The sequence below is a fragment of the Paramagnetospirillum sp. genome, assembly GCF_058402745.1.
In genome coordinates this window covers 55,803-110,465 of record NZ_JBZVFI010000009.1, presented here as the reverse complement: position 1 = coordinate 110,465, position 54,663 = coordinate 55,803, and the positions used below count along the sequence as shown (strand labels likewise).

Below are 54,663 nucleotides of genomic sequence, written 5' to 3'. Positions count from 1 at the left end.
GATCCACCTCGTCCACCACCACGCCGAACGCCGCGCCGTCGCGGGTGGCGGCCGCCACCACCTTGGACAGGGCCTGAAGCGCCTGGCGGAACATCTTCTCGAAGCTGTGTTCCGGGGTTTCGCGCAAGGCGCCCAGCAGCTCGCGCAGGAACCAGGTGGGGGTCCATTCCTCCTTGGCGCGGAGGAACACGGAGCCGGTCTGAACGGCCCACCACTGGATGGTGGTGGACTTGCCCAAGCCGGGCTCGCCGTCAACGACCATCAGGCAGGCCTCTTGGGCGCCGCGCTGTTCAAGGGCCTTCAACCCCGCCATGAAGGCGCGGGCGTTGGCGGTGGTGACGAAAGTCGATCTCATGCTATGCTGCCTCTGTCTTGGTGTTGATCAGGGTTTCCAGGGTGGTTGCCGCCACCCCGTTCATCTCCAGCTCAAGCCGGAACGAAGGGCTCCGCATTGCAGTGCGGAGCCCTTCCGCGTCCTGGGCGGTCACCCGGCCAGGGTTCTCCATCAGCCAACGCACCCAATCCATGTCGTCGGCGAACAGTGGGCGCCCATCGGCGGCGAACACCTGTGGGGCGGGGGCGGGATTGGCCAGGGCCTCGATCAGCAGGGCGGCCTGGTTCAAATCCTCGGCCGGAAGGGCGTGCGGGCGCTGTTCCAGCAGGGTGGTGGGGTTGAGTTCCGCCAACACCTCGTCCCGGTGGGCTTCCAGCCGGTTCAGGCGGCCCTGGGCGCGCTTCTCGCGGGCCTGTTCGGCCACACTCACCGGGAAGAAGCTGGTCTTGTGGCCTTCGAAAGCAGCCACCGCGATGAAGCGGCCGTCCAGGGCGCGTACCCACACCTTGGTGGCGTCGGTGGTGTCGTAGCCCACCAGCACATCCTCGCCATGGAAGGCTTCCAGGGAGGGCGCGAAATAGGTATTGCCGAACAGCTCCACCAGGGCGCGGCGGGTCTGGCGCCGCTCGTAGGGGCGGAACAGGTCAACGGCCTGATCCTCGGGCACCACGTCGGCGGTCCAGCCCTTGGCCACGGCGTCGGCCCACATCTCGTTGGGGGTCATGTGGCAAACGCGGCCGGTGTCCGGGTGACGTGTCTTGGGCAATTCGGAATGGCGGTGGCCGGAATTGTAGGCCTCCACCAGGTCGGCGGCGAAGGTCACGAAGCGCGGCCATTCCATCAGCAGGCGGGATTTACCCGTCTGCTTCAGTTCGGCCCGCGTCAGCTTGAACGCCTTCTGGCGGGCCTCATTGTCCATGGCGGCGCCCATGTAGGTGGGCAGGGCCTTGGCGCCCGCGATCCACAGGGTCTGGTGAAGCCGTTCCACCACGCCGCGCGCCTGGGAATTGTAGGGCAGCGAGTTCTTTTTGGTGATGGAGAGCCGCGCCACCAGGCCGGTCAACTGGTCGTCCCACATGCGGTTGTTGAAGCCGGGGCCGTTGTCGGCGTACCAGATGTCGCACACGGTCGATGTGGTGAACGCCTTCACCGCCGCCGCTGTCACGTCCCATTTGTTTTCGGCCAACCCTAAGCTCCAGCCCACGATGCGCCGCGTGAACACGTCCACCACCACGATCATCTCGGGGCGGAAGGGGCGGCCATGGCGGGGGTGCTGTACCTCGGCGTCGAAGCAATGGCCGTCGGCCACATAGACGGCGCCGGGCCACAGTTCGGAGGTGTCGCGGGCGACATAGGCGCGCAAGGATTTCAGCGCGCGCGGCCCCATGCGGCCGGAATTGCGGGTGATGGTATCCAGCCGCGCCAGGAAGCGCCGTGCCTGGTCGTAGCTGGGGACCAGATCGGCGCGCAGTTCCTTGGCCAGTTGCGCCACGGCCCAGGCCAAGGACGGCTTGGTGGGGCGTGCATAGTAGTCCATCAGGCGCCCGGCCCATTCGGGGATGGGCTCCTCGGCCGGGGCCGCCGGGGCCAGGGCCACCGTGTTACCGCTGGCCTGTTCGCGGGCGGAAATCCAGTTGTAAAGGGTGGCGCGGCTCAAGGTGCGCCCGGCCCCGGCCCGCGCGTTGGCGATGGGCAGCAATTCGGCCAGATCGGGCGGCAAGGCGCCGTCCTTGGCCATGGCCACCACCCGGCCGATGGCCTTGGATTGGCTGTGGCCGTCCAATACCAGGGCGTCGATGTGGGCCAGGATGGCGGCGCGGGCCTGCATGGTGTCGCGCTGGTAGGATTTCAGCCCGGCCGGGTCGATCTTGGCCACCGCCTGGGTGGTGGCGCTGGCCACCAACTCACGGGAGCGGGCCTTGATAGTGCGCTCGGCCAGGGCGCCCTGGGCCTCGGCGGGAAGGGTGGAAACGGGGTATTCGGTGCCGCCGCCCCTGGTGCCCTGGCGTTTGCGCCCCGTCCAGCCGTCGCGCTTGGCGCGAAGCTGGATGGCCCTCTCGGTCAGGGTCAGGCCGGGGAGTTTCAGCTTTTCCAGCTCGGCGGCGGTGAAGTGCTTCATGATGCCGCCCTCATGCGGGCGATCAGGCCTTCCACCAGGCCATCCATGTCCCTGGTCAGCTCGCGCGCCCGGCCGTCGATGCGGCGGCGCATGGCGGCCAGGGCGCCGAATTCGGCGCAAAGGGCCTCGTCCCTGGTCAGGGCCTTGAAGCCGCAGGCTTCGGCCAGAACATGCAGGGCGCGCCAATCGCCCGTCACCTGGCCCAAGGCGCGCAGTGCATCCACCGGCAGGCGGCGGTCGTCCTGGCTTTGGGCGGCCCATTGATCCAGTTGCGTCTTGCTCACCCGGCGGCCCAGGGCCTTGCCCATGGCCTCGGCGATCTCGTCTCGGCCCATGGGGGCGGCGGCCAGGGTTTCGGCCACCGCGTCGCGCAAGGATTGGTCGAAATCCCCGGCGCCAGTTTTGGCCTTCGGCGCCTCGGCCGGGGCCGGGTCCAGGAAGAAGTTGAAGGCCTCTTGGCGGGGATCGGCCGGAACCGGCTTGCGCTTGCTCATTTCGCCCCCCGCTTTTGACGATGACCGCAGGCGGCGGGACGGCTATTCTTGGCCGTGGAGTTGGATGGCTTCCGGTTTCCCTGGGTGTCGAACCACTCGGGCCATAGCTCGGCGACGGGCACGCCGATGAACTCGGCAATGGCCCGGTTGGCCGTCGGCAGAGGCTTGATGAAGGCTACGCGGCAGGCAGCGTCGGAAAGACAGGCCTTTCGCGCAATGCCGGTCAAGGTGCCGGAACGCTTGCGGACCTCGGCCTTGATGTCTTCGGGATGCCATTGCCGGGCAGCGGAAACCATCTTTTCTCCCCCTGGAGCCCCGGCCCTGGCAGGCCGGGTTTTCATGGTCGGTAAAGGTAACGAACGTAACTAACGTTAATGCCAGTTTTGGCATTCGTGCAAGCCTATTTTGGCGTTTCGAGGTTCGGGTTTTCGGCCAAAATTGGCGAGGGTGGAAAAGTCATGGCGGATCAAGGCGATAGCGGAAGTCCGAAGCCATACCCAATCATCTGGTTGGATTTCGATGATGAGGTGTTGAAGGCCGAAATTGGCGCTCGACTCCAACAGGCCGTGAAATTGGCCGGCGGGAACAAGACGGTTGCGGCCAAAAGTGGCGTTCCACTGCGTACCCTTGGGCACCTGCTGGAAGGCCAGGAGCCGAAGGCTTGCCAGCTTGTCCGTCTTGCCAAGGGGTGTGGCGTGTCGGTGGATTGGCTGGCTACGGGGCGCCTGCCCGTGCATCCGGTGGATGTCGTGACCACCAATTACGACAAGCTTCTGGAAGACGACCCGTTGCGAGATGTCATTGAAGTGGTGGAGGAGTTCCTGGCCGAGCGGAATCTGTCACTGGCCCCGGAGAAAAAGGCCAATGTCGTCACCGTGCTTTACGAAATGGTGGCCAAGGATGGAAAGAAGCCGGAGGAATTAGCGCCAACCCTGACCAAACTGGTTAGGCTGGCATCGTGAGCAATGACCGGAAAGCCCAGCTTCGCGCCCTTCTCGCCGAAGCGGCGGGCGCCAACGACAACGGGCGGCAGGCGCCGGTGTTTCCCATGATGGCGCCCGCCGATGATATCGCTCACCAGCAGGATATATTGGTGCAGCGGATCAAGGGATTTCTGATCGCCGAAGGCCCGGCGGTGGAGGCGGAATTCAATCATCAGGTCTATCGCGAGTTTGGCGAGGCCGATGTGACCACTTTAACGCCAAGCCAGCTTTCGGCTCTGCTCACCAAGTTCTACGTGATCCTGAACGCCGCGCGGATCAACGCGGCGCTGTCTAAGGGGAAGACACCATGAGGGCTCTTGCCGTCGCCATCATCATGGTTCCAGCCGTTGCAATCGCCGGAACACCCGTCACCGTCTCCACCTTCACCCCGCAGATCAAGGAAGAGGCCGTGGCGCGGGCCATCGAAATCTTCAAGTCCGCCTGCTCGCCTCTGGCCGACAAATATTGGGGAGACGTGGTTTCCGCCAAGGCCAAGGCTTATGAAAGCTATGCCGGGTATCGAATTCGCGGATATGGATGGGCGAACGAGATAGAGATTGAAATTCAGTTGGCGGACAACCCGAAGTCCATTCCCAACAGCTTCATGGCGGCGGGCCACAAGCTTGGGTACTTCGTCGGGGGGGGGGCACGAAGCCCGGCATCATCGCCCAGAAGCGGCAGGCCCAGGCGCTTTGCGGAATGGAGGTCGATCAGAAGGGGGCGGACGTGTTCAAGCCCGTCCCGGCGCTTTCGGTGATCGACAAGTGATGATCGTCTAAAAGCGTCCGCCGATCATCGCTTACGGCGGCGATTTCCGTCTAAAAGAGCTTCGGCCTGGGCCAATTTTTTAAAGCTCCCCTGTCTGCACCCAACCCTGCGGCATTCCTTGGGTTCTTGTCCCACCTTATCCCGCCTTGTCCCGGATTATCCCGGTGCCTAACCGTCTAAAACCGTTCACCTGGTTACACCCAGGCGGGGATTGCGGGCTTGGCGGAGACGGTCGGGTCTCCTTGGGAATGCCGCTTCTATTGAGATGTTGCCAGTCTGTTAGATGGCTGAACACCCGACTAACGGTAGCGGGGTCTCGGCTTTATCGGGTGGAGTGGCTTTTTGCGCCCGCTTGACGGTGGGGGATGGGTTGCGCCCAAAATGGCCTCTGGGGAGGCACGGGACAGTCCAGTCGTTGCGCCCTGATTGAAGGGGCACATTTATAATGGAACGTCACCTACCAACCGCTTTTGCCCTCGCCCTGGTGATTTTTGTCGCAGGACTGGCCGTCCATGTGTGGGGGCGACTGTTCATACTGGGCGACTTCCCTAATGGCTGGGCGACCGTCATCGGCGCCGTTCTCCAGGTCGTGGCCGTCTACTGGGCGGCGCGGGCAGGTTTCCGCGCTCAAGAGCATTACGCCCGGAAAGTGCGGGCCGAAGCCGCACGGTCAGTTGCAGCCCCCATCCGCGCCGAACTGAATCATATTGAGCGGAATGTCCGCGATCACCTTGCCAGTTTGGCCGAGAAGCTGGAAGCCGCCCCACCGCAACGCACCGACTCAAACCCAAATGGGCACCACTTCTTCTGCGTCCTCCCCGCTGTTGATATTGCCCTGTATGAGGCACAGAGGCCCCGCTTGGGGGAACTCGGCGCTTTTCTCTCCTACCTCATTGCAGGCCTCTATTTGGATATCGCCCGGCAGCCTCAGAATGGTGCCTTCTCCCCCGATAACTGGCGGGAGGACTTGAGGAAGGTAAATCAGGCAGAGGGTGCGCTGCTATCACGGATTCGGGAGGTGATTGAGCTTCTTCGGGCTGTTGACGCGACTGGAGATACGGATGAGTGGGCATTGCGGCACCACATTAAACGTCATCCGGCGAATTGGGATCCGACAGAATAAATTCGATCATGATTAGTTCGGGTAAATAACAGCCCCCTTTAATTCCCTTATATGGACCTGCAGTCGGACTGGCTTATCGATTTGATCCTTCTGATTTGGTACAAGATGACATGCCTTCCATGCAGACTCCGCATCTTTGTAAGATAGGAACTGCACATGCTCGCCCATCATTAAAATGATGCAGGCGTTGTCCTCCTCTATCTTCTGGCCTTGCCCATTTCGCCACTCGATATGCGCCGAGATACGCCCCCCATAACCGAGGAATCGTAATGCCGTCCCTCCCATAACGTATGGACCAGGAAAAAGCATGAGCGTAAAAATAAGAAAGAATAGCCCAAGCATGATGTCTGAGGTTTTGATATCACGTAGATTCATTATAACGTGCAGAATTAAATTCGCCAATATTGCGATAAATATTATTATTCGCGCCACGTTGTCACTAACATCTCCGGCATAGTCCGGAGCAACTTTAAGGAAAATCAATAATATGGCAAACACCCATTGAGCTGAAACTGCATTTAAAATCACCCAATACCAACACACCCCCCACGGAAGCCCCACTAAATACGACCATACCGCAAAAAACAATGCGGATACACCAACAAATACTGAAGCATACGATGAAAAATACTTAAACGTATCAGGGAGAGAAAATATCATACTAAGTATTAGCGCGATAAATGGTCCATACAGCAATATATACATTTCAAAAAATGCCCATGATGGCCTCCACTCGCTCTCGAATAGAGGCCGCAGAGCCCGCTTCGCATTGATGTCAATGGATGCTTTTATATAAAAAGGCATAAGTATTGCGGCAGAGAATATTAAAGCAAGCAGCAATGCACAGCCCGCAAACAGCACAAGAAAAATAATAAGTCCAGAACTTGGGGGCGGCATGACAGCCCCCTCCGCATTTATATATAGACTTAGTAAAGCCATGCCGACGACAACAAGCACTGGGTATGCCGCCTTATTTACATCAAACACTATCGAAGCGGTGACAGATAGCGCCTCCTTTAACCCACTCTTCTTTAATGGCTGCGGGCGCGGTACCAAATGCTTCGCACTCACCCTCCTTTGATGGATCAACTTCACTCCACCCCTCCTGTCTGCGGTGACACGTAACGTGCAATCAAGTCCGTCCAGACTCGACACCCCCCTTCCCCCGTGTCGATAATTTTATCCAAAGACGGCATTCATCTGCCGTAGGCCCGGAAACTCGGGAATTGCGAAATCTTGAGGCAACGTGATGGACTCGGCCCCAGTAACCGTCTCAAGTCGGATGCCACGCACCACCGCCTTCCAGTCGCCGATGTAATTCGCCTCATTGTCAGTGTCTTTGGCCCATCCGACGATACCGGAGATGTTCCGTGTACCGAGGAACGCCGCCGCGTCTTGGGCGGCCTTCACAACTTTGGTAGTGAAGTCTATGGCCGAGCGGCTCAGGCTTTCGTATTCATCGGCCTTAGCCCCAAAAGAACGGTCAGGGAGTTCTGCCCAAGGGGTGACCGACAGAATCTGGTTGGCTGCACAGATCTTGGCGAACGCAATGTCGAGGAATTTGGTTAAGTCCTGCGGAGGAAGGAGGGCTGCCGAACCTACCAACAAATGAAGGCCGACAGGGTCCAACCTATAGCGTCTCGGGGAATCCTCAATTTCGTGAGCGGCCCGCTGCCCGCGACGCCCTTCCATCGCGGCGAAATCCTCAACACTTCGATCAACACGTAGCCAACCATCGCTGTTAGCTGCTGTGATCATTGGGGCGTAGATTTCCGGCATATGTTTTTTGAAAAGAGCAGGAAGAGTTGCGACAAAGGCCATGCTTTCTGCCCACTGCGCTCGATCACGGAGGTCTTGCTGTAGCGCTCGGCTAGCAGGGGCGTAGCGCTCCAGCATGGTCTCGAACCGAACCCGCCGCTTATAAGCACCATGTTCATCCTGGGCGACGCGCCAGTCTTCTTCGCTAATGTGATGCCGCCAGCAATCGTCACCGATCAAGCGGAGATTTCCGTCTGTGCAGAGGACGATATTGCCGTCCACGAACTGACGGTCTCGTTCGCAATACGAACATCGTCGCCAATTTGAATGATCATGGACTTCGAATCCGAGGCCGATTACGTCGGCCTCTACGTCATGGCGCGGGCCGGATACGACATCGCCAAGGCCCCCGACTTCTGGCGCCGCATGGGCGCCGCCAATCCCCAGTCGGTGACCCACGCCACCACCCACCCCTCGACGCCGGAACGCTTCGTGGCGCTCAAGGTATCGGTGGAGGAAATCCAGGCCAAGCGGAGCAAGGGCGAGCCCCTGCTGCCCAACGAGAAGCCGGTGGCTTCCAACTGACACCCCATACCCCTTAGAGACGGAGAGGATCATGAACTGGAAATCGGCGACCATCCTGCTTGTGGTGATGGCCGGGCTGCCTGGGTGCGCCATCGACGATCAGGCCGCCCGGCGGCGGGCCTATCAGGCGGAGCAGGACCAGAAGGAACAGCAGCAGCGGATCGAGGCCGCCGCCAAGCAGAAGTATGCCCGCGAACACGCCTTCACCCCGACCAAGGACCAGTTGGTGGCGTTCGAAACCTCCGTCCGCGATAAGTTGAAGGACCCGGCCTCGGCCCAGTTCAGGCATCTGCGGGCCTATAATACCAACCTGCATTGATTAAAACCCATGGGCCCACTGGCGCCGACCGATGGAGATGATTTTCCATGGCTGGTCGATGAGCTTGTTCCAGGCATGGCAGCACAGAGCGATGATCTGATCGTAGGATTCGAAGACACGGTTGGAGAGCCAGTTCTGGCGGATGAACTGCCAGATGTTCTCAACCGGGTTGAGTTCCGGCGAGCGGGGCGGCAAAGGTAGGATGGTGATGTTGTCCGGCACGGTCAGCTTGTCGGTGGTGTGCCATCCCGCTTGATCGAGCATGAGGACGGCGTGGGCTCCCGGCCTCACCTGGGATGCGATCTCATCCAGGTGCCACTGCATGGCCAGGGTGTCGCAGCGCGGCAGGACCAGGGCGGCACCGACGCCGCGCTCGGGGCAGATGGCGCCGAAGATGTAGGCGGACTGGGTGCGCTGGTCATGGGGAGCCGAGGGGCGTGTTCCCCGCTTGGCCCACCGCCGCGTGATCTTGTTTTTCTGCCCGACCCTGGCCTCGTCCTGCCACCAGACCTCTACGTCGGTTCCGTGAGGCAGCTTGGCCCGGATCGCCGCCAGCTCGGAGGGGAAACTTTTTTAAAATCCTCGACGGCATCGCCGTTCTGGGCATGATGGCGGGGGCGGGCCGACAGCTTGCGGAAGCCCAGGGCCTTCAGTTCCCGCCCCAGCGTCGTCTCATCCAGCGAGATGCCGAAATCCTCGAAAATCCACAGGGCCAAATCCTTGAGCCGCCAGCGGACGACGCCATCCACCGCCGGGATCGGGCCGCGCTCCACTTTGTCCACCAAGGCCTGGCGTTGGGCGGTGTTCAGTTTCGACACCGGACCAGGAGCCTTGCGGTCGATCAGGCCAACCGGGCCGTGCGTGTTGAACCGAACAACCCAATCCCGGACAATTTGCAGGCCAACCCCGCCCAGCTTGGCCGCCGATCTCCTGCTGCCACCGTCGTAGATTGACGCCAGCGCCAGAAGACGACGCGTCTGGTCAGCATCCCTCGACCGACGAGCAAGAGCCCGAAGGACGGGACCATCATAATCGAGGCGAAGGGGGATCGGCGCTGCCACGGCAAATCTCCGGCTGTTTGCCAGAGTGACTCACATTCTGCCCTTCTTGGGAATCCCCTTCGTGAGTCGCGGTCAGCGCAGGCTGGTATAAGGACCAGGAGGGCTTCCTGGTCGAATGCGGAGAGGTGAACGGCAAGAACAGCTTCGGCGGCTACACCGGCTTCACCGCCTACCATGCGGTGATAACGGATCGTGGCGGCGGCAAGTATATGCCCATCGGGGCGATCATCGCCGGGGAGTACAAGTCGGTGTTCGACCAGCACCACCCGGAATGCGCGGGCTAGCGCCAGGGCGCCCTTGCCGCCCGTAACCGGCGGCATTGCCCAGCCACACCCACCAACGCAAACGGCGGCCCACGGGCCGCCGTAACGCGTTCGACAGGGCCGCTTACCCTAGGCGGCGGGCTTGGCCGCCACCGCCACCACGGCTTGCCGCAGTGCCCCCGAAATCCAGCCTTTCAGCCACGCCTCATTGTCGGGCTTGGCCGCCGGCGAGACGAACGTGGCCGACTTCAGCTTGGCGATGAGATCGGCGCGGGTGATGCCGCCCTCGCCCGCCCCGGCCACCGTCGCCTTGATGGTGGCGTAGACCGACTTGCTGGAGGTCACCGTGCCGCCCACCACCAGCACCGTGTCGTCGCCCAGCCGGGTGCGCGGCGGGCCGCTGGGGCGCTTGGCCTTGGCCGCCTTGCGGCGGGCCAGCATCTGCACGTAGGTGGCCTCGTCGTCCTCGGACCACGCGGGCGCGGCCTCGCTGGCGGACTGTTCGGCCTGGGCCGGGGTAGCGTCGGCTACCGGCTCGGCGGCGGGGGCGGTGTTGCGCTTGTTGAGCATGGCTGTCTCCTGGGCTTGCGAACCATTCGCAAGATCGAGAAGCCACAGCCAGAATCAGCGTCGCAAGGGATTCCGGTCCTGCATGAAGTATGGAATGGGGCCGTATGGTACCTCGGCCACGGTACTCCCCGGGGGAGTACCGTGGGGACAACGGATGTTGGGAAAAGTCGGATGTCGGGGAAACATCTCCAGGGCGCATACATATCCGGGCATTGGGTTATGGGCCGAACACGCGAATGCTACTTTCCGGTTCAGAGCCGAAAATCGTGTGATCTATTTTTCGCACAATACGCGAATTTTTCACAAGACATCGATATTTGCTAGAATTGTCGCGGTCAACGGCGGAGACTTAAGCAAATCCCTTGAAATATCTGGATCAGGTATTGCCACCCTCACCATCTGATCAAGTCGATCAAACCACACCCCTTCATTTGATGAGAATAAACTGTATAGCGCCTCATTTTTGCTTGCACACCCAAACTCTTTAAACTTAAATCCGCAAAACTTTGATGCTGCACACATGATATGCCATCGAAGCTTTGAATATCGGCCATCAAATTTCTTATTTGAAATAAGCATTCTCAACCTATAGTGAGCGTAGCACGATGTGTAATACGCCTCCTCTTGGGCACCGGGCTTAAACACATCGCCCAAGAGCTCTCCAGTTAAGCGATTAGGATAACGACTTGCTATGTCAGGACGCATCATTGCAACAGCAGAATAGCAGCGTGCCGTTTCTCGAACATCGAATATTCGCACTGGAGCAATATTCTCCGGCCCGTACTGTCCCTTTCGACGCTCAAAGTAGAGCCGGTTTGGTTCGCCCGCGCCTCTCGCATTAAAATACTGCTCCAACTTCCGAAGCACCGCCAATGTGGATATAAATTGCGCGTCCTCTACCTTAGACTGCCTATTAGTTGCTCGAACAATATCATCGATAACTGATGGCTCATCGGCTTCAATGAGCTTAACCATCAGACTCACGCTCGCATCGACCTTGTCGTCCAATGATATTAGAACATTCGACGTCTGGCAGCCGTTCACGATCTGAAAATCTCTAATAAAAATATCTTGACCAGCCGGCCTAACACTAGATGCTACAATAGTAATTCCATTGTTCATAAGGCCAAAGCGTGATTTTTTCTCATCTTCATCAATTGTTCTCGATATTTCTAAGTTTACATCAGCATCAACACCAAGAAAATCTCGCACATTTTCCTCAAATAACTTCTTTCTTGGAGATCCATCAGCATTCTTGAGAACGGTATCGATAAAATTTCTTGCCAGAACGGTTGCCACATAAGCGTTATTGATATTACGTGCGGCCGGAAATGGCGCATATCCCACAGTCGGCAACTTTGCCTCGACAGGCCCATCAGCGGCGAGCCACAGTTCGTGGATAAGCTCCCTATGGGCTTTAATGAATTTAGTTTCGTGCGAATACCCTAGCCGTTTAAGCGCATCCTCTCCGATTTTGAAAGCTGCGTTGATTTCAGCTGCGTCGGTGTCAGGTGCCGCAGAAACAAAATAAGCATGTATATCCGGCAGACCATTCTTTATTCTGCCAATATTAGCGAACACCTTGTTAAACATCAATTTAACATCAGCGAGATATTGGCTATGTGGCTGAGCAGGTATTTCCGAAAGAAAATCAACTACTGCAGCAATGAATGAATCCACTTCCATTTTCGACCAAGTCGTTGATGACTTAACCTGTGTAAATATAAATGAAACAGCGTACTCCCGCCTGCTTCCCTCAATAATCTCAGAAAGCTCTTCAACAGAGAAGACAGCCCTATCATCAAGAAAAAGAAACGCCCCATCTATCCCAGGGTCAGCACCTTCGTATACAAGGTCGGAAACCTCCACACTGTCTCCAGAATACTTAGAAAAGACACAATAGTTCCCGAATGCCTCAAAATTCTTGTTGGCATCAAAAGGCGCACCAAAATTCCGGCAGAAAGCCTCAAAATATGACTTGGTGACAAGATGCATGGTCAGCGCCCCCTATACGCGAGACAAGAGGGGAGTCTCGCCTAATCTATTGAGATAGCAGTTACACACCCCAAGCTTCAGTCTTACGCAATTTTTCAGCACTCGCCAAGAGGGATGTTTTTATCATAACAAGATATTAGGAGGGGTGAGGTCGGCTAACACAATCACCGAAATGAGGTCACAATCATCTGAAACTGGTGCCTGCATAAGCATACTGCATCAGAAAGCCATCCTTCTGGTCCCGACCCATTGGCGGCAAGCCGCCATCTGCACTACCCCGACTAGGCCACCTTCTCCCCGCCGTTCACTCCCGGCAGCACCCACGACAGGATGTCGTCAGTCACCCGCCGCTACGATCGCCGCAGATGCTCGCATGCGCAAAGATAACCGCCGGCCTCGCTCCCTTGGGCATGGTGTCGTGAAGAGAGGGCGCCTCCGCCCCGACTGTCGGCAAAATCGCGGGTCAGCCCTCCCCTGCCCGCCAGATATCCGCCGGTGTCCAGGCATCCCCGCCGCTCGGCCGAGACACCCCAGCCACTGTCCGCGCCTTGCTCTTGGGCTGGGGCAGCATCCAGCTGCTGATGTAGTCCGTGACCTTCTGCTGCGCTCGCCGCAGGTGCTCCCCCGAGCCGATGTAGACCGTGGTCACGTCGCCGCTAAGGGCGTGGTTCATCAGCATTTTGATGTCGTAGATGCCGACCTCTGCTGCGTTGGCGCAGGTCGCGAAGGTGTGGCGCAGGCCGTGGATGGTGAACGGCACCTTGACCAGCTTCTCATCGTTGTCGCTGAGCTTGGGCTCGACCATGTGACCGGGCCGGGACGCCGCAGGCCAGACCCACGGGTTATCGGCACCACAAAAGATCATGTTTTGTTCTCTGCGCTTTGCCAGAACATCCATCATCATGTCCGACAGCGGCAGACTGAAGGCGCGCTTCTTGCCGCCCTTGGGCTCGGGGATGAACAAGGTTCCGGCCCGCAAGTCCACATGCTCCCACCGCATGACGGCCGCCGACCGGCGGCGCAGGCCGGACAGCAGCACGAACAGGTAGTAGTCCGTGCGGACCGGATTGGGCAGGCGGTGGATGCCCTGGTACCACTCGGCCAAGTCCTCGGCAGCGATGGCGGCGTCCCGCGCCTCCTCCGGGAACCAGTCCACGGCGATGACCGGATTCACGGGCGGCAAGTCTTCAAACTGCTTGAGAGCCCGGTTGTAGGTGGCGCGGATCATCCGCATGGCGCCGTTGGCCGCGTAGGTGCCCCGCTCCTTGCCGATCTTGCGGTGACGGTCGTAGCAGTCCTTGCGGGTGATCTCCGACAGCGGACGGGCGAGCCAGTCCCGGAAGTACCGTTGCAGGGTCGCCCGATATTCGGCCAGGGTGGCGGGAGCCCGGACCTTTGGAGCGTCGAGATAGATCTCGGCTGCCTCGGCCAGGGTCAATTGCTTGGCGCGGGCCTGCTTCTTGACCTTGTTGGGGTCGATGCCCTCGCGCATATCCTGGAGGATGGCCTGGGCTTTCTTGCGGGCCTGCTCGGTGGTAATGACCCCGTGGCGCCCGATGGTCACCAGCCGCGAGCGACCGTTGGGCGAGCCCTCGGCGATGTAGGTCTTGGTGCCGGTCCCGACCTTGAGGCCGAATCCCTTAAGTTGGCTGTCTTTATAAATGACTTGTCCAGAAGCACTGAATGGAATAGCATCGACAGTGCTTTTCGTAAGTCTGGTAACTGGCATGGCGTGCCCCGTGCTTAGTAGTGGCATAGTAGGGGCTGTAGCTACAACAGTGCCTACACACCCTACAAACTTATTTGGCAATTTTGCCAGCAAAGCCGCCACGCGACCAGCACTACTATGTCAATACTATACTCAGCTACAACGAATACTGTGCCATTTGTAATCAGGGGGTCGCGGGTTCGAACCCTGCAACCGGCACCAGAATGCAAGAAAGGGGCGGTCCCGTGGGACCGCCCCTTTTGGCTTTCGGTTGGACGGGCAGGCCTTACTTGCCGGGTTCGACGAACTCGACGGCGCTGGGCTTGGTCTCGTCGGCCTTGGGGGCGGCGGTGCCGTGGCCCTGGACGGGCTGGGACGGGGCGGCGGAGGCCGGAGCGGCGGAGCTGGCGCCGGATGCCCCGGCGGCTGCCTGACCCGGCTGCGGCGCCCGGCTGTCCTTCTGCCCGTTGAGCGACGCCTGGATGGCGGCGGTGCGGAACTGGCGGTACAGACTCCGGATGGCGGCATACTCGTCGATGGAGGTGCGCCGGATTTCCTTCATGGTGTCCAGGTGCTCGGCCCTGGTGTCGACGATACCGGTTCCCATGGTGACGTTGTTGACCACCCCCAGCCCCTGGGAGCCGAGGACCTGGCCGGTGGGCTCGACGAAGAATTCGGCGGCGCGGCCGGCGCCGTCGCGCAGATTGGACGGACCGAAGAACGGCAGCATGAGGTAGGGGCCTTCCTCGACGCCCCACACGGCGAAGGTCACGCCCAGGTCGGTCTTGTGGCGCTGGGGTCCGCCGGTCTCGGCGACCACGTCCTGGGTGCCCAGCAGCCCGAAGGTGGAATTGATCAGGAAGCGGCCCAGGGCGTCGGCGGCGGCGGCGGGATTGCCCTGCAGCAGATCGTTGCCGGCGGTGTAGGGTTCCTGCAGATTGGCCAGCAGGTTGTGGATCGCCTGGCGCAGCCACGCCGGAGTGGCGTCGCGATAGGCCTCGGCGATGGGTTCGGCGAGATTGCTGTCGAGGAAGACGTTGACGTCGTAGATGGCCCGGTTGGTGGGCTCCAGCGGGTCGTTGACGGCCTCGGCCTCGGCGCGGTCCTCGGGGTCCTCGGGCAGCGTCGCGCAGGCCGACACCATCGAGACCGCCACGGCGGCCACCACGGAAAGCAGACGACGCCTCATCGCAAAAGACCTCCAACCGGTGTAATCCCGGCGGGCGCCATCGGCACGCACCGCCCCCCGGGCCGGCATAATATCCGCTACGGCTCCGAGGTCAAACGCCATGTGGGCAGGGCAAGTCCAAGGCGAAGACCGAGCCGCGCCCGAAGACCGAGCGCACCGAAACGGAAATCCCCAGGATTCGGGCGATTCGCTCGACGATGGCCAGCCCCAGCCCCAATCCCTCATCGGCACGCCGGGTCGGATTGTTCAACTGGTAGAGTTCCTCGAAAATGAACGGCAGATTCTCCTCGGCGATGCCGATGCCGCTGTCCCAGACCTCGATGCGGATGCGGCCCCGGCGGCGGCGGCAGCCGATGACCACCCCGCCCCGTTCGGTATAGCGGACGGCGTTGGACACCAGATTGCCCAGCAACCGCTCCATCAGGGTGGCGTCGCTCTCGCAGGCCAGGGACGTCCTGACCACGCGCAGGCGCAAGCCCTTGGCCTCGGCGGTGGGGCGGCTGGCGGCCGCCACCTGATCGAGGAGTTCCCCCAGGGCGATACGGCTCGGGCTCACGGTCATGCCGCCGGCGTCCAGACGCGACATGCTGAGCAGCGCCTTGAGCTGTCGCGCCAGCTGATTGGCGCATTGCTTGGCCTTCACCCCGGGCTCGGGCTGGCGCTCGGCCAGGATGGCGCAATACATCTGCAGCGCCTGCATGGGCTGGCTGAGATCGTGGCTGGCGGCGGCCAGGAAGCGCGACTTGGAGGCCGAGGCGCGTTCCGCCGCCTCCTTGGCCTGTCGCAGCTCCAGCTCGGTCTGCTTGCGATCGGTGATGTCGATGGCGGCGCAGATCAGGCCGATGGTCTCGCCCCTGGCGTCGTACAGGCTGCGCACGATCAGGTCGAAGTATTGCGGCCGGCTCATGGCCAGGCTCTGGACCTCGACGTCGCGGCGAACCGAGACGCCCGTCTCGATCACCCCGCGATAGATGGCGCACAGCATGTCCGCGGTTTCGCGCGTGAAGAAGTCGTATTCGGTCTTGCCGATCAGTTCGGCGTCGCCGAAGCCGACCTGGCAGGAATGGGCCCAGGTGTAGCGCAGGTCCAGATCCAGGGTGAAGGCCACGGAAGTGCCCAGTTCCATGGCGAGGCGGAAGCGCTGCTCGCTCTCCGCCAGGGTCTCCAGCGACACGTCCAGCTGGCGGCCGAGGAACTCGGCCAGACGCTCGGTCAGCGTCTGCTTGGCGGCATGGGCCTGCTCGAGCCGCACCAGGGTCTCGCGCAGGCGGACCTTGGATTCGATCAGGTCGGAAATCTCGGTGAAGGTGACCAGCACCGCCCGCGACTGGCCGGGCTGAATGACGATGGGCAAGGCCCGCAGCCGCAGCCAGACCCGCTCCGTCCCCCGGCGGATGCCCATGACCATGGGACCGGCCGGCTGGCCCGTGCTCAGGGCGACGGAGGCGGGATGGTCGTCGTTGGTGAGCGGCGGCCCATCGAAGCGGGTGGCGTCCCAATCCTCGACATTGCAGGTCTTGCCGATCAGGTCCTCGGGGCTCTGGCCAAGGATCTCGGACGCGGCGGCGTTGGCGAAGATGATGCAGCGCAGGGAATCCTGCACCACCACCCCCTCGGCCATGGTGGCAAGCAGGGTCTGATGAAAGTCGGCTGTGACCATGGACGGCTGCACGCTTGCCTCGCGGACCGGGGAGACCGGCCGGAATTAGGGCGCCTCGCCGCCCGCCGCGTCAAGTCCTGCTCGCCGTTTCCGTCATCGGGGGCGGCGGGCCACGATCCCGGGAATGCGATAGGTCATCACCACGTCCCCCTCCTGGTTGGAGACGTGAAACGTCCAGACGACCATGCCCCGATCGGCATGCTTGGACGAGGGGCGAACCTCCAGCGTCTCGATCAGACAGGACAGGGTGTCACCCGGCCTCACCGGCTTGAGCCAGCGCAACTCGTCGATCCCCGGCCCGCCCATGCCGCTCTGGCGGTTGAGCCCGGTATCGATGAACAGCCTGAAGCTCAACGCCAGGGTCTGAAAGCCGCTGGCGATCAGTCCGCCATAGGGCGACCGCGCCGCCCCGGGGACGTCCAGGTGGAAGTATTGCGGATCGAAGCGCTGGGCGAAGTCGAGGATCTGGCTTTCGCTGACCGTCGTCGCGCCGGTGGCGAACACCTGGCCAGGGGCGAAATCCTCGAACCAGCGGGGATGGCAGGGGGCGTTGGGCTGCATGGCGGGCCTCGCGGCGAGTGTTGACACTCCCGACGCTACCACTCATCGGACCCGATTTCGGATGCAACCTGTTCACCCGTCCGAGCACCGCGCTCACCTGCGGCAACCGGAGGAGGCCGCGCCACCGCCGAGGTCGCCAATGCGTGATCGTTGCGATATCCCGACCCGAAACGGTCATTGCGCCGTCACGGAACCGTCGCACACGGCCGCTATTCTCCGCCCCGCCAACCCAACACGGAGAAACACGGTGGCAGGCGAAAAGGCCATGCGGCGCGAATGCCGGGACTGCACCTTCTGGAGCGGATGGGACTGCACCATCGGCGATGTCCTCAGGGAGAAAAAAGAAAGCCGCGGATGCGATTTCTTCATCCGCGACAGTCTGCGATACGCCTTCTTCACGAAGGTCTGATGCTGGGGGTCACTTCACCGCCTTGACGGCGGGAACGAATTTCATGTCTTCGACCAGAATGTGCTCCAGCAGCCATTCTCCCAGGTAATCCTTCACCCTTGCCGCCGCCTCCAGGCTGGGATGCAGCAGGCAGCCGCCCACCAGGTCACCGAGAAAGTGCCCGAACTGGGTATGGGCCAGGGCATGGTCGGCCGCCTCCGCATAGCCCGCCTCGGCCATCATCCTCTCCTCGCGGGTGAAGTGATAGTCGGTGTAGTCGACCAGCGCATCGATGATCATGCCGACCCGCTCCAGGTCGCCGCTGCCGTCAAGGACGGCGTCCAGGTCGTTGATCAGACCCAGCAGCCGGCGGTGGTCGTCGTCCACCTCGGCGATGCCGGTCTCGTATCGGGAGTTCCACTCGATCTTCATGAGGTCCGATACTTACATACCGACGACATAATCACAAGGTTCCGAGACGCATGGCGCCCCTGCCCCGCCTTGCATGGACAACGGCGCGAAACCAGGACTACCATCGAATATGGATGAAATCTGTATCTAAAGGTGCCGTATGCTTTCCGGGTCTCCGACACCCCCCGCCGGCGGCACCGTCAGGGTCATGCTGGTGGACGATTCCGCCATCGTCCGCGGAGTGGTGGCGCGCATCCTGGCCGAGGACCCGGCCATTGCGGTCGTCGCCCAGGCGTCCAACGGCGAACAGGCCATCAGCACCCTGACCCGTACTCCGGTGGATGTGGTCGTCCTCGACATCGAGATGCCGGTGATGGACGGGCTGACCGCGCTGCCCGGCATCCTGAAGGCGGTGCCCGGCGTGAAGGTCATCATGCTGTCCTCGCTGACCCAGCGCGGCGCCACCGTGACCTTCCAGGCGCTGCGGGCGGGAGCCGCCGACTACATCCCCAAGCCGTCGGCCAGTTCGGAAATGTCGGGGGCCGGCGGGTTCAAGCGCGACCTGACCGACAAGATCAAGAGTCTGGCCGCCCGCAAGCTGCGTCCCACCCCGACGGTCCCGATTCCGGCCTCGCCCCGTCCGGCCGCCGCTCCGCCGCCCCGGCCCGCCGCGATTCCCCCATCGGGTCCGGTGGAGGTGCTGGCCATCGGCTCGTCCACCGGCGGACCGCAGGCGCTGTTCGACATCTTCGCCAAGCTGCGCAACGTCAGGCCGCGCATTCCCATCCTGATCACCCAGCACATGCCGCCGACCTTCACCGGCATCCTGGCCGAGCACATCTCCCAAACCAGCGGCCTTGCGGCCGCCGAGGGCAAGGACGGCGAGAGAATCGTCGCCGGCCGCGTCTATGTCGCCCCCGGCGGCCGGCACATGCTGGCCGAGCGCAAGGGGGCCGAACTGGTGATCCGGTTGTCGGACGCGCCGCCCGAGAATTTCTGCAAGCCGGCGGTGGACCCCATGTTCCGCAGCGTCTCGGCCGTGTGGGGCAACCGTGCCGCGGCGGTGGTGCTGACCGGCATGGGCACGGACGGCGCCAAGGGCGGCCGGGTGGTGGCCGAGGCCGGCGGCCAGCTCTATGCCCAGGACGAGGCCACCAGCGTGGTCTACGGCATGCCGGGCGCCACCGCCCAGACCGGGTTGTGCAAGGCGATCCTGCCGCTCGGCGAGATCGGCGATCTGGTGCGCAAGCTGGTCGGCTGACCGGGGTTGCGGGCGGGACGCCCGCGCTCCGATGAAAGGACGACGCGCGTTGGAGCGCGGGCGTCCCGCCCGCCTCTGTCACAGATCGAGCACGCGCCCCACCGCCTCCAGCGAGCGGGTCCACAATTCGGCCAGTTCCTCGGCCTGGGCGGCGGTATTCGGATCGTCGGCCCGCGCCGCGTCCTCCACCGCCCGGCACTTGGCGGCCAGGGGACCGAGGTGGAGGCTGGAGGCGGCGCTGGCCATGCGGTGGGCCAGTTGCCCCGCCTCGGCCAGCCGCCCGGCCTGGGCATGGGTGCGCAGGGCCGCCAGATCGGCCGAGGACGACGAACGGAACAGTTCCACCAGCCCGACCAGGCGGTCGCGGCCCAAATCGCCCATGTCGGACAGCAACCCGGCCACCCCCACCAGTTTCGGCTCGGCCGGCGGTTCCGGCGCCCCCTCGTCCAATCCGCCCAGCAGACGGCCGATGTGATCGAACTGGAACGGCTTGGCGAGGCAACCGCGAATGCCCGCCTCGCGCCAGCGGGCCTCGTCCTCCTTCACCGGATTGGCGGTCAGCAGGTAAAGCGGCGGCGTGCCGGCTTCGCCGGGCAGGGCGCGGATGGCCCGGGCGGCCTCGATGCCGTCCATGCCGGGCATGCGCATGTCCAGCAGCACCAGATCGAAGCCGCCCCGCGCCGCCGCCTCGACCCCTTCATAGCCGTCGCGGGCGCACACCACCTGATGGCCGCGCCGCTCCAGAAGGCCGGCGGCCACCTCGCGGTTGACCTCGTTGTCGTCCACCAGCAGGACGCGGCAGGGCCGCTCCGCCGCCACCCGGTCGCCGGAGGGCATCTCGGCGGGCGGCAGCGGCAGGTCCACCCGGAAGGTGCTGCCCCGTCCCGGCAGGCTGTCATAGCCGATGACGCCGCCCATCAGATCGACCAGGCGCTTGCAGATGGCCAGCCCCAGCCCGGCCCCGTCGAAGCGCCGGGCGGCGCCGCTGTCACCTTGCCAGAATTCGGTGAACAGCTGGGCGCCGATCTCCGGCGCGATGCCGATGCCGGTATCCTTGATCAGGAAGCGCAGCACCTGCCCCTCCCTGGCGGCCAGGGGCTCGACGCCGATCTCCACCCCGCCGCGATCGGTGAACTTGATGGCGTTGCCCACCAGGTTGAACAGGATCTGCCGCAGGCGCAGCCGGTCGCCCGCCACCTCGCGACGGATACCCGGCCCGAAGCGGCAGGACAGCGCCAGGTCCTTCTCGGCGGCGCGCGACGCCAGCACCAGGCGCACCTCCTCGACGGTGTCGAGCACGTCGAAGGGCTCGGCGGCCAGGGTCATGCCCTCGGCGTCCAGGCGCGAGAAGTCGAGGATGTCGTTGACCAGGCCCAGCAGCAATTCCCCCGACGACACCAGGGTCTCGGCGAAGGATTTCTGCCGTGGGTCGAGATCGGTCTCCAGCAGCAGGCGGGCCATGCCCAGCACCCCGTTGAGCGGCGTGCGGATCTCGTGGCCCATCATGGCGAGGAACACCGACTTGGCCCGGGCCGCCTGCTCGGCGCTGTCGCGGGCCTCGCGCAGCACCTCCTCGCCCAGCTTGCGCTCGATGGCGTAGCGCACCACGCGCGACAGGATGAAGGCGTCGCCCAGGCCCTTGACCAGATAGTCCTGGGCGCCCCGCTTCAGGGATTCCAGGGCGATGGCGTCGTCGTCATTGCCGGTCAGCACCACCACCGGCAGGCTGGGCGCCGCCTGGGTCAGGGCGTCCAGGGTGGCGATGCCGCTGGAATCCGGGACGCCCAGATCGGCCAGAACCACGTCGAAGCTGGCGATGCGCTCCGACAGCCGCTCCACCGCCTGGGCGAGGCGGCCGACCACGGTGACCTCGAACGACGTCGTCTTGACCCGGCGCAGCATCTGGACCACCAGCCTTGCGTCGGCGGGGTCGTCCTCCAGCAGCAGGACGCGGATGGGAAGCGTGTTCATGGCGGCAGTTGCGCCGTGCCGAACCAGAAATCCCCGATGGAGTGGATGGCGGCGGTGAAGGCCTCCACGTCCATGGGCTTGGACACGTAGCTGCTGGCCCCCAGGGCGTAGGCCTTCCTGATGTCGCGCTCGGCGGCCGAGGTGGAGAGTATCACCACCGGAATGCAGCACAGGGCGGCGTCGGACCGGATCTCCTCGAGGATCTCGTGGCCGTTGCGGCCGGGCAGGTTGAGGTCGAGCAGGATCAGGTCGGGCCGCGGGGCCTGGGGATGCGCCTCGTCCCGGCGCAGGAAGCCCATGGCTTCGTCACCATCCTTGACGTGGTGCAGGCGGCAGGTATGGCGCGACCGCCTCAGCGCGATACGGACCAGACCGGCATCGCCGGGGTCATCCTCGACCAGCAGGATGTCGTGAATGTCCTTGGAAGCCACGTTGCCGTCCGGATGATTGCAAGCCGACACAGACCCTGGCTCAATTCACCGTCCGGCGCAAGGCCCGGCGCGGCGGATCAGGCGTCCACCTCGGGGCGGCGGGGGGCCTTGGGCCAGCTGAAGGCCATGACCGTTCCCTGCCCCTCCCACGGCTCCACCCTGACGGTGCCGCCGTGGCGATCGACGATCTTCTTGACGATGGCCAGCCCCACGCCGGTCCCTTCGTACTCGTCGCGGGCATGCAGGCGCTGGAAGATGCCGAACACCCGCTCGGCATATTCGGGGGGAATGCCGATCCCGTTGTCGCGGACCCGGAACAGCCACTCCTCGCCCCCGTCCTCGCATTCGACCGAGACGTGGGGGGGGTGGTCGGGGCGCCGGTATTTGAGCGCGTTGCCGATCAGGTTGAGGAACAGGCGCTCCATCTCGCCCCGGTCGCCATAGAGGATGGGCAAGGCCGGCGTCACCTCCACCGTGGCGGCCGAATCCTCGATCTCGATCTGCAGGTCGGAAAGGGCGGATTCCACCGCCTCGGCCACCGGGAAGGGCGCGTCGCCGATCACCCGGCCGACCCGGGAATAGGCCAGCAGATCGGTGATCAGCCGGTCCATGCGCCGTACGCCGTCCCGGACGAAGCCCATGTATTCCAGGGACTCGCCGCCCAGGCTGCCCATCAGCTCCTCTTCCAGCAGCGAGACGTAACTGCCCACCACCCTGAGGGGCTGGCGCAAATCGTGGGAGGCCACGTAGGCGAACTGCTCCAGCTCCTCGTTGGAGCGCCACAATTCCCGGATCAGGCCGTCCAGCTCGTTCTCCAGACGCTTGTGCTCGGTGATGTCCTGGATGGTGGAATCCAGCCGTACCGGCCGTCCGGCGGCGTCGCGGGTCGCCTCGGCGCAGCCGCGCAGCATGCGGACCTCGCCATCGGGACGGACGATGCGGAACTCCGCCTCGCGCCGCCCTCCCTCGGCGGTGACCGAACGCAGAAGCTCGGCCACCTCGGCGCGGTCGCCGGGATGGACCACCTCCAGGAAGATGTCGTGGGATGGAATGCAGGTGCCCGGCACCAGGCCCAGGATGGCGTGAAACTCGCTGGACCAGACGCCGTTTCCGGTCAGAAGGTCGCGCTCGGCACTGCCCAGCTGCGCCACCCGCTCGGCATTGGCGACCAGCGCCCGGCTACGCTGCTCCACGTCGCGCAGGGATTGCTCATGGCGGCGCGACAGCGCCTGGAACGCTCCGTCAAGGCCGAGAGGGTCGCTCCACCATTCGAGGGCTCCCGGCCGCGGCGAAGCCCCCGGGGCCATCAGTCGACGGTCGATGCCCTGCCCGACCGCCATGCCGATGCCGAACGAGAGTCCCACCAGCAGGGGCACCAGTCCGGCCAGCAGCCAGCCCAGGCTGCGTTCGGCCTCATCCGGCCACAGCCCCCATACCGCCAGGGCGGCGATTCCGATGACGAAAGCGGCGAGCGCGGCGAAAAGCAGCCCCAGCCGCACGGCGATCCGTTCGTGCGGTTTCGGCATCGTGCCGGCTGTCACATCCGGCGCCCGCAAGGCGGCCAACCCCATGAAAACCCCGTCGGCCCACTTGACCAGAGTGAATACTGAAGGAGTTCATACTAGAGCGCCCCCAGGCGCGAGGCAAGCCGTCCGGAAGTGACATGGACCTCGGGTGGTCTTATTGTTCGGGCAAGCGAGGAGGAAGGCCCCATGTCGCGCGAGTACCCGTCCCATCCCCTGCCCGGCGTCCTCGCCCTGGTCGAGCGCCAGGGGCGTCTGTTGATGGTCCGGCGCGCCAAGGAGCCCGACCGCGGCAAATGGGGCTTTCCCGGCGGATTGGTGGAGGTGGGCGAGACACTGGCCGCCGCCGCCTTGCGCGAGCTGGCGGAAGAGACCGGATTGGCCGCCGAGGCCAGAGGCGTGGTGGATGTGTTCGAGGTCATCAGCCCCGACCAGCATGGCCGCATCCGCTACCACTACGTCCTCAACGTGGTGCGCTGCCTGAGCCTCGAAGGCGATCCGGTGGCCGCCGACGATGCCGAGGCCGCCGGCTGGTTCACCCTGGACGAGATCGAGGGGGGCGCGCTGCCGGTCAGCGTCAACGCACCCCGCCTCGCCCGCATGGTGCTGGGCTGAACGGGTAGGCCGACATCACCCTGCGGGCGGGACGCCCGCGCTCCGAACGATCATGGGGCGGGACGCCCGCGCTCCGAACGATCATGGGGCGAGATGCCCGCGCTCCAAAAGAACATGGAGCGCGGGCGTCCCGCCCGCAAGATCAACCCCTGGCGGCGCTGCGGCTGCCGCCGGGCATGCCCTTGAAGCCGCCCTGGGGACGGGCGCCGCCGGGCTTGCCGGCCGGCTTGCCCGCCGGACGACCGGAGGAGGGCTTGGCCGAGGCCGGCTTGCCCGCATGGGTGTGCTTGGCGCCGTCGCGGCCCTTGGCCGGATGGGAGGCGTGCTCGCCATGGGGATTGCCGCCCCGGGATTGCTGCGGATGGTTGCCCCTGCCGCCGCCGCCACGGTGGGATTGCGGCGGCTTGGTGGCGCGGGGACCGCCGGGCAGGCCACGGGTGGCGATGTGCGGCGCGTGGTAGGCGTGCTCGTAATCCACCGGCACCGCCTGGCGGATGGTCTTCTCGATGTCGCGCAGATAGGCCACTTCGTCGTTGTCGCACAGGCTGAGGGCGATGCCCGAGGCGCCGGCGCGCGCCGTGCGGCCGATGCGGTGGACATAGCTTTCCGGCTCGTTGGGCAGCTCGAAGTTGATGACGTGGGTGATGCCGTCCACGTCGATGCCGCGCGCCGCGATGTCGGTGGCGACCAGCGCCTTGATGCGGCCATCGCGGAAATCGGCCAGGGCCTTCTGGCGGGCGCCCTGGCTCTTGTTGCCGTGGATGGCGTCGGCGTTGATGCCGGCCTTCTCCAGCAGCTCGGCGACGCGGTTGGCGCCGTGCTTGGTGCGGGTGAACACCAGGGCGCGGACCACGTCGTCGCCGGCCAGGATGTCGGTCAGCAGGGTGCGCTTGTGCTCGCGGTCGACGAACAGCACCTTCTGCTCGATCTTCTCGGCGGTGGACGACACCGGGGTCACCTCGACGCGCACCGGCTGGTGCAGCACCGAATTGGCCAGGCCGACGATGGAATCGGGCATGGTGGCCGAGAACAGCACGGTCTGGCGCTGCTTGGGCACCATGGCGACGATCTTGCGGATGGGCTGGATGAAGCCCATGTCGAGCATGCGGTCGGCCTCGTCCAGCACCAGCGCCTCGACCGAATCCAGGCGGATGGCGCCCTGGTCGATCAGGTCGAGCAGGCGGCCGGGGGTGGCCACCAGCACGTCGACGCCGCCGGCCATGGTCTTGATCTGCGGCACCATGCCGACGCCGCCGAACACCAGCGCGTGGCGCAGCCGGTAATGGCAGCCGTAGGTCTTGAAGCTCTGGCCGACCTGCACCGCCAGCTCGCGGGTGGGGGTCAGCACCAGGACGCGGCAGCTCTTGGGCATGGCGCGCTTCTTGAAGGTGTCCAGGCGCTGGAGCAGCGGCAGGGCGAAGCTGGCCGTCTTGCCGGTGCCGGTCTGGGCCAGGCCCAGGACGTCGCGGCCCTCGATCAGGTGGGGAATGCTTTGTTCCTGGATGGGAGTGGGGGTGGTGTAGCCCTCGGCCTCGAGCGCCTTCAGCAGGGGCTCGGCCAGGCCGAGTTCGGAAAACAGAACGGTCATCAGGTCTCTTTCTTCAACAGGCCGTCATCCCTCGCGCCCACACAGGGCGGGGACGGACGGCGGGACGAGCGCCGCGAAAATGCGGTCTTCGTCGGGCTCCTCCCGGACGCGCGGCCAGGAAGCTATGGGCAAGGGAAAGAAGGCTCGGGGCGAAAGGCGATCCGTCGAGGGATCGGCCATTGCGCGCTGCCCGCGAGCAAGCCGGACGCGAATCGTCCGGACCGGCGGACCCTGCGCTCTTGCCGGCGCGAAGTCAATTTAAATCGGCGCGCGCGCCCGGAAGGGGCGCCGGGGGTCAAATCGGCCAGAACATCAGGATCAGCAGCGTCCCCGACACCAGCACGATGAGGCTGAGCGGCAACCCCAGCCGCCAGTAATCGCCGAAGCGATAGCCGCCGACGCCCATCACCAGGGTGTTGCACTGGTGGCCGATGGGGGTGAGGAAGTCGCTGGCCGCGCCCAAAGCCACCGCCATCAGGAAGGGATCGATGGCGAGACCCAGCTTGACCGCCATGCCGGCGGCCACCGGCCCCATCAGCAGCACGGTGGCGGCATGGTGGAGGAAGGGCGCCAGCAGCATGGAGGCCAGCAGCACCAGCCCCAGCGCCATGGGCACCGGCACCTGGGAGGCGGCCAGGGCCAGCCAGCCGGCCAGCAGGTCCGAGGCGCCGGTGCTCTTCATGGCGTCGCTGATGGGAATCAGCGCGCCCAGCAGGATGATGATCGGCCAGTGGATGGCCTCGTAGGCCTCGCGCGGCGGCAGGCAACCCAGCAGCACCATGGCCACCGCCCCCAGGAAGAAGGCCGGCGCCACCGGCATCACTCCCAAGGCCACCGACAGCATGGCGGCGAAGGCGATGAGAACCGGCAGCCAGGCCGATTTGCGGGCGAAGGGCATGGCCTTCTGGCCCAGCGGCAGGCAGCCCAGCTGGGCCAGGGTGCCGGGCATGGCCTCGCCGTTGCCTTCCACCACCAGTACGTCGCCGGCCTTGAACTCGGTCTGGCGCAGGCGTTGGATCATGTGCCGGCCGCCCCGGCTGATGGCCAGCAGCGCGATGCCGTGCCGCCGCCGCATGGCGCATCGGACGGCGGTGCTGCCCACCAGGGGTGAGTTGGGCATTACCACCGCCTCCATCACCGTGGTGTCCTCGCTCCCTAAGCCGCCGCCGCCCATCAGCACCAGCCCGGCCGAATCCAGCAGCGGCTTGAGCGCCATGGGATCGCCCTCCAGCACCAGCACGTCGTTCTCGGAGAACACCCAGTGCCCGCCGGGGACGTAGCGGTGGCCGTGGTCGCGGATGATGGCCGCCACGCTCACCGCGCCCCCCGAGAACAGTTGCTCGAGGTCGGCCACGGTGGCGCCGATCAGCGGCGAGTGGGTCTCGATCCGCACCTCGGCCAGATAATCCTCGATGCGGAAGCCAGACCCCGAGCCGCTGCCCTGACGGTCCTTGGGCAGCACTCGCCAGGCGAAGGCCAGGAAGCCGATGCCGGCGAGACAGATGCCGAGCCCCACCGGCGTGAAGTCGAACATGGTGAAGGGCTGGCCGGTCAGGTCCTGGCGAACCCTGGACACGATGATGTTGGGCGAGGTGCCGATCAGGGTCATCACGCCGCCCAGCAGCGAGGCGAAAGACAGCGGCATCAGGATCTGCGACACCGGAATGCCGCCGGCCCGCGCCAGCCGGATGGACAGCGGAATGAAGATGGCCAGCGCCCCGATGTTCTTCATGAAGGCCGACAGCACCATCACCAGCGCCACCAGGGTGGCGATCAGGGCGTCGGGAGATTTCAGCGCCGCCAGCGGCTTCATCAGGTGCTCGATGATGCCCGAACGCTCGATGCCGGCGCTGACCACCAGGGCGGCAGCCACCACCACCACCACCGGATCGGCGAAGCCGTGGAACGCCTTGTCGGGCGGCACCAGCCCCGCCAGGATACCCGCCGACAGCGACAGCAGCGCCACCAGGTCGTAGCGCAGCTTGTCCAGCGCGAACATCACGATGGTGGCGCCCAGGATGGTGAACGCCAGCCCCTGTTCCAAGGTCATCGGTCACCCTTCATGCCGTATGCCGGGCCGAGGCTACACCAGCCCATACCGATCCGCCAGGGCGGGTTCCAGGCGGGGCAAGCGGCTACGGCGGCTGCGATTGCGAATCACCCAAAATATCTATTGGCATATCCAATGCGAGTGATTATCATCTGCACCAGATCATCAATCACTCGCCCGGAGCGTCCCATGGTCTCGGTTCGCCTGCTGGTCTTTGCCCTGCTGCTCGGCCTGTGCGCCGGCACCCTGCAGGCCATCGCCTGGGAAGCGGGGGCCAGCGCCGAACGCTCCGACAGCCGGCAGCAATAGGAGGCACCCCATGTATGTCTGTCTCTGTCACGGCTTCACCGACCGCCAGGTCCGCGCCGCCGTCACCGAGGGAGCCGGCAGCCCGCAGGCGGTGTTCCGCCACTTCGATTCCAAGCCGCGCTGCGGCAAGTGCGTCTCCACCGTCCGCGAACTGGTGGACGAGAGCAAGGGCGGTTGCGGCGGCGGTTCCGGGGGCTGTCCCTGCGGCAAGCGGGGCTGAACCGCTCCCTTGTCATCCTGAGGTGAAACCCACGGGTGTCCGGTTTACTTCGGCCAGCACTGGTCTCTTGCCTTGCCCAGGCTTGGTTTGAGATGGCTCCACCGGAATGGGGATACGGAAAAGCCTCTTCAACCACCAAGACACCAAGGACACCAAGAGGACGGAGCGGATCGCCCCGCCCAACCTCACCGTCATGGCTGGGCATCGTCCCGGCCATCCACGCGGATCCGCTGGAATGCCTCATGAAACAATAGTCCCTGCGGATGGGCGTGGATGCCCGGAACAAGTCCGGGCACGACGCACCTGGAATGTCCTCTTGGTGTCCTTGGTGTCTTGGTGGTGAAAAATCCCGTCCGCCAGAACCCAGGCAATTGAACCGGACAGCACTGGGTGAAACCGAAGGATCTTTCAGGCCCAACCGGCCGCCGGATGATGAAAGATGCTTCGCTGTCGCTCAGCATGACAGGCAGAGTCACTGAAACGGGGCCTTTCGGCCCCGTTTTCTTGTTCACTCGTCGTCGTAGCGCCCCGGGCAGGGCGGCAGGGTGGACAGGATGTCGCCGCCTTCCGGCTCGCCGACGGCCTTGGCCTTCAGCACCCGGCGCATGATCTTGCCCGAATTGGTCTTGGGCAGTTCCTCGACGAAATGAATCTCGCGCGGCGCCATGCCCGCCCCCAGTTCCTGGCGGGCGTAGGACAGCAATTCGGCCCTGAGCGCGTCGCCGGCCTCGAAGCCGGGATTGAGCGAGACGAAGGCCACCGGCACCTCGCGCACCAGCATGTCGGGCTTGCCCACCACGCCGATCTCGGCCACCGCCGGGTGGTCCATCAGGCTGCCTTCCACCTCGAAGGGGCCGATCTGCAGGCCGCCGCACTTGATCATGTCGTCGGCGCGCCCCACGAACCAGATGAAGCCGTCCCTGTCGCGCTTGACCAGATCGCCGGTGAAGTACCAGCCGTCGCGGAACGAGTCGCCGTAGCGTGTCTCCTCGCCCAGGGCGCCGGAGAACATGGAGGGCCAGCAGGTGCGGATGGCCAGTTCGCCCACCGCGTCGACGGCGTCCACCGGCTTGGGCGTGCCGCCCTCGCAGCGCATGATCACCGCCTCGACGCCGGGCAAAGGCCGGCCCATGCTGCCCGGCCGCCGGTCGGTGCCGGGGCCGTTGGCGATGGTGATGGCGCCGGTCTCGGTCTGCCACCAGGTGTCGAGGAAGGGCACACCCAGAGCCTTCTGCCCCCACATCACCGCCTCGGCGTTGAGCGGCTCGCCGACGCTGGCCGCCACCCGCAGCGAATTCTCGCGGTACGACCGGGCCAGGGCGGCGCCATAGCGCATCATGGTGCGGATGGCGGTGGGCGTGGTGTACCAGGCGGTCACCTTCTCGTCGTGCAGGATGCCGTACCAGCGCCGGGGCTCCAGTTCGGCCTCGTCGGCGATCAGGGCGGCGCCGCAGGCCAGCGGCGCGATGATGCCGTAGGAGGTGCTGGTCACCCAGCCGGGATCGGCGGTGCACCAGAACACGTCGGCCTCGCTCAGGCCGAACACCTTGCGCCCGGTGACCAGATGGGCCAGCACCGCCCGATGGGGGTGCAGGACGCCCTTGGGCGTGCCGGTGGTGCCGCTGGTGAAGTGGAGGAAGGCCGGCGCGTCGGGCCCGGTCGCCAGCGCCGCCATGGGCTGGGCGGCCTCGGCCAGGGCGAGCAGATCGGCGCAGCCCGGCGCCACGGCCGGGGCGGCTCCGTCCTCGCCGACCAGCAGGACATGGCGCAGATGCGGCAGCGCGGCCCGCGACGACGCCACCTTGCGGGCGTAAAGATCGTCGGAGGTGATCAGGATCGCGGCCTTGCCCAGTTCCAGGCGGGCCTTGACCGGGCCGGGGCCGAAGGCGGCGAACAGCGGACAATAAATCCCGCCCGCCTTCCAGATGCCGAGCGCGGCGCCGTAGAGTTCCGGGACGCGGCCCAGCAGCACGGCGACGGTCTCGCCCGGCTGCAGGCCGAGATCGGCCAGCACGCGGGCGATCCGCCCCGATTGCTCGGCCAGTTGCCCATAGGTGATGTCGCGCGGCTCCTGGCGGCGCCCCAGCCAGCGGATGGCGGTGCGGCCGCCCTGCCCCAACCCGACCCGACGGTCCGAACAGATGGCGCCGATGTTCAACGGCGCGTCCGGCGCCCCGGCCAGTTCGACCAGGGCCTCGTTCCAACGGAAAGCGGCGTCATCCCACGCCCCGGCCCCACCCGCCGGAGCCGTCGCGGCAATGGTCTTGCCCGGCTTGGCCGAAACCATGCGTCCTCCCAGACCTAATTTTTGACCGAAGCCCCCTTGGAACGATCCCGCATTCCAAGGCTCCCGCCCCCGATTGTGGCGGCCATTCTGTCCGCCTCGGACGGTGTGTGCAACAAAAGGAATTGCAGGGCACCGATGCAGCGGGGCGATAAATTATGTTGCGGATGTGCCGCGCCGCGAAAAGCTACCGGGGGTTATCTCGCCCCCGGCAAGCCGCCCTCGACCAGCCATGCGGCGATTCGCTCGCCGATGGCCTTGTTGAAGGCCGGCGAATAATGGATGGCGTCGATATAGGCGTTGCCCTCGACGGGCTCCAGCTCGGCCAGCCACAGCAGGCCCTTGTCCCACAATTGCCCGGCGGCCTTCATGTCGGCCATGCGGGGATAGCCGCGGGCCGCGTTCATGTGGTAGCCCAGCGCCTCTTCCGTGACCGGGAAGGGGCGCTTGCGGTTGTCGTAGGCATAGGTGGGCACCGGCTGCTGCACGAACACCACCTTGAAGCCCACGCGCTCGGCCAGGGCATCGATCATCCGGCGGTTGGCATCGAGGCGGCGGATCACCGCGTCCACCTCGGCATCGGTCTCGCAGAACCGTCCCCATTCGCGCACCAGCACCGACTTGTCGCCGGCCAGGTGGCGGATCATCTGCATCACGTGGGAGCGGGCGGCCAGGTCCCGCCACAGGGGCAGCCGCGAGCGGGCGCCGGTGATCTGCGTCAGGCGGTCGTTCCAGGCGCTGCGGTCGGGAACGGCGCAATGATAGAAATCGGCGTCACCGTCGACGAACACCGCGATGTCCGGCCTGATCCCGGCGGTGAGCAGCCGCTCGAGGGCGATGCGTTCCTGGGTGGAATAGTAGGAGACGGTGCCGAAATTGAAGACCCTGACGTCGCCGCGCCCGGCGGCGCCCAGGGCCTGTTCCACATAGGCGGGGATGGTCTCGGAATCGGCCACCCCGGCCCCCAGGGTGGTGGAGCCGCCGAACACGAAGACCTTCGGCCCCTCGGCCGCCGGGTCGGGCAGCTCGCCGCCATTGCCGCGGATTCCCGCGTCGGAGACGTTGAAATGGGCGCTCCGGTACGAGGCGGTGCGGTATTCCACGAAGGGGGTGTAGACGGTATCGAACTGCCGCCAGCCCTGCCTCAGGATGTCGCGGTAGCGCGCCACGTCGGCGGTGTTGTAAAGCCTGCCCAGGTCGCCGTCGGACAGGTTGGCGGCAAAGGCCGGACGCTTGTCCCTGATCAGCTTCACCGCCCAGCCGGCCAGTACTTCCAGCCCCACGATGCCGATCGCGACCACCAGCAGCAGCAGGCCCAGGGTCGAGAACAGACGGCGGAACGGATTGATGCGGTGGCGACGCATGGGAAAGCCCTTTCGAAAGCGGCGCTTCCTGATACCTTGAACACCAAGGCCCGCGCAACGTGGAGACTGAATGCATGTTTGAGCTGAACCCCAGGATTCTGGCCGACACCGTGGCGGTGACCCAATGGCCGCTCTGCTCGGTGCTGCTGATGAACGACAGCACCTATCCCTGGTTGCTGCTGGTTCCCCGGCGGGAGGGGGTGGTGGAGATCACCGATCTGGACCCGCAGGACCGCGCCACCCTGCTCGACGAGATCGCCCGCGCCTCCACGGCGCTGCGGCAGGCCGTTTCCCCCCACCGCATCAACATCGCCGCCCTGGGCAACGTGGTGGCCCAGTTGCACGTCCACGTCATCGCGCGCAACACCGACGACGCCTCGTGGCCCAAGCCGGTGTGGGGCGCCGTTCCCGCCCGCCCCTACGGCCCCGAGGAGCTGGAGGCGCGGCTGGTCCAATTGCGGGCGGTGCTGGGGTAGCACACCGGGCTATCCGCCCACCTGACTGACCATGAAAAACGGCGCCGGATCGCTCCGGCGCCGTTTGCGTTACAGCCTTGAACGCTATTCCAGACGACCCAGCGAGCGGGCCAGGACCAGATACAGCTTGCCCACCTCGGACGAGGTGAAGGTGCCGGTCAGCACGTCCTGGTGATCGGAATTGCGGGCCTGATTGAGCAGGGCCTCGAACTCCGCCAGATAGCGGGTGACGTATTCGCGGAAATCGCCGTCGTCCTCGAACTTGTTCTTGATGGACGCCATCTGGTGCTTGTCGAGATTCTTGAGGATCTTGCGCACGAAGATGGACTGGTCGCCGGCGTGGAACTCGCGCCACGCCTTCTCGTCGATATTGGCGTTGAAGATGCGGCCGATGTCCACCGACAGCGACTGCAGCTTCTCGACGATGAAGGCGGCGTTCTGCAGGAAGTGCTCGACCGAAAGCTGGGCGCGCTTCTCTTCCAGCTGGGCGCCACGGATCTCGGCCAGCTTGGAAGCGTTGACCAGTTCCTCCACCTGGCGCGAGAAGCTGTTGGAGAAGCTCTCGGCCTGCTGGGCCAGACGGTCGCCGGTGATGCCCAGATCGTTGGACTTGGTGCGCACCATCTCGAAGGCGGCTTCCAGCTTGGCGCCGGTCCGCTCGGTGCTTTCCTGCATCTCGCTGGCATGGCGGCGCAGGCCGTCGCCGGCCGAGCGCACCTGGGCGGTGATGCGCTCCGCCGAGGCGGTCAGCTCGCGGATGCCGGCGCGCAGCATGTCGCCGGCGGCGGTGACCTGGGCGGCGGTCTTGTTGGAGGCTTCCTCGAAATCGCGGCTGATGGAGCGCAGCGCGTCGCCCGCCGTCTGGGACTGGGCGAACACCTGCTGGGCGGCTTCACCCAGCTGCACCGCGTTCTGCTGCAGGGACGAGCCGAAGGCCTTCAGCACGTCGGAGGAATCGTCGGCGACGCGGGCCAGGGCCTGGGCCTGGACGCGCAGCGTCTCGCCCACCGCGCTGACCGAAGCCTCGGCCTGATCGGCGGTGGCCACCACCTGCTCGGTCTGCTTGCGCAGCACCTCGGTGGCGGCGCGAACCCGCGAGCCCAGCTGGTCGGAGACGTGCTGCAGCTGCTCCGAGCGCTTCTCCAGCAGCTCGGCCACCCCGCCGGAATCCGAGATCGCCTTGACGGCGGCGGCGGAGACGTCGGTGGTGCGCTGGCGCAGCGTCTCGCCCACCGCGTCCAGCTCGACACCGACCTTGGAGGAGGTGGCGATCAGGTCGTTGGTGCCCTGGCGCAGGGTGTCGGCGATGGTCTTCACCTTGGCCATCACCTGATCCGAGGTGGCGATCAGGTGGCGCGACTGCTGGTTCAGCGAGGCTTCCGACAGCTTGGACTGGGTCGAGACCACATTGGCGGCGTCGGCCAGCTCGTCGGCCTGCTTGCGGAGCGAGGTCCGGATGTTCTCGGCCTGGGCGGCGGCCTTCTCGGCCCCCTTGTTGAGGTCCTCGATGTAGAGGCGCAGGGTCTCGGACACCTCGCGGCCGCGCGCGGTCATCTGGTCCGAGGCGGCGGCGACGGCGCGGGTCTGGCCCTGGAAGGCCTCGCCCACCTCGCGCACCCGGGCCATGGCCCGCTCGGCCGCCTGATCCACGTCGTCACGGCGCTGGACGAACACCTCGCCCACCGCGCCCAGCTGGCTGGACGCATCGTCGGCGGCGGTGCGGAGATTGTCGGTGTGACGGGCCAGGGTCTCCTCGATCTCGCGGAAGCGGCCCATGGCCTGATCCGAGGCCGAGCCCAGCTCGCGCGACTGCACGCCCAGCGCTTCCTCGACGATCTTGACGCGCGACAGGACGCGCTCGGTGATCTGGTCGAGGCCGGTGGCCTGCTGCTGCAGCGAGGCGGAGATGCGGGCGGTCTGCTCGGCCAGGCGCTCGGCGGCCTGGTCCAGGTCGGTGTTCTGGCGGGTGAACAGGCTTTCCAGCGCCTCGACCCGTTCGGCCAGGGCGTTGGCGACCACTTCGGTGCGGGTGGTGGCCTGCTCCGCCGAGCTGCCCAGCTGGACGCTCTGGCGCTCGAACATGGCGACCACCTGCTCGGCGCGGGCCACCGCCGCCTGGGAAACCTTGTCCAGGGCTTCGGCCTGGCCGCGCACCTGCTCGGCCACGGTGTCGGCGCGGGACGCGGCGCGGGCCGAGGTGGTGTCGATGCTCTCGATCTGGCCGCGCAGCAACTCGCCGAATTCGCGGATGCGCTGGGCCGAGGTGTCGGTGACGGTGGTCAGGTCCTGAGTCTGCATACGCAGCAGGGTTTCCACCTCGCGGGCGCGGGCGGTGGCGCCGTCGGCGGCCTGGGTCAGGCGGTCCACTTCCTTGCGCAGCGCCTCGACCGCGGTCTGGGCCTCGTCGTTGACGCGGCCGACCACGCCGGTCATGGCCTCGATCTGCGACGCCATGATCTCGCGCACCGCCTCGCCCTTGGCGGCGGCCTCGGTGGAGGCCTGGGTCAGGTCGCGGGCCTGGGCGCGCAGCGAATCGGCGATGCGCGACACCCGGGCCTCCGCGCCCTCGGCGGGATAGGTCAGGCGGGACAGCTGCTCGCGCATGTCGGCCGACAGGGAGCGCAACTCGCGGCCCCGATCAAAATAGGCGATCAGCAGCCAGAGGAAGGCCAGCGGCAGGAAGGCGGCGCCGACCATGCCGCCGATCTCCTGGGGCTGCATGAACAGCAGGTTGCCCCAGCCGATGGAGGTGTTGGCCCAGTAGCCGCACAATCCCAGCCAGGCGATGGTGACCAGCAGGGCGAACAGCTGGGCGGACTTTCCGCCCCCGGAGGCCGGGGCTCCGCCACCGGACGGCAGCGGGTCGGGACGCAGGACCGCCAGAGGAGGGGCCGCCGGGGCCGCCGTTTCCTTCGCCTCGGCCTCGTCGGCACCCATCCCGTGCGCCGCCGCCTCGGTCTCGCCTCTGGTCATGTTTCTATCGCCCATGAGTCCGCCCTGACCTTCGTGAATATTCGCCACTCGCTGTCCGTCCGAGCCTTCCGCCGGCGCCTTGGGCCCGTACGGAAATCAGCAAAAAAGGCGGCGCGGCCCGCGAGCCGCTTCCGCATCGTCCTCCCAGAATTTGGGCGGGACTCGCCCCCCTCCCCCCGGACCTTGGACAGCGCAAGGCAGGATGCCCTGTTCACGGGGGAAAATCAAACACTCCCTACCCCTGCCCAAGGCCCTAGGCGCGCACCCGCCGGGGCGCCGCCCACCCCTTGCGCCTTCCGGGGGAAACCTCGGGTTCGAAAGGGGGAGCAAGCCGGCTATCGCTTCGGCTCCAGCACCCGGCGGGTCACCGCCCAGCGGCCCAGAGGACGGTCGCAGCGCTGGGCGTGCTCCACCACCCAGTGGGCGATGAAATCGTGGACCTTGGCGGCGTCCTTGTCGGCGCAGACCTGGGCGTGCAGCATAACCCCAAGATGATCGAGAAGGCCGGCATGATCGTCCAGGTGGCGCCGGGCGTCGGGATAGGCGGATTCGGTCATCACCTGTTCCTGCCGGGCGAAATTGCGCTCCACGTAGCGCATGATCGCCTGAATGCGCGAACAGCGGCTGAAATCGCAATCACCGCGACCGGCCACGCCGCGCCGGCACTCGACCCCCGGCTGGAAAACCCGGCCGAGCAGGAATCGCAGCCCCTCGTTCCCGGCATCGATGACGGGCACACCGGTCTCGTGTCCCTGAGTAAGGGGCGCCATCGGACCTCCTCGCCTTCCCTGGAATACTTTTATTTCTTTTGCGGGAAAGCATAACAGGGCACCCCCGAAATATCAATCGAGGCCCCATATGCAATACTATTTTTGCAAGTGCGAAACGATACTTTCGCCAGAGGTTCCTACTGCCCTCCGGCCAGGAAGGGCCGGTACTCGAAATCCTCGATCTCGATGTGATGGACCAGCCAGCCGGTCAGGAAGCCGTGCAGGTCGCGGGCGACCGTCTCCATGTCGTCGGCGGTCAGGGCGGCGGCCATGTCGGCCACCCGCAGGGCGATGGTCCGGTGGGAATGGCGGTGCAGGTCGAGGAAGGGGAAGCCGGCCCGCTCCATCATGGCCTCCTCCTCGGCGAAGTGATAGGTGATGTAACGGTTCAGCTCCGCGAAGACGGACTGGAGGGCGTCGAGGGTCAGTTCCCGCTCCTCGACCATTTCGGCGATACGGGCCAACAGGGCAAAGAGATGCTGGTGATGCTCGTCGAGCCTTGGAACCCCGACACTCAAACTTTCCGTCCACGCCAGCACGATTCACTCCCAAACCTTGGCCGGACTTCATTACGACCGAGGAATGGAGATTTCAACATGCAAGTCGTGACGACTACCCCCCAGCGGCGGACGTGGTTCCGTTGCCGAAGAACAGCAGGCCGTTGCGCCACTGGGTGAGCGGCGTCGCCCACGGCGCCCGGCTGCCGTGCAGTTTTGGCGACGGCCGCATGGGCTTGCCGAAGTAGTAGCCCTGGCCGTAGCGCACGTTGTAGACCCGCAGCAGGTTGGCGGTGGCCTCGTCCTCGATGTGCTCGGCGATGGTGGCGACGCGCAATTCGCGGCACAGCTGGGTGATGGCGCGCAGGAAGGGCAGCGATTCCCCCTTGCCCGCCGCCTCGCGCACATACGAGCCGTCGATCTTGACGTGATCGACCTTGAGGCCGCGTAAGTAGTGGAAGGCCGCCGCGCCGGCGCCGAAATCGTCGATGCCCACGGGATGGCCGCGCCCCCGGATTTCCTGAATGACGGCGTTGGCCGCCACCAGATCGGCGATGGCCGAGCTTTCCGTCACCTCGAACAGCAGGCGTCCGCGCAGATCGGACGCCGCGTGAATCATCTGCAGCAGACGCGCCGCCATGCTGGGGCTGGACAGCGAGCGCCCCGACAGGTTGACGGCGAAGCGGAGCGACGGTTCCGCGCCCACCCCCTGGCGCATGAACTCGATGGCGCGCGAACAGATGGCCAGGTCCAGTTCTCCCACCAGCCCGGTATCCTCGGCGAACACCACGGTGCTGTAGGGGGAATTGCCGCTGTCGCCGAAGCGCACCAGACATTCGAAGTGGTGGACCGCGTTGCTCCACAGATCGACGATGGGCTGGAAATAAAGCTGAAAGTCGCCCTTGCCGATGGTCTGCTTGACCTCGCGCATCTTGGCCACCGTCTGGGACAGGGTCGGGCGCGCCATGGCCGACAGTTCGTGAATGGTGGCCCCGCTGTCGCTGGTGAAGCGGTTGAGGGTGTAGATCAGGGCGCTGGTGGCCTCCTGCGCCGAAATGCCGCCGCCATCGATGGACACCGAGGCGGATTCAGGGCTCATGGGCGCCCCCATCACCTCCCGGGCCAGGCCGCTGATGGCGGATTCGATCTCGCCGGCGGTGACCTCGGGGCCGTGAATCAGGCCGTACTTGCTGTTGCCCAGGTCGGCGGCGGCCCCGCCGCCCACCGAGCACTGGCGCAGATAATCGGTGAAGCGGGCGATGAAGTCGGCGGTGGCCTCGGCGCCGACCTTGCTGCGCAGCTCCGCCAGTTCCGGCAGGTCCAGCAGGGTCATGCGGTAGGATTCGTCGCCGTCCTTGGCGCTTTCCTTGATCAGGTCGCCGGCCAGGGCCTCGAAACCCTCGCGGCCCAGCAGGCCGGTATCCTTCTGGCGGACGGTGGGCGACATCAGGGTGCCGGAATGGGTCAGCACCAGCAGCAGGCGCCCCTCATGGTCGGGATGGGGATAGCCCGACAGCGCCACCGGCGTGCTGCCGCCGCCCGGCAGGGTGACGTGCAGCAGGGTGTGACGGACGCGGTCGCCCTTGGCCATGCGCTTCAGGGCGTTGCGGACCCGGGACTGATCCTCGGGGCGGATCAGTTCGGGCAGGGTCATGGAGGCCAGCAGCCGGGCCGGACGGCCCACCAGCGACATGGAGGCGCCGATGGCGAAGATGATCCGCCCCGCATGGTCTGCCTCCATCAGCAGGTCGGCGGCGGCGAAGGCGAAGGCGACATAGGCCTCCTGCGGCGGCCCCAGCCCGGCGGCGCCCTTACCCCTGCGGCGGGCGGCACCTTCTCCCTCGCCGCCGTCATCGGCCTTCTTCATGGTTCCCCGTTCCCCAAACACCTCGTCCAGGTTGGCGCAATCCGTGCCCGGCGGAAAGTAACGAATTATCGCGACGCCGCCGGGCTACAGCCATTTGATCCATTTGAGGAGGAGATAGGTAACCGGCATCATGCCGAGCACCACGCCGCACAGGACCAGGAAGGCCAGCGGCTCCTGCGCCCCGGGAATGCCGCCGATATTGGTGCCCATCATGCCCGCCAGCAGCGAGGGCGGCAGCACCATGGCGGCCAGCGCGGTCAGGCGGTTGGACGACTGGGCCGAGCGCTCGGCCACCAGATTGGTGAAATCCTCGTGCAGGATTGTGGCGCGCTGGCGCATTTCGTCCAGATCCTCGATATGGCGGATCAGGCGGTCGTTGACCTCGCGCAGGCGCATCTTGGCCTCGGGGTCGAGCCAGCTGGCGTCGTCGTGGCGCAGGCGGTAGAGCGCGTCGCGCTGGGGCGCCAGATAGCGGCGCAGCTGCACCACCTTGCGCCGGGCCGAGGCGATGTCCTCGCGCAGGTCGGTGCCGGCGAGGCCCTCGCCGATGCGGTCCTCCAGGTCGGAGATGCCGTCCTCGATCTCGTCGGTGAGAATCCCCAGGTGGTCCACCACCTTCTCGGCGATGCGGGCCAGCAGGGCGCCGGCGGTGCGCGGCCCCTTGCCCATCATCATGGCCAGCCGCAGGTCGCGCAGCGCGTTGAGCGAATGGTTCTTGTCCCGGAGCGAGATGCAGCGGTCGGACTCGATCCAGATGTGGATGGGGACCAGCTCGGTCTCGGCCGAGCGGTCCTCGCCCTCGCCGGCGCGGGCCTTGTTGACGCCGCGCAGCACCACCATCAGGGCGTCGCCCACGTCCTCGACCCGGGGCCGCGATTCCTCGGCGGTCAGCGCCATGGCCACCAGCGGGTCGATGCCCGAGCGCTCGCACAGCCAGCTTCTGGCCTGGGGCTCGTCCCGTTCCAGATGGACCCACAGGAAGCCGTCGGCGGGCCGCCAGGTCTCCACCTCGGACCAGCGCAGGTCGCGGACGCCGCCGTCCGGGCCGATCAGCATGGCGAACCGCAGGCCCGGTTCCAGCCCGGCGTGCAACTCCTGGTCCATGACCATGCCGGCCCCTCCTGCCCTGCCGCGTCAGAGCGAGAATAAGCCCCGCCGGACAGGAAGACCACAGGGAAACACAAGATGTCAGGGCGCCGGCATTGCGGTATTCTCGACGAAGACTTTCGCGAACGAATCGGAGATGGCTGATGGGCCGGCGCGGATCATCCCTGCTTCTGGCGGGATTTCTTCTCGCCATTTGCGGCGCGGCAGCGGCCGAGCCCCGCGCCATCGAGTATTCCTATCCCGACCAGTCGGTCTGGACCACCCGCCTGGACGCCCGGGGAGAACCCGACAACCCGCTGCTGCGCCTCGCCGCGCCGCTGTTCCAGCAGGCCGGCATCCCCTGGCGGGCGCGCGGCCTGCCGGCGGCGCGGATGTTCGAATACCTGCGCGACGGACGGACCGACTTCTCCATGCTGGTCAAGGGGGCCACGCTGGAGCAGTGCTGCCTGATCAGCAGGATGCCGGTGGCCGGCACCGAACTCAGGATCTACCGGAGCAAGGGACTGTCCCCCGTCGTCAAGAAGGAAGACCTGGCCGGCAAGGACGTGATCACCATCCACGGCTACAGCTATGGCGGCCTCCTCGCCTATATCAGGGACCCGGCCAACCGGGTCGGAAACAATCCCACCGTCAGCCACGAATCCGCCTTCGCCATGCTGGAGCGCGGACGGGCCGACTATCTGCTGGATTATGCCGGTCCCGCCCAGGAAGTGCTGGCCGACCACCCCATTCCGGACCTGGAATTCGACGTCATCGACCGGCTGGACGTCCATCTGGTCCTCAGCCGCTCCTATCCGGACGCCGAGGCGGTGATGACCAGGCTGGAAGCCATCGCGGAAACCTTGCGCATCGACGGCATTCCCAGGCCCAGTCCAAAGTAGGCCATGCGAAAGATTTCGGCTCGTATCCGTTCCGGGATAAGGGTAGGGTGCGAGTATCATGATGATGATGATGCTCCGCAAGAAAGGGCGAGAAAACAAGATCGGCCGCCGCCTGATCGTGCTCATCGTCGCGTTCAGCACGTTTTTGGCGATTCTTGCGACTGGATATCAGCTCCTTCACGAATACCGCCTGCAGCGCGCGGACATGGACGATCAGCTTGAGAACGTCAAGATCTTCCTGCCGCCCATCACCGGCAGCGTCTGGACCTTCGACGAGCGGCAGATCGCCCTGGCGCTCGACGCCCTGACCCAGCTGTCCCATGTGGAATACGCGGTGATCACCACCTCCGACGGCCGCAATAGCTGGGCGTCGGGGGCCGTCACGTCGAAGCGCCAGCTCAACCGGCAATACCCCCTGTCCCGCGAGGTCAGGGGCGAGACCCGCCAGATCGCCACCATGGAGGTGACGGCCAGCCTGGACGGCATCTATGACCGCCTGCTGGAACAGGCCATCGCCATCCTGGTCAGCAACGCGCTGAAGACCTTTCTGGTGGCGGCGTTCATGTACGTGATCTTCAGCCGCATCGTCACCCGTCGGGTGGAGGAACTGGCCCGCAACGTCGGCAAGCTGGTGCCCGAATCCCTGATGACCCAGGCCTCGCTGTTCGACGAGACCCTGGGCTTTCCCGAACATGGCGACGAGATCGACCGGCTGCGCTGGGCCTACGACAACATCGCCCGCCAGTTGGATCTGGCGGTGCAGGACCTGCACGACCGCAACGACGAATTACGGCACGAGATTCACGAGCGCACCCGGGCGGAAAGCGACCTGCAGGAGGTGATCGCCGAATTGTCGCGCACCAACGCCGAACTGGAGCGCTTCGCCTACGTGGCGGCCCACGACCTGCAGGAGCCGGTGCGGGGTCTGGTCAGCTTCTCGCAATTGCTGGAGCGCAAGTGCCGGGACATTCTGGGCGACGAAGGCCGGGACTACCTGCGCTTCATCGTCGACGAGGCCCTGCGCATGTCCAACCTGGTGCGCGACCTGCTGGAATACAGCCGGGCCGGCGGGGCCGGCCTCGCCATCGAGACGGTGGACTGCGCCGAGATGGTGGACGACATCCTCCAGAGCCAGCGCCCCTTCATCGAGCAGAAGCATGCCCGGGTGGAACGGGGGGACCTGCCCAGGCTCGCGGGCGACAAGGGTCAGCTGCGCCAGGTCTTCGTCAACCTGCTGGGCAACGCCCTCAAATATTGCGGCGAGGCCCCCCGGATCCGGGTGACGGCCGAGCGCGACGGCCACGGCTGGCGCTTCGCGGTCAGCGACAACGGCATCGGCATCGATCCCCAGTACCACGACTACGTCTTCGAGGTGTTCCGCCGCCTGCACACCGGCAACGCCTATCCCGGCACCGGCATCGGGCTGGCCATCTGCAAGCGCATCGTCGAAAGCCACGGCGGCCGCATCTGGCTGACCTCGGCCCCGGGCCAGGGCACCACCTTCTTCTTCACCCTGCCCGACCGCGAACAGGCCTGAACGCCTCAGCGCCCGGCCAGCATGGCCACCGAGGTCGCCACCAGCAACCCGGCGAACAGCCGCCGCATAACCCTCTCGGGAAAGGCGTGGGCCAGGGCGACTCCGGCCGAGACGCTGGCCAGGCCTCCCAGGCCCAGCGCCGTGCCGATGCTCCAGTCCACGTTGCCGGCGCGGGCATAGGACAGCAGCCCGGCCGCCGAACAGGGCAGAACCAGGGCCAGCGCCAGACTCTGGGCCGCCCGCTGGTCCAGCCCGAACCAGCGGATGAGGATCGGCGTCGTCACCAGCCCGCCGCCCACCCCCAGCAGGCCCATGCTGCCGCCGCCGGCAAGGCCGACCAGGGGAATCAGCGCCGGCCGGACGCCCCCGGCCACCGGCGCGGGACGGCGGACCATGCCCCAGGCCAGGACCGCCAGGAAGGCGGAAAACAGCAGCCGCAGGACGGTCTGGTCCAGAATCTGGGCCAGCTGCGCCGTGCCATAGGTGGTCAGCGTGCCCAGGGCGGCCAGCCGCACGGCAACGCCGGGATCGACCGGCGTGCGGCGCATGTAGCGCCACCAGGCGGCCAGCAGGTTGGGCACCATCATCACCAGGGCGGTACCCTGGGCCATGGCCTGATCCATGCCGTAGAACGTCGCCAACAGGGGAATGGCGACGATGCCGCCGCCGATGCCGAACAGGCCGCCCAGGAATCCCAGGGCACCGCCCAGCAGCAGCACGGGCAAGAGGGAGAGAAGCAGGGAGAGGGTCACGGGCCGGGCCTTCGATGAAGGAGGATGCCCAATGATCACCCTTGCGTTCATGCCGTTCAATGGCGTCAAATTCACTGAACTCTTGCGTATGGAGCAATAATTGAGCAGCGCCCTCGACATCGCCTTCTTCGCCCAACTGGCCCGTCATGCCAGCCTGACGGCGGCGGCGCGCGAGATGGGGCTGTCACCGCCCGCCATCAGCCGCCGCCTCGCCGCCCTGGAGGCCCGGCTGGGGGTGCGGCTGCTCAACCGCACCACCCGGCGCCAGAGCCTGACCCCCGAGGGCGAGAAATACCTGGAGGAAGGCCGCCGCATCCTGGACGACATCGAAAGCCTGGAACGCGACCTGGCCGCCGGGCGGCAAAGCCCGCGCGGCATGCTGCGCATCAATGCCGGATTCGGATTCGGGCGGCGCCATCTCGGCCCGGCGGTGTCGGATTTCGTCCGCCTCCATCCCGAGGTGGAGGTGATCCTCCACCTTTCCGACCGTCCGCTCGACCTCACCGCCGAGGCCATGGACATCGGCATCCGCTTCGGGCTGGGGCCGGATTCGGGGCTGGTGCGCCGCAAGATCGCCGCCAACCGCCGCCTGCTGTGCGCCGCCCCCGCCTATCTCGCCGCCCATCCGCCGCCGCAGCGCCCCACCGACCTGCGCGACCATCAGTGCATCGTCATCCGCGAGAACGAAGGCTCCTTCAACACCTGGGCCCTGGTGTCGGCCGAGGGGAACGCCTCGGTCAAGGTGAGCGGCGCACTGGCGGTCAACCACGGCGAGGTGGCGGTGGACTGGGCGCTGGCCGGGCACGGCATCCTGCTGCGCTCGGAATGGGACATCGCGCCTTACCTGCGCTCGGGCGAACTGGTGCGGGTGCTGGAATGCTGGTCGGGGGTGGAGGCCGACATCCACGCCGTCTTCCTCCAGCGCCATCAATTGTCGGCCAAGGTCAGGAGTTTCCTCGACTTCCTGGCCGAACGCTTCGCCTCACAAAGGGCGGCGCCGGGGGCGTGGTAGGCCGGATCTTCGCTTAGCGGCCAAGCTATTGGATGCCCGATGTCATCCCGAGCATAGCGAGGGATCTTTCAGGCACTAGCGGCAAAGCCGCGGTTGAAAGATGCTTCGCGTTGCTCAGCATGACACTTGAAAGGCTGCGCCTCCCGATGGGGAGACCGGGGGCAAACGCCCCCGATTTGAAACCTCAGTGGCTGGTGCCGCTGGAATAGTTGATCTTGTTGAAGACGTTGTACTTGCCCACCGGCCGCCTCATGGGCATGCGGGTAACCACCTCGAAGCTGGCGGCGTCGTAGACGATCAGTTCGCCGTCCTGCTCCATCACCGAGATCAGCACATGCTTGCCCGAGCGGTCGAACTCGGCATGGGCGGTGGTGCGGCCCGGGGCGGGGCGCAGCGTCTTCGTGATCTCCATGGCGGCCAGGTCGATGATCTGGATGGCGTCCTTTTCCTTGCCCATGGACACGTCGATCCAGGCATAGCCGGTGTTCTCGTGGCTCCGCATGAAGAAGCCCGGCCCCAGGGTGGGGATGCGCTTGACCGTCTTCCAGGTCTGCATGTCGATGATGCTGATCACCGCCTCCTTCAGGTGCGGCGTCGCCATGTAATCCTTGCCGTCCTTGGCGAAGATGATGCCCGAGCCCAGATGCGGCATGCCGGGCAGGTCGATCTCGGCCATCTTGCGCTTGATGTCCAGGTCCACCACCAGCCCCTTGGTGCCGTCGCGCGACGCCCCCATCACCCGCTCGTAGGTGCGGTCGAAGAAGAAGTCGTCCAGGTAGTCGGGCGTCCGGATGCGGATGGCCTGGAAGCGGCCCTCGGCGCTGATGCCTTCCTCCAGGCCCTTCTCGTAGGAATGGACGAAGCCGTTCATCACCGGGCCGTAATCATCGGCGTAGGGAATCTCCCAGATTTCCAGGATGTCCTTCAGCGCCACCACGAAGCTGGCGCGCATGGGCGCGGTGTAGACCGCCGAGACGCGCGAGGTGGGGACCTTGCCGCCCACCCGTTCGCCTTCCACCGGAATCACCTGGATGGGCGAAAGGTCGCGGGCGTCCAGCGCCACCAGGGTGTGGGGCAGCATGTTGCCGACCATCAGGAAGCGGCCGTCGTGGGAGACGGCGACGTTGCGGGTGTTCACCCCCGCCCGGATCTCGGCCACCACCTGCAGGGAATACAGGTCGTACTTGGTGATCCAGCCGTCGCGCGAGGCGAAATAGACGAAGCGGCCGTCGGGCGAGTACTTGGCCCCGCCATGCAGGGCGAAGCGGCTCTGGAAGCGGGTCAGCGGCTTGAACGAGCCGCCGTCCAGGATGGTGACGTGGTGGTCGCCGGTCTCCACCACCGTGAACAGGTTCAGGGGATCGGCGTCCCATTGCGGCCGGGCCGGCAGGGTGGCGGGATCGGCGTTCACCACGTGGGTGGCCTTGATCTCCGCCATGCCCCAGGCGGGCACCGCCGCCAGCGGCGTATAGACGTACTCGGCCAGCACCTTGATCTGCTCGGGGTTCAGCTTGTCGGCATGGCCCGGCATTTGGGTGGCGGGACGGCCCTGGGCGATGACCTTCTCGGCCTCGGCCTTCCGAAGGCGGCCCAGATTCTCGGGCAGCAGGGCCGGACCGATGGCGCCCAGCCGGTCACCGCCATGGCAGGCGGCGCAATGCTCGGCATAAAGGCGGGGAGCATCCTCGGCGGCGAGGGCGGGGATGCCGAGAATTGTCATCCCGACGACCATCGGGAGGAGGGATCTCGTCCTGGCACGCCTCAGCAGAACACGCAAGCCGGAGCAGGCGGAGATCCCTCGCAACGCTCGGGATGACAGGTCGGTGATCTTCATGCCAGTCCGATCTCCTCGTCGCTTAAGTAACAGCCCGGGTCCTCGGCCCAGGCGTTGCCGGTCACCCTTTGGGCCCGTACCCGGGTGTTGCCGTTGCACATGTCGAGATGGGCGCAGGCCGCACACCGCCCTTCCACCGGCCGGGGCCTGGCCTTCAGGCCCGCCATCAGCGCATCCGAGGTGTCGGGCCATATGGCCGAGAACGGACGGTCGCGCACGTTGCCCAGCTTATGGTTCCACCACATGGTGTCGGGGTGGACCTCGCCCAGATTGTCGATGTTGGCGACGTTGATGCCGGACGCGTTGCCGCCCCATTGGCGCAGCTTGCCGGCGATGTGTTCGGCCTTGTCCGGGTGGTTGCGCCGGACCCAGGACAGGAAATAGGGGCCGTCGGCGTCGTTGTTGCCGGTGACGAATTCCCGCTCGCGCCCGGCGGCCGCATGGGCCCAGGCCACGTCGAACAGGTAATCCATGGAATTGCGCGTCACCTGCACGGTGGCGTCGTCCAGGCGGTTCTTGTTGCCGCGCCCGGCATAGTTCAGGTGCGAGAAGTAAAACTTGGCCACACCTTCGCTTTCCATCAGCCCGATCACCTGGGGCAGCTCGGCGGCGTTGTCCATGGTCATGGTGAAGCGCAGCCCCACCTTGACGCCGCGCTCGACGCAGCGGCGGATGCCGCCCATGGATTCGGCGAAGGCGCCCTGGCGCGCCCGGAAGCGGTCATGGGTGGAATCGATGCCGTCGATGCTGATGCCGACGTAATTGAAGCCGATCTCGGCGATGCGGTCGGCGATTGGATCGTCGATCAGGGTGCCGTTGGACGACAGCGCGGTATAGAAGCCCATCTCCTTGGCCCGCACCGCGATGTCGAAGATGTCGGGGCGCAGCAGCGGCTCGCCGCCCGACAGGATCAGCACCGGCACGCGGAAGGACTTCAAATCCTTCATCACGCCGAACACCTCGTCGGTGGTGAGCTCGCCGGCGAAATCCTTGTCGGCCGAGATGGAATAGCAATGCTTGCAGGTGAGGTTGCAGCGCCGGATCAGGTTCCAGATCACCACCGGGCCGGGCGGATCGCGGCGCGGCCCCACCGGGCTGGGGGCGACGAGTTCGTGCATGAACTGGGAAACGCGGAACAAGGCGAACTCCTTTAACGTGTCATCCTGAGGCGACGCCGAAGGATCTTTCAGGCAGGAACGGTAACCGCCTGAGAATGAAAGATGCTTCGCCGACGCTCAGCATGACAGTCTTCCGCTCATAGCCGCAGCCCCGTCTTCTTGAGGATGCGCGACGAGAACAGCACCATGTGGCCGCGCGACAGCGGCCCCAGCGCGTCGGCGACCCGCTGGACCAGGGCGTCGGCGTCGGCCTTTTCCTTGGCATGGATCATGGCGAACAGGGAATAGGGCCAGTCGGGCAGGTGGCGCGGCCGGTGGTAGCAATGGCTGACGAAATCCAGCTCGCCCACCCGGCGCCCGGCCTCGGCGATATCCTCGTCGGCCACGTCCCACACGGTCATGCCGTTGAACTTGTAGCCCAGGGCGTAGTGGTTGGGCACCACGCCGATGCGGCGGATGACGCCCTCGTGGAGCATGCGCTCCATGCGGTTCATCACCTCGTCGGGCGAGATGCCCACCTGGCGCGCCACCTCGTGATAGGGCTTGTCCACCAGCGGCAGCCCGTCCTGGGTGGCCACCACGATGGCGCGATCGATGGAATCGAGGGGGGTGGTCATGCCTCGAACCTCAGGCCCACGTAGAACTCCTGAATCTTCGGCATGTCGTGGACGGCAATGCCGGTCTTGGCCTCGATCTCGGCCAGCACCTCGGCCTTGCGGCCGGGCTTTTCGGTGGCGACCACGAACCACATGTTGAGCGCGTGCTCGCGGGCGTAATTATGCGCCACCTCGGGGAAGGAATTGACGATGTCCGCCACCTCCTCGAAGCGCTCCTCGGGCACCTTCATGGCGGTCAGCGTCAGCTCGCCGCCCATGCGCTCGGCGTGCCACATGGGGCCGAAGCGCGAGATGATGCCGTCTTCCTTCAGCTTGCGGATACGGGCCATCAGCTGGGTGCCGGTCAGGCCCAGGGGCTCGGCGATGGCCGAGAACGGCTGGTCGCAGATGGGAAAGCCGCCCTGCAGGGAATTGATGATGGCGCGGTCGATGTCGTCCATGTCCCCTACTCCGCCGCCGCCCGCGGAATCGGCCGTCCGTAGCGCGCCCCGGTCTGCTTGAAGCGCCGGGTGGAGAACAGCACCGCGTGGGGATACTGGGCCAGATCGAAGCGCCCGATCAGGGACTGGATGGTCTCCTCCACCGCCGCCCGGTCGCGGCCGTGAATCATGCAGAACAGGTTGTAGGGCCAGTCGGGCAGCCGGGGCGGCCGGCGATAGCACAGCGTCACCTCGGGGGCGTCGCCGAGGCGGCGGCCGATCTCGCTGACCACGCCGTCGGGGATGCTCCACACCGACATGGCGTTGGCCCTGAAGCCCAGTTCGTGGTGGCGGACGATGATGCCGAAGCGGCGGATGATGCCGGATTCCCGCATGGCCCGGATGCGGGCGATCACCTCGGCCTCGTCGATGCCCAGCTGCGCCCCCACCGCCCGGTAGGGATGGGAGACCAGGGGCAGGCCCTCGGCCAGGGCCGAGATCAGGGCGTGGTCGCTGTCGCTCAAGACCATTTTAGGTCGAATCCCAGATCGATGTGGAAATGCTCGAGCAGCGGCAGGTCGAGGACCTGGAGCCCGGTGCTTCGGGAAATCTCGGCCAGCACCTCGGCCACCCGCGCCTTGGAGGATGCGGTCACCACGAACCACAGGTTCAGGCGGTGCTCGCGCTGGTAATTGTGGTTGACCTCGGGGAAGGCGTTGACCAGCTCGGCCACCTCGTCCAGGCGATCCTCGGGCACCGCCATGGCCGCCAGGGTCGATCCACCCACCGTGTGGGGCCGGAACACCGCGCCCACCCGGCTGATGGAGCCGCCGCGCGTCAGTCGCGCCAGGCGGTCCATCACCTCGTCCTCGTCGATCCCCAACCGCTCGCCCAGCACGGCATAGGGCCGCGACTCCAGCGGAAAGTCCTGCTGGAACTCGTTGAGGAGCCTCTGGTCGAGGTGATCCATGGCTAAAGCCCCGTCCTGTGGGCGCGGCTGGTGAAGAAGATGCCGCTGGGCCGGGACGCCGGAATTTCCGCCACCTGCTCCAGGGTCTCGGTGTCGTAGACCACCACCTTGTCGGAATCGCGGGCCGACAGCCACACCCGCTCGCCCTTGGGCGTGAACTCCATGTGCAGGATGGCCAGACCGGGCTCCAGGGTCTTGATCACCTTCTTGGTCTGGGTGTCGATCACCTGGACCTTGGAATAGTCGGGAACGGCGAAGTTGACCCATACCTGCCTTCCGTCGGGCCGCGCCATGGCGAAGACCGGCTGGCCCGCCAGATCGACCCGGGCCTTTTCCGTCCATTTGCCCTTGTCCACCACCAGCACCTGATGGTGGCCGATGGCCGGCAGCCACACCTCGTCGCCGGCCACCGCCCAGCCGCGCAGGTGGGGCATCTTGTAGACCGGCAGGGCTTCCTTGCCCTTGCCGTAATGGTCGAGGATGCGCCGGACCCCCTTGTCGGGGTTCCACAGGTCGAGCATGGCGATGCCGTCCTCGCCGAACAGCCCGGCCAGATACCAGCGCCCGTCGCCGGTGATCAGCGCGTCGTAGGGCAGCTTGCCGATATTGGTGTACTTGGTGATTTTCGGCGCCTTGAGGTCGGACAGATCGGCGATCCAGATCTCGCCGGCGTCGTAAAGGCTGTAGATGAAGCGCCGCCCCGACAGGTCGGCGATGCCGATCACCTTGCTGGCCTTGCCGTCCGCCCCGATGGCGGGAATGTCGGCCACCTGTCGCAGGGTGGCGGCGTCGAACACCTTGATGCCGCCCGGGGTGTAATTGGCCACCGCCACCAGGGTGCCGTCCTGGGAGATGGCGCCGCCGATGGAATTGCCCGATTGCATCACCCGACCGACCATGGAGCCGGTCAGGATGTCCACCTTGGTCAGCGCGCCGTCGCGGCCGAACACATAGGCGAAGCGCTGGTCGCGGGAATAGACCAGGGCGGCGTGGGACAGGTCGCCCAGGCCGGAGACGCTGGCCAGTTTGGTGGACGTGCTGTTCTCCACCACCATCAGGCGGCCGTCGGCGCGCTCCACCACCAGGCCCAGGTCGCCGGTGCCACGCAGGGCGGGCTGGCAGGCCGACAGCAGACCGAGGCCCAGCAGGGCGGCCATCCGTGTCATTCCGAGCCGCAGGCGAGGAATCTCCGCCTGGACCATCGGGGCCAAACCGGAAAAGGCACGCCAGGACGAGATCCCTCGCTTGCGCTCGGGATGACAGGCTGGACGCTTCATTTCTGCTCTCCCATCAGATAGGCGGCGATCCAGGCGGCCTCTTCCCGGCTCAGCATGGTCTTCCACGGCGGCATGGGGGTACCGGGGCGGCCTTCCAGGATGGTCTCGATCACCGCCTCGGCCGACAGCTTGTTCAGGTCTTCGGCCAGCAGGGGCGAGCCCAGGCCGCCCTGGCGGGTCATGCCGTGGCACGAGCCGCAATCCTGGTCCACCATGTCCTTGAGTTTCGCCTGACGCGCGGGCGCGACCTCGGCCATCACCGGCCACGCCGTCAGCGCCATCACCACCGCTCCCGTCAATGCCGCAAGCATCCGCATCCTCGGCCCTCCCACAGGCTGACCGAGGAATATCATTCCCTGAGCGGCGATGGCTTGACGTTGAGCAAGAGTTTGGAACGTCACCAATCTCACGCCTCGGCGGCGCCGGCCCATTCGGCCATGTCCTGCTCGGCGGCCAGCGCCACCACACGACCGATGATCAGCAGGGAGGGCGGCTCCACCCGCCAGCGGGCCACGTCGGCCTCCAGTTCGGCCAGGATGCCGCGCAGCACCCGCTGGGCCGCCGTGGTGCCCTTCTCCACCACCGCCACCGGGGTGGCGGGGTCGAGTCCGGCGCCGATCAGGCCCCGCGAGATCAGGCCGGTGGTGCCCACCCCCATGTAGACCACCAGGGTGCAGGAGGGATCGGCCAGGCGATCCCAGTCCAGATCCAGACTCTGGTCGTCGCGCAGATGGCCGGTGACCAGACGGACGCTGCGCGCCACCTCGCGGTGGGTCAGCGGAATGCCGGTGGCGGCGGCGCAGCCGGCGGCGGCGGTGATGCCCGGCACCACCTCGGAGGCGATGCCGTAGCCGGCCAGATACATGGCCTCCTCGCCGCCGCGCCCGAAGACGTAGGGGTCGCCGCCCTTGAGACGGACCACCCGGCGGCCGGGACGGGCCAGACTGACCAGCAGGTCGTTGATCTGGTCCTGGGGCAGCAGATGGCGGCCCTTCTCCTTGCCGACGCAGATGCGGGTGGTGCCGGCCGGAATGAGATCGAGAATGCCGTCGCCCACCAGACGGTCGTAGACCACCACGTCCGCCGACTGGATCAGGCGCAGCGCCTTGACCGTCAGCAGGTCGGGATCGCCCGGCCCCGCGCCAACCAGATGGACCAGCGGCCTCGCATCATTGGCCATGTCGCCCCCATTCCCCCTGTTGCTCACGGCGCCACCTCGATGGTTCCGACCATTTCCGGATGCGGTCCGCAGCGGTACGGATAGGTACCCGCCTTGTCGAAGGTCCGCTTCCAGCTTTCCCCCGGGAACAGGCGGTCGGATTCCGCCAGCCCCTCGGCCTCGAAGAACACGCTGTGACTGGTGCGCTTCTCGTCGTTGACCCATTCAACCGTGGTGCCCGGCTTGACCCGCAGCACCTGGGGCATGAACAGATTCTTGTCCATACCCACCCGGACGGTCTCGCCCGCCGCCGCCGGAAGTACGGCGGCGGCCAGGACGATCACGGCGATGGACAGGATGCGGCCCATGGCAGCCTCCCCTTTCCCGTTACGGCAGCTTCACCGCCTTGATCTCGCCCTCGGCGCCGAGGCCGAGCATCAGGTCCAGCGAGACGTGGTGGAAGCGGCCGTTGGCGAAGTCGTCGTGGATGGCGAAGCCGACGGCGTAGCTCTTGCCCGGCTCGAGCGGCACGGAACCGGGCTGGCCGTTCTTGAGCTTGCGGCTCATGGTCACCACCCAGTTGGCGCCTTCCTTCTTGCCGGTGGCGGCGAAGTCGGTGGCGGGCTTGAGCACCCGCTCGGCCAGGACGTAGCCCTGCTCGGCGGCGCCCGACGACTTCCAGCGCAGCAGTTCCAGGAACGAGCCGCCCTTCAGCAGGGCGTCCAGGTCGGCCTGGGGCTTCACCTTGTCCCAGTTGTCGCGCTTGGTGGTGTCGAACTGGGTGCGGCTTTCCGGCACGTACTTGGTGACGTAGCCCGCCTTGGTGTCGATGCCCTTGGCGGCGCCCAGCGCGGCGGCGGCCGGCGCGGTGGGCATGTCGCGGGCGTCGGAGTGACAGCTGGTCCAGCAGCCCGAGCGGGCCGCCATGTCCACCTTGCCGCCGTCGATCATCAGGGCGACCTTGATCTCGTTGTCGGGATCGAGCTTGCCGCCCTTGGCGAAGGGCACGTCGGCATGGGGGCCGGCCGGGAATTCCAGGCGCAGATACAGGTTCTCGGCATCATAGGCCGCCTTGACCTTCAGCGGGAAGGCGGGGCGCTTGCCCGCGATGGGGGTCTTCTCGGCCTTGGCGCCGGTCACCATCTTGGTGCCCATGTCCTGGGCTTCCTGGGAATGGCACTCGAAGCAGCGGTCACCCTTCTTGAAGGCGCGCACGCCGCCATGGTCCGAGCCGGTCAGAATCCATTCCATGGAGGTCTGGCCGGGATAGAACAGCATGGTCTCGGAAACGGGAACGCCGTCCCAGTTGACCGCCTTGGGGGCGGCGTGGACGGCACCGGCCGCCAGGGTCGAGACGGCAAAAGCCGCGGCGGCGGCATGAAACGCGAACTTACCCATCTGCATTTCCCTCCCAGGATAAGATTTGCCGGATGCGGACGTCCCCACGCCCGCATCCGGTTTCATCGGTCAGACTACATCTTGACCGCCTTGATCTCCCCCTCGGCGTCCAGGCCAAGCTTCAGATCGACGGACACGTGATGGAAACGGCCGTTGGTGAAGTCGTCATGGATGGCGAAGCCGACGCTGTACGACTGGCCGGCGGTCAGGTTGACCTGGCCCGGCTGGGTCGCCTTCAGGCGGCGGACCATGGTCACCACCCACTTGTCGCCTTCCTTCTTGCCGCTATAGGCCACGTCGTTGCCCGGCTTCAGCACGCGCTCGGCCAGGACGTAGCCCTGCTCGGACGCGCCCGAGGACTTCCAGCGGGTCAGGTCGAGGAAGGTGCCGCCGGCCAGCAGGGCGTCGAGATCGGCCTGAGGCTTGACCTTGTCCCAGTTGTTGCGCGCGGTGGTGTCGAACTGGGTGCGGCTTTCAGGCACGTACTTGGTGACGTAGCCGGCCTTGGTGTCGATGCCGGGGACCGCGCCGGGGGCGGCGGGGGCCTGGGGCATGTCGCGGGCGTCGGCATGGCACGACGTCCAGCAGCCCGAGCGGGCGCCCATGTCGACCTTGCCGTTGTCGATCATCATGGCGACCTTGATCTCGTTCTCCGGATCCTGCTTGCCGCCCTGGGCGAAGGGCACCGGATTGTGCGGGCCGCCCGGGAACTCGAGCCGCATGTAGAGGTTGTCGGCGTCATAGGCCGCCTTGACGGACAGCGGAATGGCGGCGCGCTTGCCCGGAATGGGGGTCTTTTCCGCCTTGGAGCCGGACACCATCTTGGCGCCCATGTCGGCGGTCTCGTTGCTGTGGCACTCGAAGCAGCGGTCACCCTTCTTGAAGGCGCGGGTGCCACCGTGGTCGGTGCCGGTCAGCACCCATTCCATGGCGGTCTGGCCGGGATAGAACAGCACGGTCTTGGTCTCGGCCACCTTGCTCCAGTCCACGGCCTTGCCGGTGACGGGGGGCAGGGCGCCGCCGGCGGCGGCGGGAGCCGCAGCGGTCGCGGCGGCCGGAGCCGAAGCGGTCGCGGCGGCGGGCTTGGCGGACGCGGCCTTCCTGGCCTCGGCCTCGGCCTTCTTCTTGGCCTCCTCGGCGGCCTTCTGCTCCTCTTCCTGCTCCAGCAGGTGGTGAACCGGCTTGTGAGCGATGCCCTTGTGGCAGTCGATGCAGGTGCCGCCCTCGGCCTGGGCGTTCTCGTGCTGCTTCTTGGCGCGCTGCTTCTGGACGGCCGGGTTCATCTGGTCGAAGGCATGGCAGTTGCGGCATTCCCGCGAATCCGTGCTCTTCATGGTGGCCCAGACGCGCTTGGCCAGCTGATAGCGCTTGGCGTCGAATTTCTCGGGGGTGTTGACGGTCCCCATCAGCCAATGGAAGACCTCGCCGCTGGCCTCGATCTTGCGGATGAACTTGTGGACCCAGTCCTTGGGCACGTGACAGTCGGAGCAGGACGCCCGCACACCGGAACGGTTGGTGTAGTGGACCGTCTTGACGTACTCCTGATAGACGTTGTCCTTCATCTCATGGCAATTGATGCAGAAGCCAAGCGTGTTGGTGGCTTCCATCGCCGTGTTGAAGGCGCCCCAGAACATGATGCCGCCGACGAAGATCACCCCGGCGCCGAACAGCGACGCCCCCAGGATTTTCATCCTCAGCAGTTTTCCGAGCAAGGATTCAGTAGCCATTGCGCTCCCCAGCGTACCCTAGTTGTCCACCCTCGAGCCGAACCGATACCACGGGGGGCCGGTTCCCGACTTGACCTTGGACAATGATTGATCGGAACACCGGGCAGGTTCTCAAGGCCCCGGCGCCCCCGACACACCTCCGGTCAGGCCCGCGCCTAATCCTCACTGCCCGCTCGCGTGGGCGCCCTCCGGAAGACACGCGCGGACCCCGGAATGTGACGGACTGTAATCATCGCTCGCGGCAATCGACGTGATCTTGATCAATTTACCTTGGATTTGCTTGGGCTCCGAAATATTAGAATTAGTTGAAGCATGCATTGGCGAGCCATCGCCTTGCCCCGCCCCGCCGAGTCCCCCCTTAACCAAG

Annotated in this window: 54 protein-coding genes (1 of these 54 cut by a window edge); 15 read left to right on the top strand and 39 right to left on the bottom strand. The window is 65.7% G+C overall.

Features of this window, described 5'->3' with window-relative positions:
- The 4 genes in view from ACV4UZ_RS07430 to ACV4UZ_RS07415 are tightly spaced (at most 1 nt apart) and all read right to left on the bottom strand, a layout consistent with a single transcriptional unit that may run on beyond the window.
- Positions 1–355: the 5' end (the start) of an AAA family ATPase gene (locus tag ACV4UZ_RS07430; protein WP_491600263.1), read on the bottom strand. 407 nt of this gene lie to the left of the window's left edge; only the first 355 of its 762 coding nucleotides appear in the window; the start codon lies at positions 353–355; its stop codon lies off the left edge, out of view.
- A 1-nt stretch (position 356) separates the two neighbouring features.
- Entirely contained in the window at positions 357–2,453 is a 2,097-nt protein-coding gene (locus ACV4UZ_RS07425) for a transposase (protein ID WP_491600262.1), read from the bottom strand.
- Entirely contained in the window at positions 2,450–2,947 is a 498-nt protein-coding gene (locus ACV4UZ_RS07420) for a hypothetical protein (protein ID WP_491600261.1), read from the bottom strand. Before ACV4UZ_RS07420 ends, ACV4UZ_RS07425 begins: the two co-directional genes overlap by 4 nt.
- Complete coding sequence (locus tag ACV4UZ_RS07415) at positions 2,944–3,243, bottom strand: helix-turn-helix domain-containing protein (protein ID WP_491600260.1); 300 nt, start codon at positions 3,241–3,243, stop codon at positions 2,944–2,946. Before ACV4UZ_RS07415 ends, ACV4UZ_RS07420 begins: the two co-directional genes overlap by 4 nt.
- A 162-nt stretch (positions 3,244–3,405) precedes the next feature.
- Here ACV4UZ_RS07415 and ACV4UZ_RS07410 point away from each other — a divergent pair, with 162 nt between their 5' ends.
- The 4 genes from ACV4UZ_RS07410 (at position 3,406) to ACV4UZ_RS07395 (ending at position 5,821) form a co-directional block, all read left to right on the top strand.
- On the top strand, positions 3,406–3,909 hold the full coding sequence (locus tag ACV4UZ_RS07410) for a helix-turn-helix domain-containing protein (protein WP_491600259.1): 504 nt from the start codon (positions 3,406–3,408) through the stop codon (positions 3,907–3,909).
- A complete protein-coding gene (locus ACV4UZ_RS07405; RefSeq protein WP_491600258.1) occupies positions 3,906–4,241 on the top strand; it encodes a hypothetical protein in 336 nt (111 codons plus the stop codon). The genes ACV4UZ_RS07410 and ACV4UZ_RS07405 overlap by 4 nt, the downstream gene beginning before the upstream one ends.
- Positions 4,238–4,687, top strand: a complete 450-nt coding sequence (locus ACV4UZ_RS07400) for a hypothetical protein (protein ID WP_491600257.1) — start codon at positions 4,238–4,240, stop codon at positions 4,685–4,687. Before ACV4UZ_RS07405 ends, ACV4UZ_RS07400 begins: the two co-directional genes overlap by 4 nt.
- Before the next feature lie 456 nt (positions 4,688–5,143).
- Positions 5,144–5,821 carry a hypothetical protein gene (locus ACV4UZ_RS07395; protein ID WP_491600256.1) on the top strand — a complete coding sequence of 226 codons (678 nt, stop codon included), beginning with the start codon at positions 5,144–5,146 and terminating at the stop codon, positions 5,819–5,821.
- A gap of 12 nt (positions 5,822–5,833) precedes the next feature.
- On the opposite strand, the gene ACV4UZ_RS07390 is transcribed toward ACV4UZ_RS07395, so the two are convergent.
- Positions 5,834–6,916 carry a hypothetical protein gene (locus ACV4UZ_RS07390; RefSeq protein ID WP_491600255.1) on the bottom strand — a complete coding sequence of 361 codons (1,083 nt, stop codon included), beginning with the start codon at positions 6,914–6,916 and terminating at the stop codon, positions 5,834–5,836.
- Positions 6,917–7,000: 84 nt separating this feature from the next.
- Positions 7,001–7,819, bottom strand: a complete 819-nt coding sequence (locus ACV4UZ_RS07385) for a hypothetical protein (RefSeq protein ID WP_491600254.1) — start codon at positions 7,817–7,819, stop codon at positions 7,001–7,003.
- A gap of 93 nt (positions 7,820–7,912) precedes the next feature.
- On the opposite strand from ACV4UZ_RS07385, the gene ACV4UZ_RS07380 reads away from it, so the two are divergent.
- Together ACV4UZ_RS07380 and ACV4UZ_RS07375 are read left to right on the top strand one after the other, a co-directional pair.
- The gene (locus tag ACV4UZ_RS07380; RefSeq protein WP_491600253.1) at positions 7,913–8,164 is read left to right on the top strand and encodes a M48 family metalloprotease; all 252 of its coding nucleotides are present in this window, start codon (positions 7,913–7,915) and stop codon (positions 8,162–8,164) included.
- A gap of 31 nt (positions 8,165–8,195) precedes the next feature.
- Positions 8,196–8,483, top strand: coding sequence for a hypothetical protein (locus tag ACV4UZ_RS07375; protein ID WP_491600252.1), 288 nt, complete (start codon positions 8,196–8,198; stop codon positions 8,481–8,483).
- On the opposite strand, the gene ACV4UZ_RS07370 is transcribed toward ACV4UZ_RS07375, so the two are convergent.
- A protein-coding gene (locus ACV4UZ_RS07370) for an IS630 family transposase (RefSeq protein ID WP_491599526.1) occupies positions 8,484–9,544 on the bottom strand; the annotation gives its coding sequence in 2 pieces (ribosomal slippage) (positions 8,484–9,052 and positions 9,052–9,544; 1,062 coding nt in all).
- 125 nt (positions 9,545–9,669) lie between these two features.
- Here ACV4UZ_RS07370 and ACV4UZ_RS07365 point away from each other — a divergent pair.
- Positions 9,670–9,828 carry a hypothetical protein gene (locus tag ACV4UZ_RS07365; protein WP_491600251.1) on the top strand — a complete coding sequence of 53 codons (159 nt, stop codon included), beginning with the start codon at positions 9,670–9,672 and terminating at the stop codon, positions 9,826–9,828.
- Between the two features lie 108 nt (positions 9,829–9,936).
- Here ACV4UZ_RS07365 and ACV4UZ_RS07360 read toward each other — a convergent pair whose 3' ends face one another.
- The 6 genes from ACV4UZ_RS07360 to ACV4UZ_RS07335 form a co-directional block, all read right to left on the bottom strand.
- On the bottom strand, positions 9,937–10,377 hold the full coding sequence (locus ACV4UZ_RS07360; protein ID WP_491600250.1) for a hypothetical protein: 441 nt from the start codon (positions 10,375–10,377) through the stop codon (positions 9,937–9,939).
- Between the two features lie 300 nt (positions 10,378–10,677).
- Entirely contained in the window at positions 10,678–12,372 is a 1,695-nt protein-coding gene (locus ACV4UZ_RS07355; RefSeq protein WP_491600249.1) for an AIPR family protein, read from the bottom strand.
- Between the two features lie 463 nt (positions 12,373–12,835).
- Positions 12,836–14,101 (bottom strand): tyrosine-type recombinase/integrase, encoded by a 1,266-nt coding sequence (locus ACV4UZ_RS07350; RefSeq protein ID WP_491600248.1) that lies wholly within the window; start codon positions 14,099–14,101, stop codon positions 12,836–12,838.
- A gap of 265 nt (positions 14,102–14,366) precedes the next feature.
- Positions 14,367–15,269, bottom strand: a complete 903-nt coding sequence (locus ACV4UZ_RS07345) for an MlaA family lipoprotein (protein ID WP_491600247.1) — start codon at positions 15,267–15,269, stop codon at positions 14,367–14,369.
- Between the two features lie 91 nt (positions 15,270–15,360).
- Positions 15,361–16,929, bottom strand: coding sequence for a PAS domain-containing sensor histidine kinase (locus tag ACV4UZ_RS07340; protein ID WP_491600246.1), 1,569 nt, complete (start codon positions 16,927–16,929; stop codon positions 15,361–15,363).
- A gap of 93 nt (positions 16,930–17,022) precedes the next feature.
- A complete protein-coding gene (locus tag ACV4UZ_RS07335) occupies positions 17,023–17,490 on the bottom strand; it encodes a MaoC family dehydratase (RefSeq protein WP_491600245.1) in 468 nt (155 codons plus the stop codon).
- Positions 17,491–17,737: 247 nt separating this feature from the next.
- Between ACV4UZ_RS07335 and ACV4UZ_RS07330 the strand changes: the two genes are divergently transcribed.
- Positions 17,738–17,899, top strand: a complete 162-nt coding sequence (locus ACV4UZ_RS07330; RefSeq protein ID WP_491600244.1) for a hypothetical protein — start codon at positions 17,738–17,740, stop codon at positions 17,897–17,899.
- Between the two features lie 9 nt (positions 17,900–17,908).
- Here ACV4UZ_RS07330 and ACV4UZ_RS07325 read toward each other — a convergent pair whose 3' ends face one another.
- Positions 17,909–18,310, bottom strand: coding sequence for a bacteriohemerythrin (locus tag ACV4UZ_RS07325; protein WP_491600243.1), 402 nt, complete (start codon positions 18,308–18,310; stop codon positions 17,909–17,911).
- 139 nt (positions 18,311–18,449) lie between these two features.
- Here ACV4UZ_RS07325 and ACV4UZ_RS07320 point away from each other — a divergent pair, with 139 nt between their 5' ends.
- Positions 18,450–19,550 (top strand): protein-glutamate methylesterase/protein-glutamine glutaminase, encoded by a 1,101-nt coding sequence (locus ACV4UZ_RS07320; RefSeq protein WP_491600242.1) that lies wholly within the window; start codon positions 18,450–18,452, stop codon positions 19,548–19,550.
- A gap of 78 nt (positions 19,551–19,628) precedes the next feature.
- On the opposite strand, the gene ACV4UZ_RS07315 is transcribed toward ACV4UZ_RS07320, so the two are convergent.
- The 3 genes from ACV4UZ_RS07315 to ACV4UZ_RS07305 all read right to left on the bottom strand — a co-directional run bounded on the left by ACV4UZ_RS07315 (position 19,629) and on the right by ACV4UZ_RS07305 (position 23,478).
- Entirely contained in the window at positions 19,629–21,521 is a 1,893-nt protein-coding gene (locus ACV4UZ_RS07315; protein WP_491600241.1) for a response regulator, read from the bottom strand.
- On the bottom strand, positions 21,518–21,952 hold the full coding sequence (locus ACV4UZ_RS07310; RefSeq protein ID WP_491600240.1) for a response regulator: 435 nt from the start codon (positions 21,950–21,952) through the stop codon (positions 21,518–21,520). Before ACV4UZ_RS07310 ends, ACV4UZ_RS07315 begins: the two co-directional genes overlap by 4 nt.
- 77 nt (positions 21,953–22,029) lie before the next feature.
- Positions 22,030–23,478, bottom strand: a complete 1,449-nt coding sequence (locus ACV4UZ_RS07305) for a sensor histidine kinase (protein WP_491600239.1) — start codon at positions 23,476–23,478, stop codon at positions 22,030–22,032.
- A 186-nt stretch (positions 23,479–23,664) separates the two neighbouring features.
- Here ACV4UZ_RS07305 and ACV4UZ_RS07300 point away from each other — a divergent pair, with 186 nt between their 5' ends.
- Positions 23,665–24,090, top strand: coding sequence for an NUDIX hydrolase (locus tag ACV4UZ_RS07300; RefSeq protein ID WP_491600238.1), 426 nt, complete (start codon positions 23,665–23,667; stop codon positions 24,088–24,090).
- Positions 24,091–24,232: 142 nt separating this feature from the next.
- On the opposite strand, the gene ACV4UZ_RS07295 is transcribed toward ACV4UZ_RS07300, so the two are convergent.
- Both ACV4UZ_RS07295 and ACV4UZ_RS07290 read right to left on the bottom strand, forming a co-directional pair.
- On the bottom strand, positions 24,233–25,678 hold the full coding sequence (locus tag ACV4UZ_RS07295) for a DEAD/DEAH box helicase (RefSeq protein ID WP_491600237.1): 1,446 nt from the start codon (positions 25,676–25,678) through the stop codon (positions 24,233–24,235).
- A gap of 295 nt (positions 25,679–25,973) precedes the next feature.
- On the bottom strand, positions 25,974–27,728 hold the full coding sequence (locus tag ACV4UZ_RS07290) for an SLC13 family permease (protein ID WP_491600236.1): 1,755 nt from the start codon (positions 27,726–27,728) through the stop codon (positions 25,974–25,976).
- A 319-nt stretch (positions 27,729–28,047) separates the two neighbouring features.
- Between ACV4UZ_RS07290 and ACV4UZ_RS07285 the strand changes: the two genes are divergently transcribed.
- On the top strand, positions 28,048–28,257 hold the full coding sequence (locus ACV4UZ_RS07285; RefSeq protein ID WP_043743718.1) for a (2Fe-2S)-binding protein: 210 nt from the start codon (positions 28,048–28,050) through the stop codon (positions 28,255–28,257).
- A 508-nt stretch (positions 28,258–28,765) separates the two neighbouring features.
- On the opposite strand, the gene ACV4UZ_RS07280 is transcribed toward ACV4UZ_RS07285, so the two are convergent.
- Complete coding sequence (locus tag ACV4UZ_RS07280) at positions 28,766–30,544, bottom strand: AMP-binding protein (RefSeq protein WP_491600235.1); 1,779 nt, start codon at positions 30,542–30,544, stop codon at positions 28,766–28,768.
- A 194-nt stretch (positions 30,545–30,738) separates the two neighbouring features.
- Positions 30,739–31,905, bottom strand: a complete 1,167-nt coding sequence (locus ACV4UZ_RS07275; protein WP_491600234.1) for an SGNH/GDSL hydrolase family protein — start codon at positions 31,903–31,905, stop codon at positions 30,739–30,741.
- Positions 31,906–31,979: 74 nt separating this feature from the next.
- Between ACV4UZ_RS07275 and ACV4UZ_RS07270 the strand changes: the two genes are divergently transcribed.
- The gene (locus tag ACV4UZ_RS07270; RefSeq protein WP_491600233.1) at positions 31,980–32,381 is read left to right on the top strand and encodes an HIT family protein; all 402 of its coding nucleotides are present in this window, start codon (positions 31,980–31,982) and stop codon (positions 32,379–32,381) included.
- A gap of 84 nt (positions 32,382–32,465) precedes the next feature.
- Here ACV4UZ_RS07270 and ACV4UZ_RS07265 read toward each other — a convergent pair whose 3' ends face one another.
- The 5 genes from ACV4UZ_RS07265 to ACV4UZ_RS07245 form a co-directional block, all read right to left on the bottom strand.
- The gene (locus ACV4UZ_RS07265) at positions 32,466–35,354 is read right to left on the bottom strand and encodes a coiled-coil domain-containing protein (protein WP_491600232.1); all 2,889 of its coding nucleotides are present in this window, start codon (positions 35,352–35,354) and stop codon (positions 32,466–32,468) included.
- A gap of 335 nt (positions 35,355–35,689) precedes the next feature.
- Positions 35,690–36,124: a bacteriohemerythrin gene (locus ACV4UZ_RS07260; protein WP_491600231.1), complete on the bottom strand. Its 435-nt coding sequence runs from the start codon at positions 36,122–36,124 to the stop codon at positions 35,690–35,692.
- Positions 36,125–36,261: 137 nt separating this feature from the next.
- A complete protein-coding gene (locus ACV4UZ_RS07255) occupies positions 36,262–36,663 on the bottom strand; it encodes a bacteriohemerythrin (RefSeq protein WP_491600230.1) in 402 nt (133 codons plus the stop codon).
- Positions 36,664–36,736: 73 nt separating this feature from the next.
- Positions 36,737–38,488, bottom strand: coding sequence for an EAL domain-containing protein (locus ACV4UZ_RS07250; RefSeq protein ID WP_491600229.1), 1,752 nt, complete (start codon positions 38,486–38,488; stop codon positions 36,737–36,739).
- Between the two features lie 84 nt (positions 38,489–38,572).
- Positions 38,573–39,598: a zinc transporter ZntB gene (locus tag ACV4UZ_RS07245; RefSeq protein ID WP_491600228.1), complete on the bottom strand. Its 1,026-nt coding sequence runs from the start codon at positions 39,596–39,598 to the stop codon at positions 38,573–38,575.
- A gap of 140 nt (positions 39,599–39,738) precedes the next feature.
- Between ACV4UZ_RS07245 and ACV4UZ_RS07240 the strand changes: the two genes are divergently transcribed.
- Together ACV4UZ_RS07240 and ACV4UZ_RS07235 are read left to right on the top strand one after the other, a co-directional pair.
- Complete coding sequence (locus ACV4UZ_RS07240; protein WP_491600227.1) at positions 39,739–40,476, top strand: substrate-binding periplasmic protein; 738 nt, start codon at positions 39,739–39,741, stop codon at positions 40,474–40,476.
- 205 nt (positions 40,477–40,681) lie between these two features.
- Positions 40,682–42,013 carry a sensor histidine kinase gene (locus ACV4UZ_RS07235; RefSeq protein WP_491600226.1) on the top strand — a complete coding sequence of 444 codons (1,332 nt, stop codon included), beginning with the start codon at positions 40,682–40,684 and terminating at the stop codon, positions 42,011–42,013.
- Between the two features lie 5 nt (positions 42,014–42,018).
- On the opposite strand, the gene ACV4UZ_RS07230 is transcribed toward ACV4UZ_RS07235, so the two are convergent.
- Positions 42,019–42,765 carry a sulfite exporter TauE/SafE family protein gene (locus ACV4UZ_RS07230; protein WP_491600225.1) on the bottom strand — a complete coding sequence of 249 codons (747 nt, stop codon included), beginning with the start codon at positions 42,763–42,765 and terminating at the stop codon, positions 42,019–42,021.
- Positions 42,766–42,865: 100 nt separating this feature from the next.
- Between ACV4UZ_RS07230 and ACV4UZ_RS07225 the strand changes: the two genes are divergently transcribed.
- Positions 42,866–43,777: a LysR family transcriptional regulator gene (locus tag ACV4UZ_RS07225; protein ID WP_491600224.1), complete on the top strand. Its 912-nt coding sequence runs from the start codon at positions 42,866–42,868 to the stop codon at positions 43,775–43,777.
- Between the two features lie 184 nt (positions 43,778–43,961).
- On the opposite strand, the gene ACV4UZ_RS07220 is transcribed toward ACV4UZ_RS07225, so the two are convergent.
- The 12 genes from ACV4UZ_RS07220 to ACV4UZ_RS07165 all read right to left on the bottom strand — a co-directional run bounded on the left by ACV4UZ_RS07220 (position 43,962) and on the right by ACV4UZ_RS07165 (position 54,296).
- Entirely contained in the window at positions 43,962–45,497 is a 1,536-nt protein-coding gene (locus ACV4UZ_RS07220) for a cytochrome D1 domain-containing protein (protein WP_491600223.1), read from the bottom strand.
- A 110-nt stretch (positions 45,498–45,607) separates the two neighbouring features.
- Entirely contained in the window at positions 45,608–46,750 is a 1,143-nt protein-coding gene (nirJ, locus tag ACV4UZ_RS07215) for a heme d1 biosynthesis radical SAM protein NirJ (protein ID WP_491600222.1), read from the bottom strand.
- Between the two features lie 116 nt (positions 46,751–46,866).
- Complete coding sequence (gene ahbB / locus ACV4UZ_RS07210) at positions 46,867–47,346, bottom strand: siroheme decarboxylase subunit beta (RefSeq protein ID WP_491600221.1); 480 nt, start codon at positions 47,344–47,346, stop codon at positions 46,867–46,869.
- Positions 47,343–47,786, bottom strand: coding sequence for an Lrp/AsnC family transcriptional regulator (locus ACV4UZ_RS07205; RefSeq protein WP_491600220.1), 444 nt, complete (start codon positions 47,784–47,786; stop codon positions 47,343–47,345). The genes ahbB (ACV4UZ_RS07210) and ACV4UZ_RS07205 overlap by 4 nt, the downstream gene beginning before the upstream one ends.
- 5 nt (positions 47,787–47,791) lie before the next feature.
- The gene (gene ahbB / locus ACV4UZ_RS07200; RefSeq protein WP_491600219.1) at positions 47,792–48,295 is read right to left on the bottom strand and encodes a siroheme decarboxylase subunit beta; all 504 of its coding nucleotides are present in this window, start codon (positions 48,293–48,295) and stop codon (positions 47,792–47,794) included.
- On the bottom strand, positions 48,286–48,735 hold the full coding sequence (locus ACV4UZ_RS07195; protein WP_491600218.1) for an AsnC family transcriptional regulator: 450 nt from the start codon (positions 48,733–48,735) through the stop codon (positions 48,286–48,288). The genes ahbB (ACV4UZ_RS07200) and ACV4UZ_RS07195 overlap by 10 nt, the downstream gene beginning before the upstream one ends.
- A gap of 2 nt (positions 48,736–48,737) precedes the next feature.
- Positions 48,738–49,892, bottom strand: coding sequence for a cytochrome D1 domain-containing protein (locus tag ACV4UZ_RS07190; protein WP_491600217.1), 1,155 nt, complete (start codon positions 49,890–49,892; stop codon positions 48,738–48,740).
- A gap of 116 nt (positions 49,893–50,008) precedes the next feature.
- Entirely contained in the window at positions 50,009–50,323 is a 315-nt protein-coding gene (locus ACV4UZ_RS07185) for a c-type cytochrome (protein WP_491600216.1), read from the bottom strand.
- Between the two features lie 95 nt (positions 50,324–50,418).
- A complete protein-coding gene (cobA, locus tag ACV4UZ_RS07180) occupies positions 50,419–51,192 on the bottom strand; it encodes a uroporphyrinogen-III C-methyltransferase (protein WP_491600215.1) in 774 nt (257 codons plus the stop codon).
- A gap of 23 nt (positions 51,193–51,215) precedes the next feature.
- Positions 51,216–51,539: a cupredoxin domain-containing protein gene (locus tag ACV4UZ_RS07175; RefSeq protein WP_491600214.1), complete on the bottom strand. Its 324-nt coding sequence runs from the start codon at positions 51,537–51,539 to the stop codon at positions 51,216–51,218.
- 19 nt (positions 51,540–51,558) lie between these two features.
- A complete protein-coding gene (locus ACV4UZ_RS07170; RefSeq protein ID WP_491600213.1) occupies positions 51,559–52,569 on the bottom strand; it encodes an ethylbenzene dehydrogenase-related protein in 1,011 nt (336 codons plus the stop codon).
- A gap of 74 nt (positions 52,570–52,643) precedes the next feature.
- On the bottom strand, positions 52,644–54,296 hold the full coding sequence (locus tag ACV4UZ_RS07165; protein WP_491600212.1) for a NapC/NirT family cytochrome c: 1,653 nt from the start codon (positions 54,294–54,296) through the stop codon (positions 52,644–52,646).
- Positions 54,297–54,663: the final 367 nt, after the last annotated feature.

What these genes read in the sequence shown, in the direction of transcription:
- ACV4UZ_RS07325 (WP_491600243.1), bottom strand. Translation starts at nt 18,310, where the DNA reads ATGAAGATCGAGTGGAACTCCCGATACGAGACCGGCATCGCCGAGGTG.
- ACV4UZ_RS07410 (WP_491600259.1), top strand. Translation starts at nt 3,406, where the DNA reads ATGGCGGATCAAGGCGATAGCGGAAGTCCGAAGCCATACCCAATCATC.
- ACV4UZ_RS07360 (WP_491600250.1), bottom strand. Translation starts at nt 10,377, where the DNA reads ATGCTCAACAAGCGCAACACCGCCCCCGCCGCCGAGCCGGTAGCCGAC.
- ACV4UZ_RS07260 (WP_491600231.1), bottom strand. Translation starts at nt 36,124, where the DNA reads ATGGCGCCCCTTACTCAGGGACACGAGACCGGTGTGCCCGTCATCGAT.
- ACV4UZ_RS07420 (WP_491600261.1), bottom strand. Translation starts at nt 2,947, where the DNA reads ATGAGCAAGCGCAAGCCGGTTCCGGCCGATCCCCGCCAAGAGGCCTTC.
- ACV4UZ_RS07300 (WP_491600238.1), top strand. Translation starts at nt 23,665, where the DNA reads ATGTCGCGCGAGTACCCGTCCCATCCCCTGCCCGGCGTCCTCGCCCTG.
- ACV4UZ_RS07220 (WP_491600223.1), bottom strand. Translation starts at nt 45,497, where the DNA reads ATGACAATTCTCGGCATCCCCGCCCTCGCCGCCGAGGATGCTCCCCGC.
- ACV4UZ_RS07340 (WP_491600246.1), bottom strand. Translation starts at nt 16,929, where the DNA reads ATGGTCACAGCCGACTTTCATCAGACCCTGCTTGCCACCATGGCCGAG.
- ACV4UZ_RS07295 (WP_491600237.1), bottom strand. Translation starts at nt 25,678, where the DNA reads ATGACCGTTCTGTTTTCCGAACTCGGCCTGGCCGAGCCCCTGCTGAAG.
- ACV4UZ_RS07240 (WP_491600227.1), top strand. Translation starts at nt 39,739, where the DNA reads ATGGGCCGGCGCGGATCATCCCTGCTTCTGGCGGGATTTCTTCTCGCC.
- ACV4UZ_RS07245 (WP_491600228.1), bottom strand. Translation starts at nt 39,598, where the DNA reads ATGGTCATGGACCAGGAGTTGCACGCCGGGCTGGAACCGGGCCTGCGG.
- ACV4UZ_RS07395 (WP_491600256.1), top strand. Translation starts at nt 5,144, where the DNA reads ATGGAACGTCACCTACCAACCGCTTTTGCCCTCGCCCTGGTGATTTTT.
- ACV4UZ_RS07165 (WP_491600212.1), bottom strand. Translation starts at nt 54,296, where the DNA reads ATGGCTACTGAATCCTTGCTCGGAAAACTGCTGAGGATGAAAATCCTG.
- ahbB (WP_491600221.1), bottom strand. Translation starts at nt 47,346, where the DNA reads ATGACCACCCCCCTCGATTCCATCGATCGCGCCATCGTGGTGGCCACC.
- ACV4UZ_RS07175 (WP_491600214.1), bottom strand. Translation starts at nt 51,539, where the DNA reads ATGGGCCGCATCCTGTCCATCGCCGTGATCGTCCTGGCCGCCGCCGTA.
- ACV4UZ_RS07185 (WP_491600216.1), bottom strand. Translation starts at nt 50,323, where the DNA reads ATGCTTGCGGCATTGACGGGAGCGGTGGTGATGGCGCTGACGGCGTGG.
- ACV4UZ_RS07205 (WP_491600220.1), bottom strand. Translation starts at nt 47,786, where the DNA reads ATGGACGACATCGACCGCGCCATCATCAATTCCCTGCAGGGCGGCTTT.
- ACV4UZ_RS07280 (WP_491600235.1), bottom strand. Translation starts at nt 30,544, where the DNA reads ATGGTTTCGGCCAAGCCGGGCAAGACCATTGCCGCGACGGCTCCGGCG.
- ACV4UZ_RS07190 (WP_491600217.1), bottom strand. Translation starts at nt 49,892, where the DNA reads ATGGCCGCCCTGCTGGGCCTCGGTCTGCTGTCGGCCTGCCAGCCCGCC.
- ACV4UZ_RS07315 (WP_491600241.1), bottom strand. Translation starts at nt 21,521, where the DNA reads ATGAACACGCTTCCCATCCGCGTCCTGCTGCTGGAGGACGACCCCGCC.
- ACV4UZ_RS07320 (WP_491600242.1), top strand. Translation starts at nt 18,450, where the DNA reads ATGCTTTCCGGGTCTCCGACACCCCCCGCCGGCGGCACCGTCAGGGTC.
- ACV4UZ_RS07345 (WP_491600247.1), bottom strand. Translation starts at nt 15,269, where the DNA reads ATGAGGCGTCGTCTGCTTTCCGTGGTGGCCGCCGTGGCGGTCTCGATG.
- ACV4UZ_RS07170 (WP_491600213.1), bottom strand. Translation starts at nt 52,569, where the DNA reads ATGGGTAAGTTCGCGTTTCATGCCGCCGCCGCGGCTTTTGCCGTCTCG.
- ACV4UZ_RS07335 (WP_491600245.1), bottom strand. Translation starts at nt 17,490, where the DNA reads ATGCAGCCCAACGCCCCCTGCCATCCCCGCTGGTTCGAGGATTTCGCC.
- ahbB (WP_491600219.1), bottom strand. Translation starts at nt 48,295, where the DNA reads ATGGTCTTGAGCGACAGCGACCACGCCCTGATCTCGGCCCTGGCCGAG.
- ACV4UZ_RS07270 (WP_491600233.1), top strand. Translation starts at nt 31,980, where the DNA reads ATGTTTGAGCTGAACCCCAGGATTCTGGCCGACACCGTGGCGGTGACC.
- ACV4UZ_RS07285 (WP_043743718.1), top strand. Translation starts at nt 28,048, where the DNA reads ATGTATGTCTGTCTCTGTCACGGCTTCACCGACCGCCAGGTCCGCGCC.
- ACV4UZ_RS07275 (WP_491600234.1), bottom strand. Translation starts at nt 31,905, where the DNA reads ATGCGTCGCCACCGCATCAATCCGTTCCGCCGTCTGTTCTCGACCCTG.
- ACV4UZ_RS07195 (WP_491600218.1), bottom strand. Translation starts at nt 48,735, where the DNA reads ATGGATCACCTCGACCAGAGGCTCCTCAACGAGTTCCAGCAGGACTTT.
- ACV4UZ_RS07265 (WP_491600232.1), bottom strand. Translation starts at nt 35,354, where the DNA reads ATGACCAGAGGCGAGACCGAGGCGGCGGCGCACGGGATGGGTGCCGAC.
- ACV4UZ_RS07350 (WP_491600248.1), bottom strand. Translation starts at nt 14,101, where the DNA reads ATGCCAGTTACCAGACTTACGAAAAGCACTGTCGATGCTATTCCATTC.
- ACV4UZ_RS07415 (WP_491600260.1), bottom strand. Translation starts at nt 3,243, where the DNA reads ATGGTTTCCGCTGCCCGGCAATGGCATCCCGAAGACATCAAGGCCGAG.
- ACV4UZ_RS07305 (WP_491600239.1), bottom strand. Translation starts at nt 23,478, where the DNA reads ATGCCGAAACCGCACGAACGGATCGCCGTGCGGCTGGGGCTGCTTTTC.
- ACV4UZ_RS07400 (WP_491600257.1), top strand. Translation starts at nt 4,238, where the DNA reads ATGAGGGCTCTTGCCGTCGCCATCATCATGGTTCCAGCCGTTGCAATC.
- cobA (WP_491600215.1), bottom strand. Translation starts at nt 51,192, where the DNA reads ATGGCCAATGATGCGAGGCCGCTGGTCCATCTGGTTGGCGCGGGGCCG.
- ACV4UZ_RS07290 (WP_491600236.1), bottom strand. Translation starts at nt 27,728, where the DNA reads ATGACCTTGGAACAGGGGCTGGCGTTCACCATCCTGGGCGCCACCATC.
- ACV4UZ_RS07235 (WP_491600226.1), top strand. Translation starts at nt 40,682, where the DNA reads ATGGACGATCAGCTTGAGAACGTCAAGATCTTCCTGCCGCCCATCACC.
- ACV4UZ_RS07425 (WP_491600262.1), bottom strand. Translation starts at nt 2,453, where the DNA reads ATGAAGCACTTCACCGCCGCCGAGCTGGAAAAGCTGAAACTCCCCGGC.
- ACV4UZ_RS07250 (WP_491600229.1), bottom strand. Translation starts at nt 38,488, where the DNA reads ATGAAGAAGGCCGATGACGGCGGCGAGGGAGAAGGTGCCGCCCGCCGC.
- ACV4UZ_RS07355 (WP_491600249.1), bottom strand. Translation starts at nt 12,372, where the DNA reads ATGCATCTTGTCACCAAGTCATATTTTGAGGCTTTCTGCCGGAATTTT.
- ACV4UZ_RS07380 (WP_491600253.1), top strand. Translation starts at nt 7,913, where the DNA reads ATGGACTTCGAATCCGAGGCCGATTACGTCGGCCTCTACGTCATGGCG.
- ACV4UZ_RS07375 (WP_491600252.1), top strand. Translation starts at nt 8,196, where the DNA reads ATGAACTGGAAATCGGCGACCATCCTGCTTGTGGTGATGGCCGGGCTG.